Origin of the sequence: Photorhabdus bodei (genome assembly GCF_003287735.1) — a bacterium.
Taxonomy (GTDB): Bacteria; Pseudomonadota; Gammaproteobacteria; order Enterobacterales; family Enterobacteriaceae; genus Photorhabdus; species Photorhabdus kayaii.
In genome coordinates, this window is sequence record NZ_NSCM01000001.1 from 230,686 (window position 1) to 288,356 (window position 57,671).

56 protein-coding genes, 1 tRNA gene, 1 other RNA gene and 4 pseudogenes (2 of these 62 only partly in view) are annotated in these 57,671 nt (G+C 40.8%); 32 read left to right on the forward strand and 30 right to left on the reverse strand.

Features of this window, described 5'->3' with window-relative positions:
* Positions 1–1,328: the 3' portion of a bifunctional acetaldehyde-CoA/alcohol dehydrogenase gene (adhE, locus tag CKY02_RS00930; RefSeq protein ID WP_112893875.1), read on the forward strand. It extends 1,306 nt beyond the left edge of the window; the window shows 1,328 of its 2,634 coding nt (coding positions 1,307–2,634); its start codon lies beyond the left edge, outside the window; the stop codon is at positions 1,326–1,328.
* A gap of 130 nt (positions 1,329–1,458) precedes the next feature.
* Here adhE and CKY02_RS00935 read toward each other — a convergent pair whose 3' ends face one another.
* Positions 1,459–2,064: a thymidine kinase gene (locus CKY02_RS00935; RefSeq protein ID WP_112875866.1), complete on the reverse strand. Its 606-nt coding sequence runs from the start codon at positions 2,062–2,064 to the stop codon at positions 1,459–1,461.
* 643 nt (positions 2,065–2,707) lie between these two features.
* Between CKY02_RS00935 and hns the strand changes: the two genes are divergently transcribed.
* Complete coding sequence (gene hns / locus CKY02_RS00940; RefSeq protein WP_112875865.1) at positions 2,708–3,112, forward strand: histone-like nucleoid-structuring protein H-NS; 405 nt, start codon at positions 2,708–2,710, stop codon at positions 3,110–3,112.
* 298 nt (positions 3,113–3,410) lie between these two features.
* Here the strand turns inward: hns and CKY02_RS00945 are convergent, their stop codons facing one another.
* The 4 genes from CKY02_RS00945 to rssB all read right to left on the reverse strand — a co-directional run bounded on the left by CKY02_RS00945 (position 3,411) and on the right by rssB (position 8,168).
* Positions 3,411–4,424 (reverse strand): NAD-dependent epimerase, encoded by a 1,014-nt coding sequence (locus CKY02_RS00945; protein ID WP_112893876.1) that lies wholly within the window; start codon positions 4,422–4,424, stop codon positions 3,411–3,413.
* An 8-nt stretch (positions 4,425–4,432) separates the two neighbouring features.
* Positions 4,433–5,776, reverse strand: a complete 1,344-nt coding sequence (locus CKY02_RS00950; RefSeq protein ID WP_112893877.1) for a UDP-glucose dehydrogenase family protein — start codon at positions 5,774–5,776, stop codon at positions 4,433–4,435.
* 25 nt (positions 5,777–5,801) lie between these two features.
* Positions 5,802–6,749, reverse strand: a complete 948-nt coding sequence (gene galU, locus CKY02_RS00955; protein WP_112893878.1) for a UTP--glucose-1-phosphate uridylyltransferase GalU — start codon at positions 6,747–6,749, stop codon at positions 5,802–5,804.
* Positions 6,750–7,142: 393 nt separating this feature from the next.
* Positions 7,143–8,168, reverse strand: a complete 1,026-nt coding sequence (gene rssB, locus CKY02_RS00960; protein ID WP_112893879.1) for a two-component system response regulator RssB — start codon at positions 8,166–8,168, stop codon at positions 7,143–7,145.
* Positions 8,169–8,325: 157 nt separating this feature from the next.
* Here rssB and CKY02_RS00965 point away from each other — a divergent pair, with 157 nt between their 5' ends.
* The 11 genes from CKY02_RS00965 (at position 8,326) to CKY02_RS01015 (ending at position 17,430) form a co-directional block, all read left to right on the forward strand.
* Positions 8,326–8,805: a YchJ family protein gene (locus CKY02_RS00965; RefSeq protein ID WP_112893880.1), complete on the forward strand. Its 480-nt coding sequence runs from the start codon at positions 8,326–8,328 to the stop codon at positions 8,803–8,805.
* A gap of 47 nt (positions 8,806–8,852) precedes the next feature.
* Complete coding sequence (gene purU, locus CKY02_RS00970) at positions 8,853–9,701, forward strand: formyltetrahydrofolate deformylase (RefSeq protein WP_112893881.1); 849 nt, start codon at positions 8,853–8,855, stop codon at positions 9,699–9,701.
* Between the two features lie 251 nt (positions 9,702–9,952).
* A tRNA-Tyr gene (locus tag CKY02_RS00975) sits at positions 9,953–10,037 on the forward strand.
* Positions 10,038–10,080: 43 nt separating this feature from the next.
* Positions 10,081–10,216, forward strand: a non-coding RNA gene (locus CKY02_RS00980) — RtT sRNA.
* Between the two features lie 393 nt (positions 10,217–10,609).
* Positions 10,610–11,515: an L-threonate dehydrogenase gene (ltnD, locus tag CKY02_RS00985; protein WP_112893882.1), complete on the forward strand. Its 906-nt coding sequence runs from the start codon at positions 10,610–10,612 to the stop codon at positions 11,513–11,515.
* Complete coding sequence (gene otnK, locus CKY02_RS00990) at positions 11,515–12,792, forward strand: 3-oxo-tetronate kinase (RefSeq protein WP_112893883.1); 1,278 nt, start codon at positions 11,515–11,517, stop codon at positions 12,790–12,792. Before ltnD ends, otnK begins: the two co-directional genes overlap by 1 nt.
* Positions 12,785–13,426: a 3-oxo-tetronate 4-phosphate decarboxylase gene (gene otnC / locus CKY02_RS00995; RefSeq protein WP_112893884.1), complete on the forward strand. Its 642-nt coding sequence runs from the start codon at positions 12,785–12,787 to the stop codon at positions 13,424–13,426. The genes otnK and otnC overlap by 8 nt, the downstream gene beginning before the upstream one ends.
* Before the next feature lie 18 nt (positions 13,427–13,444).
* On the forward strand, positions 13,445–14,224 hold the full coding sequence (otnI, locus tag CKY02_RS01000; RefSeq protein WP_112893885.1) for a 2-oxo-tetronate isomerase: 780 nt from the start codon (positions 13,445–13,447) through the stop codon (positions 14,222–14,224).
* A gap of 12 nt (positions 14,225–14,236) precedes the next feature.
* Positions 14,237–15,004 (forward strand): DeoR/GlpR family DNA-binding transcription regulator, encoded by a 768-nt coding sequence (locus CKY02_RS01005; protein WP_112893886.1) that lies wholly within the window; start codon positions 14,237–14,239, stop codon positions 15,002–15,004.
* A 72-nt stretch (positions 15,005–15,076) separates the two neighbouring features.
* A complete protein-coding gene (gene denD, locus CKY02_RS01010; RefSeq protein WP_112893887.1) occupies positions 15,077–16,042 on the forward strand; it encodes a D-erythronate dehydrogenase in 966 nt (321 codons plus the stop codon).
* 2 nt (positions 16,043–16,044) lie between these two features.
* Positions 16,045–17,430 (forward strand): GntP family permease, encoded by a 1,386-nt coding sequence (locus CKY02_RS01015; protein WP_112893888.1) that lies wholly within the window; start codon positions 16,045–16,047, stop codon positions 17,428–17,430.
* 112 nt (positions 17,431–17,542) lie between these two features.
* Here CKY02_RS01015 and CKY02_RS01020 read toward each other — a convergent pair.
* Positions 17,543–17,611 (reverse strand): annotated as a pseudogene (locus CKY02_RS01020) (RNA-guided endonuclease InsQ/TnpB family protein); the annotation flags it as partial.
* 352 nt (positions 17,612–17,963) lie between these two features.
* Between CKY02_RS01020 and CKY02_RS26500 the strand changes: the two are divergent.
* A complete protein-coding gene (locus CKY02_RS26500) occupies positions 17,964–18,341 on the forward strand; it encodes a HigA family addiction module antitoxin (protein ID WP_338015616.1) in 378 nt (125 codons plus the stop codon).
* Here CKY02_RS26500 and CKY02_RS26585 read toward each other — a convergent pair.
* The 5 genes and pseudogenes from CKY02_RS26585 to CKY02_RS01045 form a co-directional block, all read right to left on the reverse strand.
* A complete protein-coding gene (locus CKY02_RS26585; RefSeq protein ID WP_420800715.1) occupies positions 18,325–18,510 on the reverse strand; it encodes a zinc ribbon domain-containing protein in 186 nt (61 codons plus the stop codon). The genes CKY02_RS26500 and CKY02_RS26585 overlap by 17 nt on opposite strands.
* Positions 18,470–18,610, reverse strand: a pseudogene (locus CKY02_RS25410) (RNA-guided endonuclease TnpB family protein); the annotation flags it as partial. The pseudogene CKY02_RS25410 and the gene CKY02_RS26585, both read right to left, overlap by 41 nt.
* Positions 18,611–18,672: 62 nt before the next feature.
* On the reverse strand, positions 18,673–19,146 hold the full coding sequence (locus CKY02_RS01035; RefSeq protein WP_338015619.1) for a YwqJ-related putative deaminase: 474 nt from the start codon (positions 19,144–19,146) through the stop codon (positions 18,673–18,675).
* 9 nt (positions 19,147–19,155) lie between these two features.
* A complete protein-coding gene (locus CKY02_RS01040) occupies positions 19,156–19,608 on the reverse strand; it encodes a hypothetical protein (RefSeq protein ID WP_112893891.1) in 453 nt (150 codons plus the stop codon).
* Between the two features lie 46 nt (positions 19,609–19,654).
* Positions 19,655–20,623 (reverse strand): hypothetical protein, encoded by a 969-nt coding sequence (locus CKY02_RS01045; RefSeq protein ID WP_112893892.1) that lies wholly within the window; start codon positions 20,621–20,623, stop codon positions 19,655–19,657.
* Between the two features lie 93 nt (positions 20,624–20,716).
* Between CKY02_RS01045 and CKY02_RS24210 the strand changes: the two genes are divergently transcribed.
* Together CKY02_RS24210 and CKY02_RS01050 are read left to right on the forward strand one after the other, a co-directional pair.
* Positions 20,717–20,866, forward strand: a complete 150-nt coding sequence (locus CKY02_RS24210) for a hypothetical protein (RefSeq protein ID WP_162119946.1) — start codon at positions 20,717–20,719, stop codon at positions 20,864–20,866.
* A 441-nt stretch (positions 20,867–21,307) separates the two neighbouring features.
* A complete protein-coding gene (locus tag CKY02_RS01050; protein ID WP_338015617.1) occupies positions 21,308–21,976 on the forward strand; it encodes a hypothetical protein in 669 nt (222 codons plus the stop codon).
* Positions 21,977–22,243: 267 nt separating this feature from the next.
* On the opposite strand, the gene CKY02_RS01055 is transcribed toward CKY02_RS01050, so the two are convergent.
* Entirely contained in the window at positions 22,244–23,107 is an 864-nt protein-coding gene (locus tag CKY02_RS01055) for a helix-turn-helix domain-containing protein (RefSeq protein ID WP_112875830.1), read from the reverse strand.
* Between the two features lie 502 nt (positions 23,108–23,609).
* On the opposite strand from CKY02_RS01055, the gene xthA reads away from it, so the two are divergent.
* Positions 23,610–24,416: an exodeoxyribonuclease III gene (xthA, locus tag CKY02_RS01060; RefSeq protein ID WP_112893893.1), complete on the forward strand. Its 807-nt coding sequence runs from the start codon at positions 23,610–23,612 to the stop codon at positions 24,414–24,416.
* A gap of 59 nt (positions 24,417–24,475) precedes the next feature.
* Here xthA and CKY02_RS01065 read toward each other — a convergent pair whose 3' ends face one another.
* The 3 genes from CKY02_RS01065 to CKY02_RS01075 are packed head-to-tail and all read right to left on the reverse strand — an operon-like array spanning position 24,476 to position 28,016.
* The gene (locus CKY02_RS01065; protein ID WP_112893894.1) at positions 24,476–26,404 is read right to left on the reverse strand and encodes a DNA topoisomerase III; all 1,929 of its coding nucleotides are present in this window, start codon (positions 26,402–26,404) and stop codon (positions 24,476–24,478) included.
* Between the two features lie 5 nt (positions 26,405–26,409).
* A complete protein-coding gene (gene selD / locus CKY02_RS01070; RefSeq protein WP_112893895.1) occupies positions 26,410–27,453 on the reverse strand; it encodes a selenide, water dikinase SelD in 1,044 nt (347 codons plus the stop codon).
* An 11-nt stretch (positions 27,454–27,464) separates the two neighbouring features.
* On the reverse strand, positions 27,465–28,016 hold the full coding sequence (locus CKY02_RS01075; protein ID WP_112875826.1) for an NAD(P)H nitroreductase: 552 nt from the start codon (positions 28,014–28,016) through the stop codon (positions 27,465–27,467).
* 170 nt (positions 28,017–28,186) lie between these two features.
* Here CKY02_RS01075 and sppA point away from each other — a divergent pair, with 170 nt between their 5' ends.
* The 3 genes from sppA to pncA all read left to right on the forward strand — a co-directional run bounded on the left by sppA (position 28,187) and on the right by pncA (position 31,971).
* Entirely contained in the window at positions 28,187–30,052 is a 1,866-nt protein-coding gene (gene sppA / locus CKY02_RS01080) for a signal peptide peptidase SppA (protein WP_112893896.1), read from the forward strand.
* Positions 30,053–30,300: 248 nt separating this feature from the next.
* On the forward strand, positions 30,301–31,320 hold the full coding sequence (gene ansA / locus CKY02_RS01085; protein ID WP_112875824.1) for an asparaginase: 1,020 nt from the start codon (positions 30,301–30,303) through the stop codon (positions 31,318–31,320).
* Between the two features lie 12 nt (positions 31,321–31,332).
* Complete coding sequence (gene pncA, locus CKY02_RS01090; protein WP_112893897.1) at positions 31,333–31,971, forward strand: bifunctional nicotinamidase/pyrazinamidase; 639 nt, start codon at positions 31,333–31,335, stop codon at positions 31,969–31,971.
* Between the two features lie 63 nt (positions 31,972–32,034).
* On the opposite strand, the gene CKY02_RS01095 is transcribed toward pncA, so the two are convergent.
* Both CKY02_RS01095 and msrB read right to left on the reverse strand, forming a co-directional pair.
* Complete coding sequence (locus CKY02_RS01095) at positions 32,035–32,304, reverse strand: YeaC family protein (RefSeq protein WP_112893898.1); 270 nt, start codon at positions 32,302–32,304, stop codon at positions 32,035–32,037.
* 82 nt (positions 32,305–32,386) lie between these two features.
* On the reverse strand, positions 32,387–32,797 hold the full coding sequence (gene msrB / locus CKY02_RS01100) for a peptide-methionine (R)-S-oxide reductase MsrB (protein WP_112893899.1): 411 nt from the start codon (positions 32,795–32,797) through the stop codon (positions 32,387–32,389).
* Positions 32,798–33,265: 468 nt separating this feature from the next.
* On the opposite strand from msrB, the gene gapA reads away from it, so the two are divergent.
* Positions 33,266–34,261, forward strand: coding sequence for a glyceraldehyde-3-phosphate dehydrogenase (gapA, locus tag CKY02_RS01105; RefSeq protein WP_112893900.1), 996 nt, complete (start codon positions 33,266–33,268; stop codon positions 34,259–34,261).
* A 128-nt stretch (positions 34,262–34,389) separates the two neighbouring features.
* On the forward strand, positions 34,390–35,268 hold the full coding sequence (locus CKY02_RS01110) for a D-hexose-6-phosphate mutarotase (protein WP_112893901.1): 879 nt from the start codon (positions 34,390–34,392) through the stop codon (positions 35,266–35,268).
* Positions 35,269–35,473: 205 nt separating this feature from the next.
* Here the strand turns inward: CKY02_RS01110 and CKY02_RS01115 are convergent, their stop codons facing one another.
* The 5 genes from CKY02_RS01115 to CKY02_RS24215 form a co-directional block, all read right to left on the reverse strand.
* Positions 35,474–36,226 (reverse strand): MipA/OmpV family protein, encoded by a 753-nt coding sequence (locus tag CKY02_RS01115; RefSeq protein WP_112893902.1) that lies wholly within the window; start codon positions 36,224–36,226, stop codon positions 35,474–35,476.
* Positions 36,227–36,535: 309 nt separating this feature from the next.
* Positions 36,536–37,660, reverse strand: a complete 1,125-nt coding sequence (gene dadX / locus CKY02_RS01120; RefSeq protein WP_112893903.1) for a catabolic alanine racemase DadX — start codon at positions 37,658–37,660, stop codon at positions 36,536–36,538.
* Between the two features lie 104 nt (positions 37,661–37,764).
* A complete protein-coding gene (locus tag CKY02_RS01125; RefSeq protein WP_112893904.1) occupies positions 37,765–39,102 on the reverse strand; it encodes a D-amino acid dehydrogenase in 1,338 nt (445 codons plus the stop codon).
* A gap of 523 nt (positions 39,103–39,625) precedes the next feature.
* Entirely contained in the window at positions 39,626–40,345 is a 720-nt protein-coding gene (fadR, locus tag CKY02_RS01130; RefSeq protein ID WP_112893905.1) for a fatty acid metabolism transcriptional regulator FadR, read from the reverse strand.
* 26 nt (positions 40,346–40,371) lie between these two features.
* Positions 40,372–40,527 (reverse strand): hypothetical protein, encoded by a 156-nt coding sequence (locus tag CKY02_RS24215; protein WP_162119947.1) that lies wholly within the window; start codon positions 40,525–40,527, stop codon positions 40,372–40,374.
* Positions 40,528–40,667: 140 nt separating this feature from the next.
* Here CKY02_RS24215 and nhaB point away from each other — a divergent pair, with 140 nt between their 5' ends.
* Positions 40,668–42,215, forward strand: coding sequence for a sodium/proton antiporter NhaB (nhaB, locus tag CKY02_RS01135; protein ID WP_112893906.1), 1,548 nt, complete (start codon positions 40,668–40,670; stop codon positions 42,213–42,215).
* Positions 42,216–42,368: 153 nt separating this feature from the next.
* Positions 42,369–42,878 carry a disulfide bond formation protein DsbB gene (dsbB, locus tag CKY02_RS01140; protein WP_112893907.1) on the forward strand — a complete coding sequence of 170 codons (510 nt, stop codon included), beginning with the start codon at positions 42,369–42,371 and terminating at the stop codon, positions 42,876–42,878.
* 129 nt (positions 42,879–43,007) lie between these two features.
* Here the strand turns inward: dsbB and CKY02_RS01145 are convergent, their stop codons facing one another.
* The 3 genes from CKY02_RS01145 to CKY02_RS01155 all read right to left on the reverse strand — a co-directional run bounded on the left by CKY02_RS01145 (position 43,008) and on the right by CKY02_RS01155 (position 44,914).
* Positions 43,008–43,325 carry a putative hemolysin gene (locus CKY02_RS01145; protein WP_112893908.1) on the reverse strand — a complete coding sequence of 106 codons (318 nt, stop codon included), beginning with the start codon at positions 43,323–43,325 and terminating at the stop codon, positions 43,008–43,010.
* A gap of 53 nt (positions 43,326–43,378) precedes the next feature.
* The gene (locus CKY02_RS01150) at positions 43,379–43,711 is read right to left on the reverse strand and encodes a DMT family transporter (RefSeq protein WP_112893909.1); all 333 of its coding nucleotides are present in this window, start codon (positions 43,709–43,711) and stop codon (positions 43,379–43,381) included.
* Positions 43,712–44,434: 723 nt separating this feature from the next.
* Positions 44,435–44,914 (reverse strand): Hcp family type VI secretion system effector, encoded by a 480-nt coding sequence (locus CKY02_RS01155; protein ID WP_046396857.1) that lies wholly within the window; start codon positions 44,912–44,914, stop codon positions 44,435–44,437.
* A gap of 430 nt (positions 44,915–45,344) precedes the next feature.
* Here CKY02_RS01155 and CKY02_RS01160 point away from each other — a divergent pair, with 430 nt between their 5' ends.
* The 7 genes from CKY02_RS01160 to ttcA all read left to right on the forward strand — a co-directional run bounded on the left by CKY02_RS01160 (position 45,345) and on the right by ttcA (position 51,259).
* On the forward strand, positions 45,345–46,295 hold the full coding sequence (locus CKY02_RS01160) for a hypothetical protein (RefSeq protein WP_146747376.1): 951 nt from the start codon (positions 45,345–45,347) through the stop codon (positions 46,293–46,295).
* A 2-nt stretch (positions 46,296–46,297) separates the two neighbouring features.
* Positions 46,298–46,702, forward strand: coding sequence for a hypothetical protein (locus CKY02_RS01165; RefSeq protein ID WP_112893911.1), 405 nt, complete (start codon positions 46,298–46,300; stop codon positions 46,700–46,702).
* Positions 46,703–46,794: 92 nt separating this feature from the next.
* The gene (locus CKY02_RS01170; protein WP_202924504.1) at positions 46,795–47,061 is read left to right on the forward strand and encodes a hypothetical protein; all 267 of its coding nucleotides are present in this window, start codon (positions 46,795–46,797) and stop codon (positions 47,059–47,061) included.
* Between the two features lie 29 nt (positions 47,062–47,090).
* Positions 47,091–47,327: a hypothetical protein gene (locus CKY02_RS25415; RefSeq protein WP_238399057.1), complete on the forward strand. Its 237-nt coding sequence runs from the start codon at positions 47,091–47,093 to the stop codon at positions 47,325–47,327.
* A 199-nt stretch (positions 47,328–47,526) separates the two neighbouring features.
* Positions 47,527–47,946, forward strand: a complete 420-nt coding sequence (locus CKY02_RS01180) for a hypothetical protein (RefSeq protein WP_112893912.1) — start codon at positions 47,527–47,529, stop codon at positions 47,944–47,946.
* A 1,270-nt stretch (positions 47,947–49,216) separates the two neighbouring features.
* On the forward strand, positions 49,217–49,627 hold the full coding sequence (locus CKY02_RS01195; protein WP_112893915.1) for a hypothetical protein: 411 nt from the start codon (positions 49,217–49,219) through the stop codon (positions 49,625–49,627).
* 702 nt (positions 49,628–50,329) lie between these two features.
* A complete protein-coding gene (gene ttcA / locus CKY02_RS01205) occupies positions 50,330–51,259 on the forward strand; it encodes a tRNA 2-thiocytidine(32) synthetase TtcA (protein ID WP_193493030.1) in 930 nt (309 codons plus the stop codon).
* Positions 51,260–51,636: 377 nt separating this feature from the next.
* On the opposite strand, the pseudogene zntB (CKY02_RS01210) reads toward ttcA, so the two are convergent.
* The 3 genes and pseudogenes from zntB (CKY02_RS01210) to CKY02_RS01220 form a co-directional block, all read right to left on the reverse strand.
* Positions 51,637–52,299, reverse strand: a pseudogene (zntB, locus tag CKY02_RS01210) (zinc transporter ZntB); the annotation flags it as partial.
* Positions 52,300–52,384: 85 nt separating this feature from the next.
* Positions 52,385–52,723: pseudogene (gene zntB, locus CKY02_RS01215) on the reverse strand (zinc transporter ZntB); the annotation flags it as partial.
* 16 nt (positions 52,724–52,739) lie between these two features.
* Positions 52,740–54,371: a peptide ABC transporter substrate-binding protein gene (locus CKY02_RS01220; RefSeq protein WP_112894013.1), complete on the reverse strand. Its 1,632-nt coding sequence runs from the start codon at positions 54,369–54,371 to the stop codon at positions 52,740–52,742.
* Positions 54,372–54,544: 173 nt separating this feature from the next.
* Here CKY02_RS01220 and tpx point away from each other — a divergent pair, with 173 nt between their 5' ends.
* Positions 54,545–55,048 carry a thiol peroxidase gene (gene tpx, locus CKY02_RS01225; protein ID WP_112893918.1) on the forward strand — a complete coding sequence of 168 codons (504 nt, stop codon included), beginning with the start codon at positions 54,545–54,547 and terminating at the stop codon, positions 55,046–55,048.
* 167 nt (positions 55,049–55,215) lie between these two features.
* On the opposite strand, the gene tyrR is transcribed toward tpx, so the two are convergent.
* Positions 55,216–56,799: a transcriptional regulator TyrR gene (tyrR, locus tag CKY02_RS01230; protein ID WP_112893919.1), complete on the reverse strand. Its 1,584-nt coding sequence runs from the start codon at positions 56,797–56,799 to the stop codon at positions 55,216–55,218.
* 256 nt (positions 56,800–57,055) lie between these two features.
* Positions 57,056–57,671 carry the 3' portion of a YcjF family protein gene (locus tag CKY02_RS01235; protein ID WP_112893920.1) on the reverse strand. The gene runs 449 nt beyond the window's last position, so the window shows 616 of its 1,065 coding nt (coding positions 450–1,065); its start codon lies beyond the right edge, outside the window — the gene reads right to left on this strand; the stop codon is at positions 57,056–57,058.

Sequence of the window (57,671 nt, forward strand, 5' to 3'; positions counted from 1 at the left end):
AACATCTCATCAATACCAAAACCGTGGCGAAAAGAGCAGAAAATATGCTGTGGCATAAACTTCCGAAATCAATTTACTTCCGTCGCGGCTCCTTGCCTGTGGCATTAGAAGAAGTTGCAACCGACGGTGCAAAACGCGCTTTTATCGTAACAGACCGTTTCTTATTTAATCATGGTTATGCTGATCAAGTCACTGATGTGCTGAAATCCCATGGGATAGAAACAGAAGTTTTCTTTGAAGTTGAAGCAGACCCTACCCTAAGCACTGTTCGTAAGGGTGCGGAACAAATGCACTCATTCAAACCGGACATCATTATTGCCCTGGGGGGAGGGTCCCCAATGGATGCGGCCAAAATTATGTGGGTGATGTATGAACACCCTGAAACTCATTTCGAAGAGCTAGCTCTACGGTTTATGGATATCCGTAAACGCATCTATAGATTCCCCAAAATGGGGATTAAAGCGAAAATGGTCGCCATTACCACAACTTCCGGCACCGGTTCTGAAGTGACACCATTTGCCGTTGTCACTGATGATGCAACCGGTCAGAAATATCCACTGGCTGATTATGAATTGACGCCTAATATAGCTATCGTTGATGCCAATCTAGTCATGGATATGCCGAAATCACTCTGTGCTTTTGGTGGGTTAGATGCCATCACTCACGCTTTGGAAGCTTATGTATCAGTCTTAGCAAACGAATACTCTGACGGACAAGCACTGCAAGCGCTAAAACTACTGAAAGAGTTCCTCCCAACCAGCTATCATGAAGGGGCCACTAACCCAGTTGCTCGTGAACGGGTTCATAATGCAGCAACTATTGCAGGGATTGCATTTGCTAATGCTTTCTTGGGGGTATGCCACTCTATGGCGCATAAACTGGGTTCTGAGTTCCATATCCCGCATGGCCTGGCTAACGCATTGCTGATTTGTAATGTTATTCGTTATAACGCTAATGATAACCCAACCAAACAGACTGCATTCAGTCAATATGATCGCCCACAGGCCCGCCGTCGTTACGCTGAAATTGCCGATCATCTCGGTTTATCTGCTACTGGTGACCATACTGTCACAAAAATTGAAAAACTGTTAGCCTGGCTGAAAGAGCTCAAGTCTGAGCTAGGTATCCCGACATCTATCCGTGAAGCAGGCATTCAAGAAGCTGACTTCTTGGCAAAAATTGATAAGTTATCCGAAGATGCCTTCGACGACCAATGTACCGGTGCTAATCCGCGCTACCCGCTGATTTCCGAGCTGAAACAATTGCTGTTGGATTCATACTATGGACGAGAATTTACAGAAACCGTTGCAACAGAAAAAAGCCAATAAGAACAAATTCATTAACTGATTAAATACCACTTAAGGGTGCTGATATCAGCACCCTTTAACTTACCGCTGCTCTATTCTTAATACAAACTCTCAAACAGAGCATCCGACCGCTTCACAGAAAGTCTATCCATTACATGCTGTCTTTTCTGTTTTTCCTCGCCTCACTAATAGCATCCATATAGTGCTTACGGCAAACAGACACATATTTTTCATTGCCACCGATATCAACTTGTTCACCATCATAAATGACCGCACCTTCGCTATCAAAACGTAATACACGGTTCGCTTTGCGTCCACAATAGCAAATAGTTTTTAATTCAACTAACTTATCAGCCCACGCCAGAAGATACTGGCTACCACTGAAAAGCTCGCCTCTGAAATCAGTTCTCAGCCCATAACAAAGAACCGGAATATCATCGTAGTCGGTCACCTTACATATCTGTTCAATCTGTGCTTTCGTGAGAAAATGGCACTCATCAATAAGCACACAATGCACTTTTGCCTGCTTATTTTCATTTCTGATCAACTCACCAATATCTGTCTGTTGACTAAATAGAAGCGCATCAGAAGATAATCCAATCCGAGAATTGACTTTTCCATTTTCAAACCGGGTGTCAATTTCCGCGGTAAAAACCAGCGTTTTCATCCCTCTTTCATTATAGTTATAAGAGGATTGCAACAAGGATGTCGATTTTCCAGCATTCATTGCGGAGTAATAAAAATAAAGTTGAGCCATCAACCCTGCCCCTTAACAAAATTTATAAAGCCATATAGTCAGATGAGTTTACCATAAACTTGAGTTGTGATTATCCATCTCAGTAAGCTGTACTGGTTGATATACCGAAATATTTAGCTTAGTGATGTCTTAATGATTCATGACCACCATCACACCAGCCGAGTAATAAAGCGCATTTGAATGACAAATGTTCATGTTTAAATTAAAAAATGAAAGCCAGTCTGATTTGTTGCATATCGTATGCAAATTAATAATGTGCGTGATTTACTTCCAGAAAACGGTAACAGTAAATCAACGATAACTCATGGATTAGTCATAAGTTTTTTTTAACTTAGTATTATCCTGCTTTAGCAGGTATGATAAGAAACAGTTAAAATTACTTACCGATTTAGTATATACCTGGTTTATAAATTAGAGAGATTATCATGTCCCTCTTTGTTAAAGGTACCCTGAACATGTTATTGGGGAATGACAATCGAAATAGCTGTATAAAAAGCGCTATATAACTTTTGTAAAGAAATTACGTTTAAAAAAAAGAGCCATTTTATCGGAATATGAGAAATTGACTATTGCAGAAAATAAAATAGCATTCTATTATTATATCCACATCCGCCATCATCATTAATAATTTGAGACCAGGACAATGAGCGATTTAAAAACCCTAAATAACATCCGTACTTTACGAGCCCAAGCAAGAGAATGCCAACTTGAGTTCTTAGATGAAATACTTGAAAAACTGACCGTCGTTGTTGAAGAACGTCGTGAAGAAGAAAGTCAGGTACAAGCTGAATTAGAGGAACGTACACGTAAATTGGAAGAAGTTCGTAAAATGATTCTTGACCAAGGAATTGATCCAAGCGAATTGCTTCAGACAATGAGCTCCGGCAAATCTGCTGGTAAAGCAAAACGTCCTGCACGTCCAGCTAAATACCAATATGTTGATACAAATGGTGAAACTAAAACTTGGACTGGTCAAGGACGTACACCTGCTGTTATCAAAAAAGCAATTGAAGAAGAAGGAAGAACGCTGGAAAGTTTCTTACTCTAATCCATTGTTTTTCAAGTTAATTTAATTAAAAACACCCTTTTAAAATAGAAGGGTGTTTTTATTATAAAACAACTTAGCTGACAAAAGAATTAACGTCTATCGTATAAGCGAGATAAGTATCCTTGAGAAGAATTTAGTCGAGTTGCCCGTTTTTTGTATCATTTCTTTATGGTAAAGCAAGGCTAGTTACTCACCTAGCCAATGCCTAGATAAATTAATAATCAAACAGACACAACTATTTACTTCTCTCTGGTCACTGTCGTTGATTCAATAGATAAGGAGCCAACGGCTCCTTATCTTATTTAGACTTATGATAGAAACTCAAATACCACTCTACAAACTGCTTCACACCCTGCTTCACAGATGTATTTGGGGCAAACCCTATTTTTTGGAAAATGTCACTTGAATCAGCACAGGTCGACAGAACATCACCATCTTGCATGGGCATAAAATTTTTCTTAGCCAGAATGCCTAATGATTCTTCTATTGCTTCAATAAAATCACCTAGTCTAGTTGGTTGACCATTACCAATATTATAAATACAGTAAGGGGCAGAGCTGGCAGATATTTGCCCATCCTCAACCATCCAGCTCTCATTTGGTGTGGGAATGATGTCTTGCAATCTGATTATTGATTCAACGATATCATCTATATACGTAAAATCTCTAACCATATTACCGTGGTTATAAACATCAATAGGCTGCCCTGATAACATGGCCTTGGTGAACTTAAATAAAGCCATATCAGGACGTCCCCACGGACCATATACTGTAAAGAAGCGCAAGCCTGTCGTTGGCAACTGATAAAGATGAGAGTAACTGTGAGACATTAATTCATCTGATTTTTTCGTTGCCGCATATAGTGAAACTGGATGATCAACCGAATCATTTGTAGAAAACGGTTGCTTTCTATTTAATCCATAAACAGAACTAGAAGAAGAATATAATAAATGCTCAACATTATTATAACGGCAACCTTCCAGGATATTGATATGCCCTATTATATTCGAATCAATGTAAGCCATTGGGTTTTGCAACGAATAACGAACACCCGCCTGAGCTCCCAGATGGATAACCCGCTGAAATTGGTGTCGCGAAAAAAGATCGGGAATGGCTATTCTGTCAGCTAAATCTAGCTTTTCAAATTTAAAACCTGACTTATCAAATAATAGATCTAACCGTGCTTGTTTGAGATTCACATCATAATAGTCATTAAGGTTGTCGATACCCACAACCTCATGCCCCATTTGCAATAATCTCTGGCTCACATGAAAGCCAATAAAACCAGCAGCGCCTGTGACTAAGAATTTCATTGTATTACTCAGATAACCGGATTAATGGATGCACCACGACCAATCCCATAATAAATAAAACCTCGGGATTGCAGGCGTTCAGGATCATAGAGATTCCGGCCATCAAAGATAACCGGCGTTTTGAGAGACTCTTTGATGACATCAAAATCTGGCGCACGAAAACTTTGCCATTCAGTACAAATGATCAAGGCATCGGCTCCCTTAAGCGCTGCTTCTTTAGTCCCCATCAATAATAAATCATCACGCTGACCATAAATACGCTGAGCTTCCTGCATCGCCTCAGGATCGTAAGCCTGTATTTTGGCTCCGGCCTGCCATAATGCTTCCATCAAAACACGGCTTGATGCTTCACGCATATCATCGGTATTCGGTTTGAACGATAATCCCCAGACCGCAAACGTCTTACCGGATAAATCCTCCCCGAAATGGCGTTTGACAAAATAAGGTAATTTACTCTTTTGCAGCTCATTCACTTGTTCTACAGCAAGAAGAATCTTGGGTTGATAGCCAATTTGCTCTGCGGTACGAATTAACGCCTGCACATCTTTCGGAAAACATGAGCCACCATAACCACAGCCCGGATAGATAAAATGATAGCCAATACGGGAATCAGAACCCATTCCTTGACGAACATGCTCAATATCAGCGCCAAGCATCTCAGCTAAATTAGATATCTCATTCATAAAACTGATTTTCGTTGCCAACATACAGTTAGCAGCATATTTAGTCAGTTCCGCACTGCGGATATCCATCACAATCATACGATCATGATTACGGTTAAATGGCTCATACAACTCACGTATCAGGTCAACGACTCTGTCGTTGTCACACCCAATAATAATCCGCTCAGGGCGCATACAATCCGCAACAGCGGCCCCCTCTTTGAGAAACTCCGGGTTAGAAACCACATCAAATGGGATATCAATATTGCGTTTACGCAGAGTCTCATTGACAACCGCATTAACTTTATCCGCGGTACCAACAGGAACCGTGGATTTATCAATAATAACTTTATAGCTATCCATGTACTCCGCAATAGTACGGGCAACGGCGGAGACATACTTCAAATCCGCTGAACCATCTTCATCGGGAGGCGTACCTACCGCAATAAACTGTAACTTACCGTGAGCAACACCGGCTTTTGCATCAGTGCTGAAATTCAGACGGCCTTCTTCATAATTCTTCTTAACCAGTGGCGCTAAACCAGGCTCAAAAATGGGGACTTGACCATTTTTCAGGTTCTCAACTTTATTTTCATCTACATCAATGCAAAGGACATCATGCCCTACTTCAGCTAAAACCGTAGCCTGAACCAGGCCAACATAGCCAATACCAAATACTGTAACTTTCATATGATACCTAAAAATTTCCACAAGATTATTCTTTAGCTTGATCCTGCAAAGCCACTAACCAATCAGTAAACTCTTTGCCTAAAGCATGATGTTTCATACCATATTGGACAAATGCCTGCATATAACCAAGCTTATTACCGCAATCATGGCTTACACCCTGCAAATGATAGGCTTCCACAGGCTCCCTTTCTATTAACATGGCAATTGCATCAGTGAGTTGAATTTCATCACCGGCACCTGGCGCTGTTTTTGCTAATAATGACCAAATTTTCTCGGACAACACATAACGGCCAACAATGGAAAGATTTGATGGTGCTTCTTTAGGTTGAGGTTTTTCAACTACGCGCTTAATTAGCTTGCTGTCGCCGGGTTGCAGATTTTCTCCCTGGCAATCGACAATACCATAACTGGAAACATCTTCATGAGGTACAGGTTCTACTAATATCTGGCTGGCGCCCGTTTCATTATACCGAACCAACATCTCGCTCAGATTATATCTGGTCAGATCTGTACTGTATTCATCAAGAATAACATCAGGCAGTATCACAGCAAAAGGTTCATCACCGATTAAAGGCTTGGCACATAACACCGCATGTCCTAATCCTTTAGCAATTCCCTGACGAGTTTGCATAATAGTGACATGACTTGGGCAAATAGATTGAACTTCGTCCAATAACTGACGCTTCACCCTTTTCTCAAGGATAGCTTCTAACTCAAAACTGGTATCAAAATGGTTTTCAATTGAATTTTTTGATGAATGAGTCACCAAGATAATTTCATTAATGCCAGCGGCAATACATTCATTAACAACATACTGAATAAGCGGTTTATCTACTAAAGGTAACATCTCTTTAGGAATTGCTTTCGTAGCAGGTAACATCCTCGTTCCCAAGCCTGCGACTGGAATAACGGCTTTCTTTACTATTTTGTCTACTGATATTTTGTCTACTGATCGTTTTTCTACTGATGGCATTAACCTTTCTCCCGATGTTTTTTGGCTGAAACAAATCCGTCTTCAACTCAAAATCAGTGCCAATTCTTTAATAAGGTATCACTATTACTGATTATTTTATGTCAATAAACCGCGCACACGAACAGCACGCAGGAACCAATGCATACAAAAGTTCACTGCTTGGTTCACCCTTCTGACCACTCAAAAAGTTATCACTTTTATCTGAGCAGTGCTAAACCCGCTCTTTGTACTAAAGAGCGGCAAATAAAATAGCCTGATTAGATAGATTTCCAAGCATAATAGGCGGAGTATACCAGCTAATTCTCTTCGATAAACATCACCATTCTGCTTAATTACATTACCGTGACTTGATGTTTAAAATCCATTTTAAACAAAATTCCACCTTGGTAATATTCACCCAGAATACATTGAAGAAAGCATCAGATTTATTTGACTATTTGTATTCCAAATCCGACATTGCCATTCAGCACTATGAGAACAAACTTGGTTCGAACAAATCGTTCTCAATGTCCCAAGAGGAACACCACTGTCTAATTGGATTTGGCGATTACCCGACTTAATACTGGCATGTAACCCCGCAGAAGTGAGCAGAACCGTTTTATTGATTGTATGATAATATCCAAACAGCAATGGAAATTGCCCTTGTAACCCTGCACCTTCCAGTAACTTATTAATTCTATTTAGAATACCTGCCATATTGGGTAAACGTCGGGAATGGTGGATGATATGCTCTTGTAACAAACTATTAAATATGACTCTAAGTAATAATGCTGAAATCACACCATACTCTTCTGAACGGCTAATATCTAGACAATAAAAAGCTAATTCATTGTCAGATAACGCCGCCATATCGAGAATTAATCCTGGATTATCAATCATATTTAATTTTCGGTAATTGACTTTACAGTGGGCAATCACTTGAGAAACTGGGGGTTGCAACTGCTTAAGCATATTTAATGCTTCATCTGAATTATGCTTTAGGGTTAACCAATCTTTATTCAAGTTATTCTGTTCAATCGCACCAGACATAAAGACCGTAGGATGTAAATAGGCCAACACCGATTTTTTTATCTCATTAAGATCTGAAACTGGTTTTAATAAAACATCTTTTGCACCCAAACGAAGCACTTCATCAATTTCGGCCATCTTGTTAGTTGCTGAAATAATAATAACTGGAATGCTAATACCCTCATTCGTCAATTTCGCAATAAATTCAATGCCATTCATGACCGGCATATCTAAATCACATAAAATAAGTTCAACATGAGCTTCGCGTCCTAGCACCTGTAGTGCAACAGCGCCATTAGATGCGACTAATACCTTAGCGCCCAACGTTCGCAAATACCCTGCCAGCAAAGAACAAAAAACAGGTTCATCCTCCACAATCAGAATTTTTTTGCCTGCCAATGCCTTTTCCATAAATACGCTCCCTTACCTTAATATTGCGACCTTCACCTTTTCTTAGGTACTATCACTCATATTAGTTCAATTAAGTGACTATCATTTGTTCTCTTACGTTTCTTTGCAATAGAAAACCCATAAAAATGGTATTTCACCCTTTACAATTGGAGTTATTTTGACAGAGCTATGTCCTTGTGGTAATGGAATAGATTTTGCGGATTGCTGTTCCCCTTATCTCCAAAACATAAAATTTGCCCAAACTGCCGAATCACTGATGCGTTCCCGATACAGTGCCTATGTAAAGCACAACGCCGATTATCTAATTACCAGTTGGCATCCTGACTGCCAGGCTGAAAAGTGGCGTTTAGATATAGAACAGAGTTTTATTGTTACCCAGTGGCTCGGACTACATGTCATTACAACTGAAAAAGGCGAAAATGATAACGAAGCCTATGTTGAATTTTCAGCTTGCTTTCTTGATCAGAAATCCCAAGATAAGCAACTTATTCATGAGCGCTCACGTTTTCTTCGTATAGACCAGCGTTGGTACTATATTGATGGTGTAAAACCTATTGATAACGTAAAACCTCAAATTGGCCGTAATAGCCCCTGCCCATGTGGTTCGGGTAAAAAATACAAAAAATGTTGTGGTTAAGAGACCCATAAACAGAAAACGCAAAATATTTAAGGACAATCCCATTCATGCAGCACCAACATATACAAAAGAAAATTTTACGCACTATTTGCCCTGATGCCAAAGGACTGATCGCCAAAATTACTAATATTTGCTACAAACACCAACTGAATATAGTTCAGAATAATGAATTCGTCGATCATCGTACTGGCCGCTTTTTTATGCGTACTGAGCTTGAAGGAATTTTCAATGATGAGACATTTCTTGCTGATTTAGATGATGCACTACCGGTGGGTTCTCAACGGGAATTAAATAGTGCGGGGCGTCGACGTATTGTCATTATGGTGACAAAAGAAGCGCATTGTCTTGGGGATTTGCTCATGAAAAGCGCTTATGACGGGCTTGATGTTGAAATTGCGGCGGTTATCGGCAACCACACAACATTACAATCATTGGTTGAACAATTTGGCATTCCTTTCCATTTAATCAGTCACGAGGGTTTAACCCGTGAACAACACGATGAAAAACTGATTGCACAAATTAACCAATACAAGCCTGACTACGTGGTATTAGCTAAATACATGCGAGTACTGACACCAGAATTTGTCCAGCATTATCCAAATCAGATTATTAACATTCACCACTCATTTTTACCGGCATTTATCGGGGCGCGTCCTTATCATCAGGCTTATGAGAGAGGGGTAAAAATCATCGGTGCAACAGCGCATTATGTGAATGATAATCTGGATGAAGGTCCAATTATTACTCAGAATGTCATTAACATAGACCACACATACACGGCTGAGGATATGATGAGAGCGGGCCGGGATGTTGAAAAAAATGTTCTGAGCCATGCTTTATATTGGGTTCTTGCTCAGCGGGTTTTTGTTTACGGCAACCGTACTGTAATTCTTTAAAGCTGAATTAACTGGGACAGCGAAACAACAATGCGGCGCTTGGCGACGCATTGGCCCGCAGGGCGAGGAACGCAGTGACGAGTCATCCTTCCCCCACCACCAACAAACAGACCGATCATTTGCTCACAACAAGATCAATAAGGGTGGAAAATCAGCATATAATCACTTATTTTTAAATATCTACTTTACAGCAGCGGTTCATCTGATATGATTCCGTCCGCTGTAAGCAACAGCGATACTTCTCAAAATCTGGTGGGGTTCCCGAGCGGCCAAAGGGAGCAGACTGTAAATCTGCCGTCACAGACTTCGAAGGTTCGAATCCTTCCCCCACCACCATAAATATTCTTCAAGCCTTACAAAAACAAACCCAATAAGAACATACTCCTCATTTGGGGGAAGGTGAGAACCTTCGCTAAGGTTCGAGTTGAGCGTAGCGAAACAACAATGCGACGCTTGCGGCGCGTTGGCCCGCAGGGCGAGGAACGCAGTGACGAGTCATCCTTCCCCCACCACCATAAATATCCTTCGAGCCTTACAAACAAACCTAAGTTCCTAAGTTAACATCCAATACCCCCTTAATTCCTCCAAAAGCAGTCTACCTATATATCCCCCTAAATTATCTATCCTTAAACAGCTCCAGAGACTAATTAACATCTTTAAAAGGACTCAACGAAACATGCGCTCATCCAACCTTAATGTACCCACAATGATATTTCTTATCACATCTTTATGTGAAGCTTAACATTTTGCAACAATCAACAATAAACCATATAAATCAATCAATTAAAATAAAAACCACCTTCAAGCAGCGAGCTTTCGAATGTGATAATCATCGTATATTTGTGAAATGATGTGTGAAATAATTATAAAAGAATAACAAATTATAACAACAACACCAGGGAACCATCATGAACCAATCAATACAAAAAATAGGAATTATAGGATTGGGGGCTATGGGCATGGGAATTGCCCGCGCGTTAATACGCGCGGGTATTCCCACATATGGATTTGATTTAAACCAAAAAGCCTGTGACCAACTACTACAAGCAGGCGCTAAAACGGCGACAAACAGCGCCGCAAATTGGGCATCAGAGCTAGATGCTATCTTACTTGTTGTCGTCAATGGCGCTCAAATAGAAAGCATACTGTTTGAAGGCGAAACACCGTTAGTCAACCAGTTAAGAGCCGGTACTATCATTGTGCTTCACAGTACCGTTGCCGCAGAACAGGCTAAAAATTTTGCCCATCGTCTTAGCCAATACAATCTAAACATGCTGGACGCACCTATTTCAGGTGGCGCACTAAAAGCTGAACAAGGCCAACTCACCGTTATGGCCTCCGGTGAACCCGCATTATTTGAACAACTAAAACCCGTATTTGATGCCACCACCGAACGTCTCTACCATGTTGGAAATGAAATTGGTCAAGGCTCTACCGTCAAAACAATCCATCAATTACTTGCCGGTATACATATTGCTGCCGCAGCTGAAAGTATGGCATTGGCGGCCAAAGCCGGCATTTCCTTGGAGCTGATGTACGACATTGTAACCCACGCGGCTGGTAACTCTTGGATGTTTGAAAACCGCGTTCCCCATATTCTGGCTGGGGATTACACTGCTAAATCCTCCGTAGACATTTTTGTCAAAGATCTGGGATTAGTCTTAGAAACAGGTAAGGATCTGAAATTCCCATTACCATTATCAGCCACTGCACATCAAATGTTCCTCGCTGCCAGTAATGAAGGTTTCGGCCAATGGGATGACAGCGCGGTTATCAAAACATTTAAAGGTATCACTTTGCCGGAGAAAAAATAATGACCATTAAATTGGGCGTTATCGCTGATGACTTTACCGGCGCAACCGATATCGCCGGTTTTATGGCACAAAGTGGTTGGCGAGTTGTCCAGCTATTGGATACACCTGATGAAAATACCTCCATTCCACAGGATATTGACGCTATCGTTATCAGCCTGAAAAGCCGTTCCTGCCCGATAGACGAAGCCGTGAATAACGCGGTGAAATCCTGCCGCTGGTTACGTCAGAAAACAGGTTGTCAACAAATATTCTTCAAATACTGCTCAACTTTTGACTCTACCAGCAAAGGCAATATTGGGCCGGTCACTGATGCCCTGATGGATGAACTACAAACAGACATCACGCTAATCTCCCCTGCCCTTCCCGTTAACGGGCGAACAGTTGTACATGGGCATCTATTTGTCAACGGTCAACTACTTAATGAAAGTGGTATGCAGCACCATCCGGTGACACCAATGACAGATGCCAATCTACTGCGCCTAATAGAACAACAAGCTCAAGGGAAAGCAGATCTGGTGGATCTGGCATGTGTACACCAAGGCGAGCAGGCAATCCGCGTGAGGCTAAATCATTTACAACAACAAAACATACGCTACGCAATAACAGATACCCTCACCATGAATGACCTACTGCCTATTGCCAAAGCGGCATCAGAGCTGAAATTAATCACTGGTGGTTCTGGTCTTGGTGCTGCCCTTGCCAGCACAGACACCGGTAAGCCATTGATGCCATGCCAACAGGAAGGGGCAACCCCACCCGCCGAGAATAGACGCACCGTGATCCTTTCTGGCAGTTGTTCCGTCATGACCAACAAACAAGTTGCTCTATATCAGAAATTCGCCCCAACTAAAGCCCTAAATATTGATTCATGCATCAATGATCCACAATATGCCGAAAAGCTGGTTGCGTGGGTTATTCAGCAATCCGAAAACTATCTGGCACCGATGCTATACGCAACTCACCCGCCAGAAACATTACAGAAAATCCAGCAACAATATGGTGCAACTACTGCCAGTGAAGCAATAGAAAACACCTTCGCCAACGTTGTAAAAGGCCTGCGTCAGCTAGGATTCAATACCTTTATTGTCGCAGGCGGCGAGACTGCCGGTAAGATAGTACAAAGTCTGGACATCCAACAATTCAGTATCGGCGCCCCCATTGCTCCCGGCGTACCTTGGGTACACGATCGACAACACAATTATTGGCTGGCATTGAAATCAGGTAACTTCGGCAATATCGATTTCTTCCTGCATGTACAGGAGATGTTTCATGAGTGAGCAAGCACTAAGGTCAGAGTTAGTCGAATGGGCTCGTTCAATGTTCTACCGGGGTTATAGCAGTGGCGGTGCAGGTAACATCAGCGCCAAACTGGAAGATGGCACGATTATCATCACGCCGACCAACTCCAGTTTTGGTGACTTGCAAGCTGATCGCCTGAGTAAGCTAGATGCAGAAGGTGATTGGCTATCCGGTGACAAACCCACAAAAGAAGTTTCCATGCATTTGGCAATGTACCGCAACCGTCCCGAATGCCATGCGGTGGTCCATCTACATTCCCCTTGGTTAACCGCCCTTTCCTGCCTACCCAATCTGGACAAAAGTAACTGTCTACCACCCATTACGCCCTATTATGTAATGCGGGTCGGAAAACTGCCTCTGGTCAAATATCTGCCACCAGGAGATGAAAGAATCGGTGAAGAAATTGCGAAGCTGGCCGCAAAACACAACGCAATCCTCCTCTCAAACCACGGACCTGTTGTCGGCGGCAAAACTTTACGGCAAGCTTTTTTCAACGCAGAGGAATTGGAAAATACCGCGCGGCTCTATTTAACCTTATTGCCACACGGCTTCACGACATTAAATAAAGAGCAAGTACAAGAACTTGAAACTCGTTACCCAAAAACTGAGTGAACAAACAAGGAATTCGTCATGGCTAAATTCGCGGCAAACTTGAGCATGATGTTCAATGATGTACCTTTCACAGAACGTTTTGCCCGTGCAGCCAAAGCTGGATTTAAAGGCGTTGAATATCTGTTTCCTTATGAAGTCGCAGCGGAAGAGCTTGCTGCCCTATTAAAACAGCATCAATTAACACAAGCTCTATTCAACATGCCCGCCGGAAACTGGGCGGCGGGAGAAAGAGGAATAGCCTCTATGCCTGGCCGTGAAAAAGAATTTGTTGAAGGTACACAAATAGCTCTGAAATATGCACTGGCTCTGAATTGCAAGCAAGTTCATGCCATGGCCGGGAAATTGCATGAACAATTCACACCAGAACAACAACGTGAGTGTTATATCAAAAACATTCGATATGCCGCTGATGTCATGGCAGAACATAACATCAACGTATTAATTGAACCGATTAATACTCGTGATATGCCGGGTTACTTTCTGACAACTCAGCATCAGGCTGAAACATTACTCAAAAAAATTGATCGGCAAAATGTTCTTATCCAATTGGATCTTTATCACTGCCAGATCATGGAAGGGGATTTGCTACGCACTATTGAACGTCTATGGGGAAAATTCAGTCACATCCAGATTGCCTCCGTGCCTGAACGCCACGAACCCGATAGCGGCGAAGTGAACTATCCGTGGCTATTTAGCAAACTGGATGAAATGGGCTATCAAGGGTGGTTGGGCTGTGAATATCACCCCGCTGGTTACACCGAAGATGGTCTGGATTGGTTGACCAAAGCACAGAAATAATCAGGAGAAGATATGCTTCCATCAGAGCGTAGAGACTTCATTTATCGCTATGTACATGAATATCGGACAATTTCTATCAGTACACTGGTTAAACTGATGAACGTCTCACATATGACAGTACGGCGGGATATCCGCACTCTGGAGGAGGAAGGAAAAGTCGTTAGTGTCAGTGGCGGTGTGCAACTTAGTGATGTTTTACGTCAGGAATTGCCTTGGAATGAAAAAGCCCAGCTTAATCATCGTCATAAGCGGGAAATTGGTCAATATGCAGTATCTATGGTTGAAGATGGACAAGTGGTCTATCTTGATGCTGGCACCACCACGTTTGAAATTGCCAGAGTCCTGGCTGAGCGTTTTAACCTCACTATCATCACGAACGATTTTTCCATTACCCAATATCTGATGAACAAACCCCAATTAAATCTGTTCCATACCGGGGGGCTAGTAGATAAGAGAAATCATTCCTGTGTTGGCCCTATCGCCGCTATGTTGCTTCGCAACTTAAATGTGGATATTGCCTTTATTAGCACCAGCTCATGGGATCTGGAGCATGGTGTCTCCACGCCGCATGAAGAAAAAGTTTTAGTCAAACAAGCAGTATTGGAAATCGCCCGCCGACGTGTTTTGGTGTCTGATAGCAGTAAATATGGCAAATACGGCATGTTTCGGGTCTGCCCGCTTTCGAGTTTGGATGATATTGTCTGTGATAGCCAGCTTCCGCCGAAAGTGCAGCAACAATTACGAGAACATAATCTGATATTACATACCGTCAGCGTATAAAGGATAAGAACCCTACTATACCCTATAACCTATAAGTAAATAGCCCAACGCTATTAAACAAGGAGAGCCACAATGAAAATGATAATCACTGGTGGAGCAGGTTTTCTGGGTCAGCAACTAGCCAGCGCTTTACTAAACAACAATCAAACATTAAATTTCGACCAACTCATATTGACCGATATTCAATGTCCTGTTTCACCCGTTAATGATCCCCGCGTTCAGTGTCTGGCACTGGATTTAACTCAATCAGGAGCCGCGGAAAAGCTGATCGATGAAAACAGTGCGGTATTATTCCATCTCGCCGCCATTGTCAGTAGTCACGCTGAAAGCGATTTTGATCTCGGCTTGCAAGTTAACTTTGATGTTACTCGCAACTTATTAAACGTTGCACGGGCTAAAAATCCAAAATTGAAATTTATCTTCACCAGTTCCCTGGCCGTATTTGGCGGAGAATTACCATCAACCATTACGGATCAGTGTGCGGTTAATCCTCAATCATCCTATGGCGCACAGAAAGCCATGTGTGAATTGATAATTAACGACTATTCCCGCAAAGGATATGTTGATGGCCGAGTACTTCGTCTACCGACAATCAGTATCCGCCCAGGTAAACCAAACAAAGCAGCCTCCTCTTTTGCCAGTGGCATTATCCGTGAACCTCTGCACGGAGAAAGCAGTATCTGTCCAGTTTCCCGCGATCTTACTTTATGGCTTTCCAGCCCTGAAACCGTGATCCGCAACTTTATACATGCAGCTCAAATTCCGGCGGAAAAATTTGGTCTTTCCCGCACAGTTAATTTACCGGGTATTAGCGTCACAGTTCAGGACATGATTGATGCACTGGCCGAGATTGCCGGGCAGAAAGCGGTGGATCTCATCCGCTTTGAACCAGACGAAAACATTAACCGTATTGTTGCCAGTTGGCCGGGTCACTTCGATATCAACCGTGGCTTATCACTGGGTTTTCATGTTGATAATACTTTCAGTGATGCAATCCGTGCTTTTATCTCCAATAACCTGTCCCAAGCTGGAGGCTAATTATGGAACACTACATTCCGGTCATTGGTCTGGGTATTGCCGTATTTACGTTGATCTTTCTGGTACTACGTACCCGTGTTCATGCTTTATTAGCAATGCTAATTGCCGCAGCGATTGCCGGGCTCACGGGTGGCTTAACCGCAGCAAATACCATTGATGTTATGACTAAAGGTTTTGGCTCCACACTGGGCAGTATTGGGATTGTTATCGGTCTAGGGGTCATGATGGGACGGGTGCTGGAAGTTTCCGGTGCCGCGGAACAGATAGCCTACAGTTTTATCAAATGGTTAGGTAAAAAACGCGAAGAGTGGGCATTAGCGATCACCGGTTATATCGTCAGTATCCCAATTTTCGTCGACTCTGCCTTTGTTATTCTCTATCCACTGGCAAAGGCTCTCGCAAAAAAGGGAAAACGTCATCTTCTAACGCTTGGCGTGGCCTTGGCCGGCGGATTGGTTGTTACCCATCACACTGTTCCGCCAACACCGGGGCCACTGGGAGTTGCTGGTATTTTCGGTGTAGATGTCGGTGCCATGATGTTAACCGGTATGGTTCTGGCGGTACCTTGCGTTATCGGCATTGTATTTTATGCCAAATGGTTAGCAGTAAAATATCCTGAATTTCAACCCATTGATGAAGCCGAAGAAGCTCAAGATCTACAAGCAATCCACCAATGCTACATGGAAGAGAAGGCGAACAAACCACTACCGAGCCTATTTCTTTCCCTGTTGCCGATTATTATCCCTATTGTTTTGATCTTCATTAAAGCCATTAATGGCCTGTTATTAAACACTGAAACTTTTACTGGACAAGAAAACAACTTCTATTTTCAGATATTCGATTTCCTTGGCGCACCAGTTATTGCCTTAGCCATTAGTGTATTATTGGCGGTTTATACCTTGATGCCAAAAGCCAATAAACATGAAGTCATTGACCGTCTGGAAGAAGGTTTACAGGCTGCCGGTATTATTTTATTAGTGACAGGAGCAGGCGGTGCGTTAGGCGCGGTATTGCGTGAAAGTGGTACCGGCACCATTCTGGCGCAATATGTAGCCAATCTTCCCCTAACACCGGTGCTGATTCCATTTATCATCGCAACACTGGTTCGCTTAATTCAAGGTTCCGGCACTGTGGCAATGATTACCGCCGCTTCTATTTCCGCGCCAATTATTAGTCAAATTCCGGGGATCAACATGTTGGTTGCCGCACAAGCAGCAACGATGGGTTCGTTATTCTTCGGTTATTTTAATGACAGCCTATTCTGGGTCGTTAACCGCATGATGGGAATCAAAGATGCCAAACAACAGATGATCGTTTGGTCAATACCAACCACTATTGCATGGGCGATTGGCTTGTGTGGTGTCATCATCTTGGATCTAGTGTTATAAATACCAAATCATTAGCAAAACTATCATTTAGCCTCCTTATAAGTGGGAGGGTGACTGCTCCTCGCCGTAAAAAACGGCGAGACTTCCCACTTCTCAGGCCGCAACCGTCGCGCTGGCCTCTGTGGGCAGAAACGACGAGTCCCGCCGCCTGTAATTCCAGTATGCCCTTATGCTGGATGTTGATCGGGGTAGTGACCGGGTAGCTGGTCGAGTAGCCAGAAGGCGCTTCCCCTCCTGGCTCTCACAGAACCGTACCTGAACCTCTCGATTCATACGGCTCTTATCGTTCAGCCCTGAGCCAGAATATACCAGTGTGCGAAAAGTCCCCGATTTTGCTGTTGCAATCTCTTTAGAAATTTTGCGCTTTTCCGGTAACTTCTGCTAAGTTTCTTGTATTTCTTTCGTGCCCAGCGCACAAGCGCAAAGTCAAGTCTCCGCACCAGCGGATACAGTTCTGACTTACCAAAGTGCTTGTAGTAGTTGAACTATCCCTTGATCACCGGATTTAAGGCCAGAGCAATTTCATGGGCATTATGTCCGCTCCATGTTTGAATTTTCCATTTCTTAATTCTCGTACCAATCCGCTTCAAGGCCTTCTTGCTGATCGCTGGAGCAAAACTTGTGAAGACTGCCCCCTGTTTTGCCATTGCCTTTCTCGGCCTGAAGGTGAAATCAAGAAAATCAAAGCTTATCCATTCATGCTTTCCTTATCGCGTTTTCTTGCCGGTAAAACTGCGTTAACTCCACGACTGGCAATTCGTATTGCCGCCGCGCTGGGAAGTACACCTGAGTTTTGGCTGCGTCTCCAGAACGCTTATGACCTGCGTCAGTTGGAAAATCAAATCGACACGTCCGGGATCGTTTTATATGGCGAACAGGACGAAATGTCGCAGGTCATCTCAAAGCTTTAAGCAATAGTAAATGCGGGGCTACGCCAGCCCTGCGTTTGTTGGCGGTTATCGCAGCTACCCGGTCACTACCCCTGATCGCGGCGTTGATATCACGATCATGTTCGACACCACAACAAGGACATCGCCAGATCCGCGCAGAGTATTGAGGCGTAATACTTGCCTGTTGCAGTGCGAGTGATTGTGATGCTTTTCACTTCCCCGTTAATTTCACAATGCAGCCGGGCTTCTACCGGCGGTAATTTCGGTATTTTGATTGCACCGTCAAGCACTCATAAGAAGCAAGTAAAATGCCTGAGAAGTTAAATACTCAGGCATAAAAAAGAATACTATTTTATATTGGAGATTCTTGCGGTGTTTTATATCGAGATAATGTTGATGAAAAATCACTTCCCGCACTTGTTACCTTACCAGTAACGACATTGACGGGTGATGACAATATCCCCGAACAATTATGGCAAGCAGCAAAATTATCTCCAGCTTGTTTAGTTGTTAATCGCTGAGTGAAAATAGATGATTTCAGCATATCCCGTATATATTCGCTTATTTTCCGACTTCCAATAATTTTCCCTACCTTTTTATCTTCTAAAATCAATAAATTATTCAGTGCCTGTACCTCTGCATGCAAACCAGCAATACCCGCCATCGTCGGTAATATACGGTCGTTGTTGATAATATGATTTCTGATCAAAGATTCTATTACTGGATGCAAAGGTGTATTTACCCTACCATACATATCTCTTATCCCTGAAATAAAGGACTCAATGTCAATAATCTTATAAGCTTCGGCCTCATCACTTTGTTGTATTTTCCATTCTCATTTACCTTCCACTATCGATAATTTCGGACGTTTAATCAGGTTAATACCCGGGAATAATTTTCCAGCGGCTAAATTTCTATTATTATCCTTAAAGTTGACAAATTCATCGTAATAATGACCATTATACTCGTATCCAGCATGAGCAGCGAAATTCTCCAAGGATTTCTTTGCATAAAGAAATTTTCCATCATAGACACCATTCGATTTTAAACCCGGTTTTGAGAAATTATGCTGCTTCGCTGGTTTCAATTGTCCAAATTCCCTTGAAGAGCTAAGGATTAATTGCGTTTTTTTACCAAAACCATCAAATTCAGGAATCTGTTTTTGATAAGCCGACATAACTGCTTTTGCATCAGGAAGATCCAAATGTAATGCATCCAATAACCTTTCATCCGCAGTTTTACCTTTGCCAAGTTTAGCTGTTTTTTCACGTATATCATTTTTGAACATTTTTAAACTCTCTATAATGATTGAAATTGGATACCTGAAATTATTATCAACGTCTTCCTGTTAAGGATGAAAAAATTCTTCTCGGTAATGCTATTAATCTAGACATTGCTCCTCCATTTCTCTGAGTAGCTATATTTCGATTACTACCCTGAGGAATATAATTCTGCCATAACGTTGGATTTTCGTCCCACGGCGCAATAACTTCCTTACCATCCCAATAAAAATGAATTCTTCCCACCAATCTCTCTCTATTGCGATAAGCATAACGCAATTCAGACGCGGTAACTGACTCACCTGGCCCTGCCTCCAGAGGAGTAGAACCTTTTGTTTTATTAACAACCTGTTCGATATTCAGGCCATCAAGAACAAAGTGTATTTTTGTTCTCCCATTACGGGCTGCCATTTCTATACCAAGCTTACTTCCTCTTTTCCAAAGTAATCTAGGTTCAAAGGTAAGCCATGTTTTGTTATAACAAACATGATAATAGTCAGAATTATACTTACTAGTTATTTCTTTAAATATTTTATACATGTTAAATTTCTTATTTTCACCTCCTATTTTAAAATAATCATTCCATAAAGGATATCTTCCTTTTTGCTCTTCAATAATATCTTTCTGTAAACTGTCTTTAACCTTAATATTCCTTGCATATTTTTTAGGATTTTTCACCAAATCTTCTGATTTTTTAGGTAATATCGTGGTGTCTTTAAAAATAACTCTAGATACTTCGTTATTATAAAAATCTATAATCATTGGCGTACTATCAGGATTCTTTGAATCAAAATTAGGATTAACATCTCTTATATACTTTCCCCTTTTAGCAGCAAGGCCATAAAACAGATCGCCATTTTCTTCACTGTAATTATCTTTCGCTACCCTAGGAGTATTATTCATCATCTGATTTAGATCCAACCCTGATCCTAACGGATTATTATCTATTTCATGCTGATCAATAGAATTCCCCAACGGTATTGAAGTTTTTTTCTTTTCTTTTTCACTATATTCACGTCCCATATTATCACCTTATAATTTTTTATAATAAATATATTAGGAATAAATAACATATAAATCCAAATATTATTGGCATTTAGACATAGATGATCATAAATGAATATAGTGTTATTCAAACCATTTAGCGTCAGATTTATACCCGTCATCTTTCAAGTTGCCTCTTTGTTGGCTGCACTCACTCACCCCGGTCACATCGTTATCTATGCTCCCGGGGATTCGCTCCCTTGCCGCCGCGATGCATCTTGAAATCCATAGGGTATAATCTGGTTATCCACTTCTTCTTTGCGGCTCATTTCGGCAAGTTATGGGCCGCTTTGTCGCTATTATCCCAATGAATATTATATTCATTTGTTTTTAATGAGATTTTATTCACAAATTATAGAGATAAATGAGTACTAAGAGGCGGGAAATAATTACCAATTAATCAATAAAGTAACGTTGTGATGTTAAATAAATTCATAAAGCAATGGAACTATCTGCCTTGTTAAGTGGTCATAAGCCTGTTGCTCATTCCCCTACAATTAAGGATGGAAATAATAATGGTGCTAAAACAACTCATCCCAGTTACTCTGATTTTTAGTTTATTGCCAACCGCTGCCCTCGCAGGAAAACCACAAAACTATCTCTACACTTCATCCGATGAGCTCGATCAATTACGTCCTCTGTTAGCACGTCAAGATATTGACGGTGTACAAGTTGTTTATTCCATTTTATCTTCAACAAGGCACAAAATATCAAGGCGGTTTAGTTGCACAGGTTGATAATCCCGGTGAAAATAAAGAGCAAGGTTATGGTTGGGTTGCTATTCAGTGGAATACAGCGTTGCGCAAACGCTATCAGGATCTGCTTTCTGAGCTGGCAAAAGAGTTTGATGGTCGTATTACCGGGATTAATCTACCAGAAACCACCGTTGATATTGACATGAAACAGGATAAGACCGGTTTTAGCCGTGACCGCTATTTTGCCGCCGAACTTGATAATATCAAATTTGCCCGCCAGGTATTTAAAAAATCCTACGTAGTACAATATGTTAATTTCTGGCCATGTGAATGGGATAACGATTATCAGTATATGTCTCGCTTTTTTAATTTCGCGTCGAAAAATAAGATCGGTCTCGGTGGCCCCGATATCGTGCCATATCAATCTGCTCAGATGAAAAACGCTTATCCCTTTTTCAATCGTTACAAAGGCAAACTGGATTTGGTGACAATGGCAGTTCAAGAACCAACACTGACCTACACCAACCCAAAAACTAAAAAACCCTTCACTAAGGAGGAGTTTACTAATTTTGCTGAAAACTACTTGGAGGCTAACATTATTTTTTGGAGTACCACAACACCATGGCTAAAGCAGTAAAGCAAAGGCCATGCAGATTTGTGCATGCACAATGGGCTGTGCCAAACACCAGACGAGGATGAATAGATAATGTCGAGCTTGTAGTACAAGTTGCTCCAAAAGGCGAGGAACAGTCCATTTTTCCTCACCACGACCAAACATTCACTCGGAATATTCAAATAAGAATTATAAATATGAATTTATCATTTAGGTACAGTGAAAAATCTTTATGATTATCTCCGCATAATAACGCGGAGCTTACAATAATCCTCTCCGCGTAGATAAATTTTAACTCATGTCATTAACTGAATCGATAAAACGATTAAGAACACTTGAGTGTGATTTAGACTTATAAATATAACATTGATTTGCTGCACCAGGTTTTTCAATGGGAACAAAGCTCAAAGCATCTCCTCCTTCCAATTCATCAGGATGAGAATCTGTAATAAATATATAATCTCTGGAATAAATGAAATTCATGCAGCATCCCATATTATCCATCTGACGCATATTTACTTTTCCACCACTTTGAATAACTTCTTCTTCCAAGTTTTTAATGAAGCTACTTTTATAAAGTACAGGATCGCATAGCCAAGTATTACTCTTTAGTAATTGCATCACATCGCCATTAGCAATATCTAATAACTCTTTTCGGCAGCAAATTCCCAATTCAGGCCCTTTTATTTTGCGAATGAGAAGAAAACGGTCACTTAGTATCTTTTCTGAGCTCAGAATGAGCGTATTGCCGTCATAATCCACTATTTCTTCAATGTTATCATAACTAAACCGGAATATATTTACCTGTGAGCTATTTCTGTCAGCTGCCTTATATAAATAAATAAGATGTTTGTTTTTCCCCCAATCGTAATAAATATTAACTATGTTACATATACTACCACTGATATGTTTTTTAGTTATTTCTTTTTCTTGTAAATAAAGATCTTTAAGATCATTATATAATTCTAAACCATCTTTAGTCAGACTCATCCCAAATTTCTCCCTTTTGAAAAGGCGCTTCCCTAATGTTGCTTCGAAGTCTTTGATTGATTTAGCTACTGGAGGAGTTGTACGGTTCATCACTCTTGCCGCTTTACTTAAAGAACCATTTTCCACCACTGCCATGAATGCTTCTAATTTACGAGAAAAAAACATAATTCACCGTTCCTATATAACTTGTGGCTAAAATAATTTCTTTGAAATAGCCTTCACCAAATGACAGCTAAATCAAGTTTGATACTGTGAAGGCATAAATTTTGTACAAAAAAACAAATACTTCTCAAACATATACCACATAAAAAAAGCGTATGTTCAATACATAGGTGGCTCAATAAACTCTATTATTCATGTTTATCATGGTTCAAAAATTAATCTCAACCAATCAACCATTAGAAAATATAAACATTACTAACGAGCTCAATTTTCTATCAAAGATTAGGATAGGGTTCTACATTTTTCAGTAATCAATTTTTGTAACACTAGAGATAAAAACGGTCTAACAGAGGCTTTTTCTCACTACAAATTATTATATTTTTCACAGCAAATTATAATATTAGGGGATCCGTTACTATTTCGTGCTGACCATTGTCAATAGTTACTTTTTAAGATCCATCTGTTATTATTGTTCCTGTGTCTTTTTACTGGATGGCTGTAAAAGATGAAATTTATCTCTTTTAATATTAATGGATTACGTGCCCGCCCCCATCAGTTAGCTGCGATCATCGAGCAACATCAACCCGACGTTATCGGTCTACAGGAAACAAAAGTCCATGATGACGCGTTTCCTTTAGAAGAGGTTGGGGAGCTTGGCTATCATGTATTTTATTACGGCCAGAAAGCCCATTACGGCGTTGCTCTGTTAACACGCCAGATGCCTCTTGCGGTGTATCGTGGTTTTCCAGGGGACGATGAAGATGCTCAACGCCGTGTTATCATAGCAGAAATGGAAACCCCACACGGGTTATTGACCGTTATTAATGGCTATTTCCCACAGGGAGAAAGCCGTGACCATCCAGTGAAATTTCCGGCAAAAGAGAAATTTTACCAGGATCTGCAAAACTACCTGGAGCAAAACTTAACCCCTCAATCACAAGTGATTATCATGGGTGATATGAATATCAGTCCGACGGATCTGGATATCGGAATTGGTGAAAACAACCAAAAACGCTGGTTAAAAACAGGTAAATGTTCTTTTCTGCCAGAAGAGAGAGATTGGATGGATCGCCTGAAAAATTGGGGTCTGGTTGATACATTCCGGCATCTCAATCCTGAATGTAATGACCAATTTTCCTGGTTTGATTATCGATCCAAAGGGTTTGATGATAACCGCGGATTGCGGATTGATTTACTGCTTGCAAGTAAACCCTTGGCGGAGCGCTGTATCGCAACAGGCATTGATTACAAAATCCGTGAGATGGAAAAACCGTCAGATCATGCCCCAGTTTGGGCAGAATTCGAAATTTGATATTCCGTTAACACCGAATATCAATCGTTTTTTTAAAATAATGCAATAATTGCTGCGCTCTATGGCGCAGCTGTTTTGGCATTTTTCGTTGCTTTTATTTTTTTCCCCTTTTTATCTTTCACTGGAAGTGGTGGTAAGTCACGAAAAGCGGTTAAATTACGGTTCTGTTTGGCCTGCAAAATTAATTGCCGCAATGTCTCCTCAAGTGGCCCCATGAAATCTTGATAGCGGAACTGTTTTTCACTGATTTGCGTTAACCGAGACTCCCAATGGGCGGTCATATCCGGTAAAGCGGCCATATCAGGCAATACATGGATCAACGCCCTACCCGCAGGTGTTGCATGAATATGACGCCCTTTTTTATAAAGAAACTCCCGTTTAAACAACAGTTCGATAATGCCAGCCCGCGTTGCTTCGGTTCCCAACCCATCTGTTGCACGAAGGACTTTTTTCAGCTCTTTATCCTGTACAAAACGGGCAATTCCGGTCATAGCAGAAAGGATAGACGCATCAGTAAATGGCTTTGGCGGTTGGGTTTGGCGCTCTACCACCTCTCCTCTTTCACACAATAATTCATCACCTTTAGCAACAACGGGTAATGGCGTTCCGTCATTCTCTTCATCACGCTCTTTATTACCAAGTAACGTTCTCCAACCTGCCTCAGCAAGAAAACGGGCTTTAGCAATAAATTTTCCACCCGCAATTTCCAATTCAATAACACATTTACGGAATATGGCATCCGGGAAAAATTGCATCAAATATTGTCGGGCAATCAAACCATAAATATTAGCCTCGTTATCCGTCAGATTTATATGGCTACTTCGAGCTGTAGGAATAATTGCATGGTGAGCATCAACCTTTTTATCGTCCCAACAACGATTCTTTCTATCTATTTCCAGTAACTCTTGTGGCAACAGATTTGTTGCGTGAATAGATATCGCATTAAGCACTGCATGACGACCGGCAAAGTGTTCATCCGGCAAATAACGGCAATCAGAACGGGGATAAGTAATTAGCTTATGTGTTTCATACAATCGCTGACAAATATCCAACACTTGCTGCGCATTTAGGCCAAAACGTTTAGCGGCTTCAATTTGCAAAGAAGATAATGAAAATGGCAAAGGAGCGACTTCAGATTCCCGTTTATCCTGATAAGAGATCACATAGGCTGGTTGACCGGTTATTCTGGCAACAACATGTTCAGCCAGAGGCCGGTGTATCAATCGCCCTTCTTCATCTAAAAAATCGATACAAGATTCACTTGGTTGCCAGATAGCGGTAAAACGTTCATCTTTCGGCGTAACAATATGCGCTTTCACCTCAAAAAAATCTTTGGGTACGAAATGCTCAATCTCTTCATCCCGACGAACGACTAAACCTAAAATAGGGGTCTGAACCCGCCCGACAGATAATACCCCCTGATACCCCGCATTGCGGCCAAGCAAGGTATAAGCACGGGTCATATTAATGCCATAAAGCCAATCAGCCCTAGCCCTAGCGAGAGCTGAAACACATAGCGGAACAAAATCCCGGTTATCTCTTAACCGATCAACAGCTCTGGTTACCGCTTGTGGATTTAGATCACTTATCAAGCAGCGGCGAACATTTTTCCGCCTCACAGCATCCAGTTTCAAAAAATCCAAAACCTCATCCACCAACAGTTGCCCTTCCCGATCTGGGTCACCGGCATGCACTATTTCATCGGCTTTTTCCAACAATGTCTGGACAATGTTGAGCTGTTTCTCAACAGAAGGTCGCGGTTTTAACTGCCATTTTTCAGGAATGATTGGAAGATCACCTAATGACCAACGAGCAAAACGACTGTCATAGGCATCAGGTTCCGCCTGTTCCAGCAAGTGCCCAATACACCAGGTAACAAACTGGTTATCTCCACAAGCGATAAAGCCATCACCACGGCGATGCGGTTTTGGTAGAACATCGGCAATCGCCCTGGCTAGACTTGGTTTTTCTGCAATAAAAAGCCGCATGGATATTATTCATTAACCTCAATGAGTACTCTGCCTGACTGTTGCTCAGACAATTCACCAATCGCGGTCAGTTCGATGCCATGACATCGTGCAATCGCTTTCACTTCGTCCATAGCTTCCGGTAGAACAGCCAATAGCAGGCCACCGGATGTTTGCGGATCACATAACAGTTTGCGCTGAAGTTCTGTCATTTCACCAATAAGATGACCGTAACTATCAAAGTTACGCCCAGTTCCCCCCGGAACACAACCCTTTTCAATATAGGATTCCACTTCCGGCAGTTTAGGCACTTTTGCAAAATGGAGAGTTGCCTGAACCCCCGATCCTGCACAAATTTCACTTAAATGCCCTAAAAGACCAAACCCGGTTACATCGGTCATTGCTGTAACGCCAGCCACCTCGGCAAAATCCATCCCCAAGTTATTTAAGCGACACATGGTTTCTATCGCAATTCCCTGATGTTCAGGTAACAGCAAGCCTTTTTTCTCCGCCGTGGCCAATACGCCAATTCCAAGTGGCTTTGTCAGAAATAGCTGGCTTCCCGCTTTCGCGGCACTGTTCTGTTTCACTCGGCCAATATTAACGATACCAGTTACAGCCAAACCAAAAATAGGTTCAGGTGCATCAATAGAGTGCCCTCCCGCCAGTACAATCCCAGCCTCTTTACACGCAGCCCGGCCACCTTCAATCACCTTACGGGCAATTTCCGGCGCCAATTTATCAATAGGCCATCCCAAAATAGCTATCGCCATAATAGGCTTACCGCCCATCGCATAAATATCGCTGATAGCATTTGTGGCAGCAATGCGCCCAAAATCAAATGGATCATCGACAATCGGCATGAAAAAATCTGTCGTACTGATAATGCCGGTATCATTGCCAATATCATAAACCGCAGCATCATCACGGGTTTCATTACCAACCAGTAAGTGAGGATCAAGAAATTTTTCCTGCTCACTATGTAGAATGGTTTCCAAAACTTTTGGTGAAATTTTACAACCGCATCCAGCACCGTGGCTGTATTGGGTAAGACGAACTTCCGTTGACATAACAGACCCCGTTACAAGTAGCTGACAAAATTGGTCATATCAGGCGCAGTAACCTTATTTGGTGCTTTTAGTGCAGGCGTTCCAAGGTAGAGAAAACCCACTATTTTGTCATGTTCATGACAACCCAAACCGGCACGCACGGTATTATCATCAGTCCATGAACCCGTACGCCAGATACCACCAAACCCTTGAGCCACAGCAGCCATTTGCATCGCATGCACCGCACAACCAGCTGAAACCACCTGCTCCCATTCAGGTATTTTGGAATTCTCAGCCACTTTTGCAATAACAGCGATGATTAATGGTGCACGATAAGGCGCATTTTTCGCTTTTTCTTCCGCCTCAGCACCAAGCTGACTATCAATGGCTGCTTGATGGAGTAATCGACTGAATCGCTCAATTCCTTCATCCTGCATGACAATAAAGTGCCACGGACGTAATGCACCATGATCAGGTGCTCTCATTGCCGCCGCCAGAATATGCTGTAATGCTTCACCTTGAGGTGCTGGGGTTGTTAAACGTGATACTGAACGTCTGTTCAACAAAAGTTCTAGTGCATCCATCTTTTCTCTCCTAAGTAATGTATTTTGGTATAAGCTAACATTTTCTGTTTATTTGTTAACAAATAAAAGCCCTAAAGCCGTCTTTTCAGGCAATATGCCACTATTTGAAGCTGACATTTACATGCCTGATCATTAGGATAGCTTCACTTGATCCTATTTTTGGAGATGATATGCGTATTTTATGGAAGTTGATCGCAAGATTATTTAAATGGAGTTGGCGACTATTAAATTTTATTCGAGAAGTCATTTCAAACCTGATTTTTATCATGCTAATTCTGTTTGTGGTTGGTGGTTTTCTGATTTACCAACAGACAGACAAAACGGCAGATAGTTATCAAGGAGCATTATATGTCAATCTCACCGGTATCATTGTGGATCAGGTCTCCAGCCGTACTCCATTGACTCAATTAGGCCGTGAGTTGTTTGGTACATCCAGCAATAAATTCCAGGAAAACTCCCTGTTTGATATTGTTGATAGCATTCGCCAAGCAAAAACCGATAACAAAATCACCGGTCTGGTGCTGAAACTTGATGATTTCATCGGCACCGACCAGCCATCCATGCAGTATATCGGTAAGGCAATTAATGAGTTTAAAGCTTCCGGTAAACCAGTTTATGCTATCAGTGATAGTTATAATCAATCACAATATTATCTGGCTACCTTTGCCGATAAAATCTATCTATCGCCACAAGGAACGGTTGGCCTTTATGGTTATTCAACCAATAACCTGTATTACAAATCCCTGTTGGATTCACTGAAAGTCACCGCGCATATTTTCCGTGTCGGGACGTATAAATCAGCCGTTGAACCAGTTATGCGTGATGATATGTCCCCCGCTGCCCGCGAAGCTGATAGCCGCTGGGTCAACGGCCTGTGGCACAACTACCTCAATACTGTCGCTACCAACCGCAAGCTTTCTGTTCATCAAGTATTCCCAGGCGCTGATGAGATGATTGCTAACTTACGTGCTGTTGGCGGAGACAATGCACAATATGCACTTAAATACAAACTGGTCGATTATGTTGCGCCACGCAATGTCATTGAAAATGATATGACAAAAGCCTTTGGTTGGGACGAGAAAAACCGTCACTTCAATGCTATCAGCATTTATGATTATGCACCGCAATTAGTAGAAGGCAGGTTATCATCTAAAGGTAATATCGCCGTTATTGTCGCACAAGGTGCAATCATCGATGGGCAACAGACTCAAGGCATGGTTGGCGGTGACACGACCGCCGCTCAAATCCGTCAAGCTCGTCTGGATGATAATATCAAAGCCGTTATTCTGCGGGTAAACAGCCCTGGTGGCAGTGTGAGTGCTTCTGATGTTATCCGCACTGAACTGGCTGCGCTACGTGCAACGAATAAACCCGTGGTGGTTTCCATGGGGGGAATGGCGGCATCTGGTGGCTACTGGATCGCGACCCCGGCTAATTACATCATCGCAAACCAAAGTACGTTGACGGGTTCTATCGGTATCTTCGGTGTCATTACCACTTATGAAAACAGTCTGGAACATATTGGTATCCACACCGATGGCGTTTCTACCACACCACTCGCGGGTATTTCTGTTACTAAAGGACTCAGCAAAGAGTTCTCAGCACTGATGCAACTTAATATTGAGAACGGCTATAACAACTTTATTGGCCTTGTTGCTACTTCACGCCATAAAACACGTGAAGAAGTCGATAACATTGCTCAGGGGCATGTGTGGACGGGTAATGATGCGAAAACCAATGGATTGGTCGACCAACTAGGGGATTTCGATGATGCGGTCACCAAAGCGGCTGAATTGGCGAAATTGGATAACCCTGAGCTTGACTGGATGCAACCTGAAATGTCATTCAGTGAGTTGCTGATGAACCAGTTGACAACAACCGCACAGGCTATCGTGCCGGAAGCAGTTCAAGCCTGGCTACCCGCTCCATTGGTGCAGGTAGCTCAGGAAGTGAAACAACAGAGTGAGTTCTATCGCCATCTGAATGATCCACAAAATCGTTATGCATTCTGTTTAAATTGCGGAGATGTTCGCTAAACAACCTATACCCAATGGATTTCAAGATGGATCGCGACGGCAAGGGAGAGAATCCCCGGGAGCATAGGTAACTATGTGACCGGGGTGAGCGAGTGCAGCCAACAAAGAGGCAACTTGAAAGATAACGGGTATAACAATGCATGATTCTAGTAATAACTCGATTAATTTAGCCTGACAGATGCCCTGTCAGGCTTTTTTTATTCTGCAATACTCCTATAATCCTGCTGATCTTTTTATGAGGTACAGTCATGCAGAAGAAATCTATTTATGTCGTCTATACTGGTGGAACCATTGGGATGCAACGCTCATCTCAAGGATACATCCCCGTTTCCGGGCACTTACAACGCCAATTAACAAAGATGCCCGAATTTCATCGACCGGAGATGCCGACATTCACCATCCGTGAACATCAACCATTGATCGATTCTTCTGATATGACCCCAGAAGACTGGCAATTTATCGCTGATGATATCCGAGAAAATTACCATGATTATGATGGGTTCGTGATCCTGCATGGTACGGATACAATGGCATTTACGGCATCTGCCCTCTCCTTTATGTTTGAGAATCTAGGTAAGCCAGTCATTGTCACCGGGTCACAAATCCCATTGGAAGCACTGCGCTCTGATGGGCAGACAAACTTGTTGAATGCGCTTTATCTTGCCGCTAATTACCCGGTTAACGAGGTCAGCCTGTTTTTCAATAATAAACTGTTTCGTGGGAACCGGACCGTCAAAGCACATGCCGACGGTTTCGATGCTTTCGCTTCACCAAACTGTTCTCCATTAATGGAAGCCGGTATTAATATTAAAACCTTCAATACAGATTCCACCTTTGCTAGTCACGGTAAATTTATTACCCATCAGATTACCCCTCAGCCCATTGGCGTAATCACCATTTATCCCGGCCTTTCCAGTCAGATTGTGAATAATATTTTGATGCAACCGGTTAAGGCTCTCATCCTGCGCTCATATGGTGTCGGGAATGCGCCTCAACACCCTGAATTATTAAAAGAGCTAAAACAGGCAACAGAGAGAGGGATCGTGGTCGTTAATTTGACTCAATGCATTTCTGGCCGAGTAAATATGGAAGGGTATGCAACGGGCCATGCTCTGGCTGAAGCGGGGGTGATAAGCGGCTACGATATGACTTTTGAAGCAACTTTAACCAAGTTGCACTATTTACTCAGTCAACCCTATGGCAATGAAAAAATTCGTTATTTAATGCAACAAAATTTACGTGGTGAATTAAGTTATGCTGATAAATAATCAAGGAAAGAGATGAAAACGGCCCTATTACTTATTGATCTACAGAACGACTTCTGTACCGGCGGCGCTTTAGCCGTAGAAGAGAGTGAACAAGTCATTGTTGCAGCAAATCAGGCAATTGCTATTTGTTTGAAACACAATATCAGCATTATTGCCAGCCAAGACTGGCATCCTGCTGAACATATGAGCTTTGCCGTAAATTCCGGCCAGAAGATCGGCAATATCGGTCTATTAAACGGTATTCCACAAGTATGGTGGCCGGTACACTGCGTTCAAAGTCAGCATGGCGCTGATTTTCATCCACAGCTAAACAAGCAGGCAATTGTTGAAATTTTCCACAAAGGAGAAAATCCACAGATCGATAGTTACAGTGCTTTCTTTGACAACGGCCATCAGAATAAAACCCGACTTGATGACTGGTTACAAACACAGCAAATTGAACGCCTGTTTATTATTGGGATCGCCACTGACTATTGTGTGAAATTTACCGCGCTAGATGCGCTGGCATTAGGTTATGAAACCTGGGTCATTACGGATGGCTGTCGAGGGGTTAACCTTAGTCCAAATGATAGCCAATCAGCCTTCAAAGAGCTAAAAGAGCAAGGCGCTATATTGATAGAACTTGATCAACTAGAAGATGCTCTTCTCTGATATCAATCCAAGGTCAGGCTGAGTCTTACACACTCAGCCTTTTCATATCTAATTTGCCAAAGATTATGGCTTGAATGTTGCCACCATTTTAGACTGAAAGATCGCTTTCAGTTCTTGTTTACTCTTCATCACCAACTGACCATCAGTACCAATCGTCATATGTTGCGGATCATGGTTATGCCTTGATTGCCATAGCATAATCATTTGCAAACTATGCTCTTTCTGCTCTACCGTTAGAGGCTCACCATCCTGCCATTTACCCAGTTCTACTGCCTGAACCAGGCGTTGATATATTTCTGGTGTCATTACAGATAACAGATCATCCAGTTCCATTGATATTTCCTCACTATTTTCCAGAATTAGCTGAAACGATTTTTTACGTAAACTAAGATTATGCCCGCAATAATAAAAACGATTAACCTACTGTTTTTTCGCCTGTATTTTCATCAATAAAGCTTAATGCAACCGAGTTGATACAAAAACGCTCTCCTGTCGGCTGCGGTCCATCAGGGAACACATGCCCCAAATGAGCGTTACAATGACCGCAACGAACCTCAATACGATGCATATTGTGACTATCATCATCAAGATACTGCACTGCATCATGAGTGGCAGGCTGGTAAAAACTCGGCCAGCCACAACCAGAATCAAATTTAGTGTCGGACATAAATAACGGCTGCTCGCAGCACAAACAATGATACACGCCACTTTTCTTATTATGTAGCAATTTCCCTGAAAATGGCGGCTCTGTCCCGGCATTCTGGGTTACGTGACGCTGAATATCAGTTAGTTCTTTATAAAGGGAAACATCAGGATTCTTAGTCATAACGACCACCTTAATAATAAGACTCATGTTCTCAATAAAATTGATTAATAATAACAAAAAATTAACATTACATCAGTGGAATTTATTTTAAGTGGTTAACTGAATCTGTCTATACCCTATGGATTTCAAGATGCATCGCGACGGCAAGGGAGCGAATCCCCGGGAGCATAGATAACGATGTGACCGGGGTGAGTGAGTGCAGCCAACAAAGAGGCAACTTGAAAGATAACGGGTATATCCTACTATTTGTGATGTGACTCGCATATCTAACCAATTAACTTTCAATATCTGTCTGCACCTTGATAATGATGGGCGGCTCGATTGCCAGTACCCTATAGCAAGCGTCTAAATGATGAACTCAAAGCTAATGTTTTTCAGCTATTGACACGATTCCGCTTGACGGCTGGCAAGGTTTTGGTAACTTTAGTAATAATTTTTAATTCACTAAAAAATAGCTGGTGGAACACTATGACTATCAAAGTAGGTATCAACGGTTTTGGTCGTATTGGCCGTATTGTTTTCCGTGCTGCACAAGAACGTTCAGACATCGAAATCGTTGCAATCAACGATTTGCTCGACGCCGAATACATGGCTTACATGCTGAAATACGATTCAACTCACGGTCGCTTCAACGGCACTGTTGAAGTAAAAGACGGCCACCTGATTGTTAACGGCAAAGCTATCCGCGTTACAGCAGAAAGAGATCCAGCTAACCTGAAATGGAATGAAGTAGGTGTTGATGTTGTTGCAGAAGCAACAGGTATCTTCCTGACTGACGAAACTGCACGTAAGCACATTGCCGCTGGTGCGAAAAAAGTTGTTCTGACCGGCCCATCCAAAGATGACACGCCTATGTTTGTTATGGGAGTTAATCACAAAACTTATGCAGGCCAGGAGATCGTTTCCAATGCTTCCTGTACCACTAACTGTCTGGCACCGCTGGCTAAAGTTATCAATGATAAATTCCGCATTGTTGAAGGTCTGATGACCACTGTTCACGCAACAACGGCAACCCAGAAAACAGTTGACGGTCCTTCTGCGAAAGATTGGCGTGGTGGTCGTGGCGCTGCTCAGAATATTATCCCATCATCCACCGGCGCGGCTAAAGCTGTGGGTAAAGTTATCCCTGAACTAAATGGTAAGCTGACTGGCATGGCTTTCCGCGTTCCTACTCCTAACGTATCTGTTGTTGATCTGACTGTACGTCTGGAAAAACCAGCTACTTATCAACAAATCTGCGATGCAATCAAAGATGCGGCTGAAGGTGAACTGAAAGGCGTTCTGGGTTACACCGAAGATGATGTCGTATCTAACGATTTCAATGGCGAAAAACTGACTTCTGTATTTGACGCAAAAGCAGGTATCGCTCTGAACGACAACTTTGTAAAACTGGTTTCCTGGTACGACAACGAAACCGGTTACTCTAACAAAGTTCTGGATCTGATTGCTCACATCTCCAAATAACTGAGTAATTACTTTGTCTGAAAAGAGCTGCCCTCCCCCGGCAGCTCTTTTGTTTCAATCTGTGTACAACATGCGTTATTCTTGGGCTATTGCCATTATCCCGGCTTTGGTTTTACAAGGTTATACGGATGAACGATAAAATCTTTTCATTACCGGTTACAGAACAGATTTCTCCTGCTATTAGTCAACGAAATATAGATGGCTTTCCACTGATAGTCGTCTCTCATCCTAAAGTTCGTGGTGCAATCAGCTTGCAAGGGGCGCACCTTATCGCCTGGCAACCCAGTGGTGAAGAGCCGGGGTTATGGCTGAGCAAGAAAACCGCATTTGCAGCAGGTACCGCTATCCGCGGTGGTATACCTATTTGTTGGCCTTGGTTTGGTTTCTCAAGAGCACCAAGTCATGGCTTTGCCAGAATTCTTCCCTGGGAATTTAGCGCACATAATGAACATGAAAATGGCGTCATATTAACTTTCACACTGAAAGACAATGAATATACCCATAAATTGTGGCCTTATGATTTTACCTTGATTGCCCGTTTCAAACTGTGTGAAACCTGTGAAGTGGAGCTAGAAACCCATGGTGATTATCAAGCAACTTGTGCCCTGCACACTTATCTGAATATAGGCGATATTAATCAGGTTTCGATTAGCGGTTTAGGTAAACATTTTATTGATACGGTGGCTGACAAAGAGCAACACATCACAGCAGAGCATCTTATTTTCAATGGTCGCACTGATCGCATTTATACCGAGCCGGAAGATTTCAATTTGATAAGGGATAAATCGCTGAAACGGACTATTGAAATTCACCATTATCATCACAGTGATGTTGTATGCTGGAATCCAGGTGCCCAATTGTCAAACAGTATGAAAGATATGTGCAATGAAGGTTATAAAAATATGATTTGTGTAGAAACAGCTCGCATCAATAAGCCACTAATCTCTAAAGATGATAGCCCAGCCCATATTTCGGTGTTAATCCGTTGCCGGAAAGACTACCAGTAAATATATCACTCATTCACATTAAAAAGACTGAATATTATCCCATGAATTCAGTCTCTATTCGATATACCCGTTATCTTTCAAGTTGCCTCTTTGTTGGCTGCACTCACTCACCCCGGTCACATCGTTATCTATGCTCCCAGGGATTCTCTCCCTTGCCGTCGCGATGCATCTTGAAATCCATAGGGTATATTATCGCCGTGAGTAATTAAAAACTATATGTAACACCTGTCCAAACAATACTTGAATATGACTTATTAACCATTGGGCTATCTTTAATTTCACTCGGTAAACGCTCAACGCGCCCCATCATAAATACAGACCATTCCTGGTTAAATTTATAATTAGCAGATAATTCGAGATAGGGAGTCCAACTATCATCTGGAGTATATTTTTCTAGTCCGCTATGGCGTGATTCACTATCTTTAATACCATATTCATAACGATTTTGTTTTTTACTATTCCAAACCACCCCTAATCCTGGTTGTAATGACCAATCATCACTTTTAAATTCATATAAATAAGCCAGGTCAATCGTTATGCCTTTACTTTTACCCAAAGTATCCGCAGCAAAAGAGCTACGCAACGTTCCCCAATCTTCAATATGACGATAGCTAAAGCCGCCCATCATAGTATCATGGCGACGATCCAACTTTTTCATCTGCTTATCTTCATTATCTTTTGGGCGGAAATTTTGAGGATAGTAATAGACATCTAAAGATAGCTGATCTTTTGGTTGATTCCACAAATAATACCCGGCGGCTAAAGTATGAAAATAGAAATTGTCACTTTCATAATTAACCATTGGAACAAACAACACTTTATCTTTATTCTTTACCCCCTTATAAGGTGATGCCTCAGCTAAAACAGAGGCACCAATTGACCACTGTCCCGCATAAGCCAAAGATGAAGAAAGACAAAAAGTGACGACTGTGGCTAAAATTTTAGCTTTGTTGATCATGATTAACTATTTCCTTTAAAACAATTATGCGATTAGCGATATCAAGTGTAAAAGATCATTTCCCTCATTTCCAAGTAATAACGTCCTATTTTGCCTTAAAAAGCACAATATGTTTAGTGCCCGCCTAATTATTCTGACAAAAATAGACAGATTAGAAAAAACAAAGATATATTAATTTAGCGAAAACGGTAACTTATTTCCTGCAATAATACCAAACGGTGACGACTATTTAACGACATCATATATACCCGTCATCTTTCAAGTTGCCTCTTTGTTGGCTGCACTCGCTCACCCCGGTCACATAGTTACCTATGCTCCCGGGGATTCACTCCCTTGCCGTCGCGATCCATCTTGAAATCCATAGGGTATAGATACCGGGACCCGATCTGCCAATGCGCACAATAATTCATAGCCAATCGTTCCAGAGCTCTCCGCCACATCATCCACCGGCAAATTTTTCCCCCACAATTCAACACGACTGCCAATTTGGGCCTGCGGACAAGGTGTTAAATCCACCGACAACATGTCCATTGATACTGTACCTAATACTTGGGTCCTAACACCATCGACAATAATCGGTGTTCCCGTCATTGCACAACGGGGATAACCATCAGCATAGCCACAGGCGACGGTACCGACTCGCATAGGGCCTGACACTGTATATTTACTGCCATAACCTATTTTGTCTCCTGCCTTGAGATTCTGAATAGCAATAATCTCACTTTGCAGACTCATCACCGCTTTCAACCCAATATCGGCAATATCTTTCCACTTTCCACTCGGTGAGGCGCCATAAAGCACGATACCGGGACGTACCCAATCTCTATGAGTTTGTGGATACCACAAAGAAGCAGCTGAATTAGCCAAACATTGAGAAATATCCAATCCCTGACTCACTGAATTAATAACGTTAAGTTGTTCAGTAACGCCGATCTCCTTATTATCCGTATTCGCAAAATGTGACATTAACGTTATTTGCCCAATTTGCCGGATACCTCTTGCTAATGATAAAACCGCGCTATATTGATCCACAGGAAATCCCAATCGATTCATACCGCTATTGAGTTTGAGATAAATATTGATGGGCTTACTCAAATTGGCCGCTTCGATTGCTTCAAGTTGCCAATGGCTATGCACTACCGTTGTCAACTGATATTCATCAATTATTGGTAAATCTTCCGGTTTGAAAAACCCTTCCAATAGTAAGATTGCCCCCTGCCACCCCTGCTCCCGCAATAAAATCGCTTCATGAAAATCAAGTAAAGCAAATCCATCAGCCTGATCAAGATATCGCCATATACAATGCAGACCATGCCCATAAGCATTTGCTTTAACAACAGCCCAGATTTTACTATTACCGACCTTATTACGAATAATCGCCAGATTATTTTCCAATGCATCAAGATGGATCGTTGCCGAAATCGGACGTGGCATATTCTATTAGCCTCTCAGTTCAGTGTGTAATTGATGTCTATACCCGTCATCTTTCAAGTTGCCTCTTTGTTGGCTGCACTCACTCACCCCGGTCACATAGTTATCTATGCTCCCGGGGATTCGCTCCCTTGCCGCCGCGATGCATCTTGAAATCCATAGGGTATAAATGGCACCAATTTTGTATTAAAACCATTAATATAACGAAATACTGATAAATCATCAGATGCAATGGCAGGCTTTTTACCCGAAATAATATCAGCCAGCAATTGACTGGAACCGCATGCCATTGTCCATCCCAATGTACCATGCCCTGTATTTAGATAGAGATTGTGATATTCAGTCGGCCCAACAATTGGCGTACCATCTGGTGTCATTGGACGTAATCCTGTCCAAAAATGAGTCTGAGCAATATCGCCACCGCCTGGATAAAGGTCTTGCACCACCATTTTCAATGTTTCATAACGTGCTTTAAGCAGATTCAAATTGAAACCGACAACTTCTGCCATTCCACCCACACGAATACGGTTATCAAACCGGGTAATCGCAATTTTGTATGTTTCATCCAATGCAGTCGATACCGGAGCCCGTTGTGCATCGACAATAGGCATAGTTAATGAATAACCTTTCAGTGGATATACTGGAATTTTGACAAGACCTTTCAGTAATTCAGTGGAATAAGCGCCCATTGCAACAACATAGTTGTCTGCTGTCATAACACCATCTTCGCACTGGACGCCGGTAATCCGATCCCCTTCCACCAATAACTGTTTGACCTGTTTATTAAACAGAAACGTTACACCCGCCGCTTCTGCCATTTTTGCCAACTCTTTAGTAAAAAGCTGACAATCACCCGTTTCGTCGTTCGGTAATTGTAAGCCCCCCGTCAGTTTGTAAGCGACATGTGCTAATGCCGGCTCTACTGTCGCTAGCTTATCTGCCGTTAATAAATTGTAAGGAACACCTTCCTGTTCAAGAACGGCGATGTCATTCACGGCATTATCAAACTGCTTATTGGTGCGGAATAACTGAAGCGTGCCCCCCTGCCGCCCTTCGTATTGAATACCCGTATCTGCCCTCAATTGTTTGATACAGTCACGACTGTACTCTGCCAGTCGTACCATCCGGCTCTTATTTATCGCATAGTGACTTGCATCACAATTACGCAGCATCTGCCACATCCAGCGTAACTGAAACAGCGATCCATCCGGACGAATAGCCAATGGAGCATGACGTTGAAACATCCATTTAATCGCTTTCAATGGAATACCCGGCGCTCCCCATGGGGTCGCGTATCCCGGCGAGATCTGCCCGGCATTAGCCGCACTGGTTTCCTCAGCAGCGCTTCCCTGGCGATCAATGACAGTGACTTCATGACCTTGCTGTACCAAATACCAGGCACTGGTTACACCAATAACACCACTACCTAAAACAAGGATTCTCATCATGGCCCCCGGACGATTTAAAATTTTAGGCAAGCATAATATGCTGATTATAAAAAACCAATATAGAACAATCATCGGTCACGTCAATAATCTACATTTATGATTTAGGTCACAATTAAATTACATTTATGCAACAGGCTTATTTGTGATTCATACATACCCAACTTATGAAAATTAATATTAAAATCATAAAATTAAGATAATAATTACGATATGAACCACATGCTAATTATTTCATATCAAGTCATTATTCTGAGTTTTTCAGTGAAAAAAATGAATCAATTAAACAACCACAAGATACCAATAACCATCAATTAATCGAAATAAAAACCTAAACAAAAACCAAAAAATCAGAATAACATTCTGAAATAGAGACATTAACGATTAGCTTGAGATTGAATCAGAAAAAAGAAACAAAACGCCCGGTACAGAGCATTCTGCACCGGGTCAATTCAAAATAATTTTGATTTGAAACTACTAGATCGGATAAGGCCTGGAATTAAGTAAAAATACTAACGAGATATCAGCGACGCACTTCAGACAAATCACTTGGCATCGTACTTTGCATACTGTGCCAAATGACACCGCTCTCTTTACCATAGTTACGTACACATTCCATGACGTTATCGTAAGATTTATCACGACATAATATCACCAGTTGCTGATAAAAATTCAGCGCCAATTTACGCGCCTCAGGATTAGAGAAGTAATAACGCCCTATACGGGTATATAGCCCTTTCAACCCATTGATAATAAGGCCGTAAATTGGATTACCTGAAGCAAAAGCCAAACCACGGAAAATATCATAATCTAGCATACTAAATGAATCCGAGTTATCTTCCACATGCTCTTTTTCCGCCAGTACTTCCAATGATTTCCCCGGATTATGCTTAAAAGCCGTGCGAATAAATATCGCCGCAATATTCGTTCTCACCGCCAGTAGGTTATCAATCAACTCAGGAACGCGATCGTGATCAAGACGGGCCAGAGTCTCTAAAATATTAAGACCCGATGTTTCCCAAAAGTTATTCACTTTTGTTGGTTTGCCATGCTGAATAGTTAACCATCCATCACGTGCCAAACGCTGCAATACTTCACGCAGGGTGGTCCTTGTCACACCAATTAACTCAGATAATTCACGTTCTGCCGGAAGAATGGAGCCTGGAGGAAAACGGCCGTTCCATATACTCTCAATAATATACTCTTCCGCAAAACCTGCGGGACTTTGAGCCTTAATGACCATATTTTTATTATTCCAACGTGATTTTTTCAACTAAAAATAGATGAAATTATATCAGAATACGCAACTTCAATATAGCTATACCCGTTATCTTTCAAGTTGCCTCTTTGTTGGCTGCACTCGCTCACTCCGGTCACATAGTTACCCATGCTCCGGGGATTCACTCCCTTGCCGTCGCGATGCATTTTGAAATCCATTGGGTATATGTAGTCTAGAAAGCGTACTAATGCTTAATTATACCTCATTTCCCTTAAAACATTCTGTATTAAAGCGTATTATTGTTTAAAGAACACAATTTTACGAATTTAGAGGAACTTTAATTGCAATGGAAACCAGTATCCTAAAAACAGCGGTAAAAAACTTTCTCGGCAACTCGCCAGATTGGTATAAGCTCGCTATCATCATCTTTCTCATCACCAACCCATTGATATTCTTCTTTATTAATCCATTTGTCGCAGGCTGGCTACTTGTTATCGAATTTATCTTTACTTTAGCAATGGCACTTAAATGTTACCCGCTACAACCAGGTGGCCTGTTGGCGATTGAAGCGGTCATTATCGGCATGACCTCACCTCAACAAGTTGGTCATGAAATTGCTAATAACTTGGAAGTTGTACTGTTGCTGATATTTATGGTCGCAGGAATTTACTTTATGAAGCAATTACTATTATTTGCTTTCACTAAACTCCTGCTCTCCATAAAATCTAAGCGTATGCTTGCCTTGGCATTCTGCCTAGCCAGCGCATTCCTGTCAGCATTTCTTGACGCCCTGACCGTTATCGCGGTAGTTATTAGTGTTTCCCTTGGTTTCTACTCTATCTACAACAACTTCATTACGGATCAGCATGATGTAATTAACGCTAAACATGACAATGACACTGATACAGCAAAAAAGAAGCAAACTCTTGAACAGTTTCGCGCTTTTTTGCGCAGTCTGATGATGCATGCAGGTATAGGTACTGCACTCGGTGGTGTAATGACGATGGTAGGAGAACCACAAAATCTGATTATCGCCAAAAACGTTAATTGGGATTTTGTCACCTTCTTTATTCGCATGGCGCCAATTACCCTACCTGTCTTTCTCTGCGGGCTGCTAGTCTGTTTTCTGGTCGAACACTTTAAATTGTTCGGTTATGGTACAGAATTGCCAGAACGCGTCCGACAGGTATTGGAAGATTACGATAAAAAAACCAGCGCAAAACGAACACGTAAAGAAAAAGCACAGCTTATTGCTCAAGCGCTAATAGGTATATGGCTCATTGTCGCGCTGGCATTTCATCTGGCAGAAGTTGGTCTGATTGGCCTTTCAGTCATCATTCTAACCACATCGTTCTGTGGTATTACCGAAGAACATGCACTGGGTAAAGCATTTGAAGAGGCACTACCGTTCACGGCATTACTGACTGTATTCTTTTCTATCGTTGCAGTCATTGTTGACCAGCAACTGTTTACGCCATTTATTCAGTTCGTATTACAGGTTTCTGAAACTTCTCAACTTTCCCTGTTCTATCTGTTCAATGGCTTACTCTCATCAGTATCAGATAACGTGTTTGTCGGTACGGTTTATATCAATGAAGCAAGAGCTGCCATGCAAGAGGGCCTGATTTCACATAAACAATTTGAATATCTGGCTGTTGCGATTAATACCGGCACTAACCTGCCTTCCGTTGCAACACCTAACGGACAAGCCGCATTTCTGTTCTTGTTGACTTCGACATTATCACCATTGATTCGTTTATCTTATGGCCGCATGGTGATCATGGCATTACCTTATACCATTGTCATGACGCTGGCCGGTTTGCTGTGTGTAGAATTTCTGCTAATTCCAGTCACTGACATGATGGTTCATTGGGGCTTAATTGCTTTGCCATAACCAACCAATGCCGTATTGAGCAATGATTACGCTCAATACGGTTTTATTTTTCCTCGAAAAAGCCAGATTTACCTTAATTGACTTTTTTTGTTACCTGTAAATCGGCAAAATAGGCGCTCAATTGTTTATCTTAATCTGCATGGAAAAAAGGAAATGATGCGATTTTTGAACCACTGTTCTCAAGGACGAAGCGCATGGCTGTTAATGATTTTGACTGCCCTGATATTAGAAAGCTCGGCATTATATTTTCAACATGCGATGAAATTACAACCCTGCGTGATGTGTATTTATGAACGGGTTGCTCTGTTTGGTGTGTTGGGCGCTGGGATATTAGGTGTAATCTCACCAAAAACGCCGTTACGCTGGCTGGCTATTATTTTGTGGACCTACAGTGCCTGGAGTGGCCTGCAACTCGCATGGGAACATACTATGATGCAGTTGCACCCTTCTCCATTTAATACCTGTGATTTCTTCGTAAACTTCCCTTCATGGTTGGCGTTAAACCAATGGCTTCCTTCTGTATTCGAAGCTACAGGTGATTGTTCAGTAAGACAGTGGCAATTCCTGACATTAGAGATGCCACAATGGTTAGTCGGTATTTTTGCTGCTTATTTAGTTACTGCTGTATTCGTATTAATCAGCCAATTTTTTATTCGTAAATAATTACCAACTCAGACAGGTGAAAATGATTGTCTGATGAATCAAATATACTCGCAGAATCATGCCCAAGGCACCTATAACCGGATATCCGAACGGCATGTTCTGCACATATCAAGTTGGTTAATTTCTACCTCAAATTGATGCACAAGAACCTTGCAACAATGCCCTTTCATCACAACGCTTTCCATTTGCCAACTGGCAAACAGGTATTTGCGCGCCATTTAATTGTATTGCGAATGCAGGCATACCACCCACATAAGAACAAATTGCTCTGGCATTGTCCCTAAGAGCAACTTCTGGTTGAGAATTTTCCGGTTGAAAGTATTGTATCCCCTGATATTGGGTAGATGTTTTCCCTGCCTGGCGACTACAACCCGCTAATACAGCAAGACTAAAAAGTACCCCTAATAAGACTGTCTGGAATCCTTTCTTATTACTGGCATTTAACATATCTCTTCTCCAGAAAACGATTCAGGGAAAACAAGGGCACCGTTAATTGTTAATTAATGTGCACTGCTGTTAGAAAGCAGGTTTATTACCATTACACCGGCAACAATAAGAGCCATACCTAAAATAGCCGCCCAATCCAGCTTCTGTTGATATAAAAATATCGCGGCAATAGAAACCAACACAATACCCAAGCCAGACCATATGGCGTAAGCAATTCCTAATGGCACAACTTTGACCACCTGAGATAACCCCCAAAAAGCGATACCGTATCCAACAATGACCAGTATAGAAGGGAATAATTTACTAAACCCATCAGAGGCTTTTAATGAAGCCGTTGCTATAACTTCGGCAACAATTGCCATTGCTAAATATGCAAATCCATTCATATCATGACTCTCTATAGTAGAAACAACAAATCGACCAACATTAATAGATAGAAGGCTGAATCTATCACAAACGCTTTAAGGTGTAACGTAACAAAATTGATATATTTCGTTCCTTAAATCCAATTCAAACCTTATTTATCCCCGCTTAAGAGGTACCGCTCAGGCAGGAAAATCGCTGGAGAGATTTTACAGAGAATATGGAAAAGTGCTAACGATAGGTTCCAGCTTTGAGATTTAGATCAGAATCATTCGCACGATACCCTTTAGGATTTCTAAGAAAACATAGCGAGGTAGAATTAAAAACGTGTAGATTTATAAACTAAAAATAATCTTATCATTTGATTAAGTAATGATAGTGACGAAACGATAAGGAAGTTATATGGTCTGACGTTGAGTCAACATGTTAAAAACAACTACCGGAGCAAAGAAAAGAAACATTCAACCCAGTTCCTGTATCGTACAGCAATTCACTGGACAATAACATATTTCATCACCATTAATATAAGCCTTATATTATGCTTGATATCAATGGCAATGTATTTACTATTAAAAATACGCTTAGCTATTAAATGAAAACTAAGCGTATATACCCTATGGATTTCAAGATGCATCGCGACGGCCAGGGAGCGAATCCCCGGGAGCATAGAAAACTATGTAACCGGGGTGAGTGAGTGCAGCCAACAAAGAGGCAACTTGAAAGATGACGGGTATAAACTGCATTTATCAATAAACCATCTCATCCCAGATACAATATCCTGATGTTCCCGCCATATGATGCCGACAAGTAATATTGACATACTGAACTGAAACAACTTCCTCCGGTTGACCTTTATTATCATTAATAACATGCGGATAATTAACATTTAAATCGCAAATTTTTGCCCCGGTGAGCAAGATGGAATAAAAAAGTTCCTGTGAGCCTATTTGAGAAGTCCGATAAATATCAAATGTCAATTCCAGTTTTTCACGATTAGCCGCCGCGATCATGAGCAATGGAGAAGATTTATCTAATAACTTAATAAAAGTTACCGGCTGATAATTAACATGTTGAGCGACAGTCAAACCATGATTGAATTGCAACACCATAATTTGATTTCCATGTCCATTCTGATATCGGTTACCAATGGAATCCAAAGTCGAACATCCTTGAGAAATAAGCCCCTGAGATTCACCTTTTATCGTCACATAAATCATATTTGCCATAGCCTTACCTACTTAGTTTACCTTATGTTCGAGTTCGCATTCTGAATTATTTTCCTTTGATTTCAAGAAGAGAATTGTAATTAATCGTTAGTTATCTTATATAAATGTAAATATTGCAGGCTTGTAGTCAGGCCAAATATACAAACGAACTTCTTTCACTGTTTCTATACTTTAGTATAGAAAAAACCATAAATTAATCAATATCAACGGACAGCATCAGATTGAATTTATCCATCACCTAACCCCCTATGAATTCTCACTCTGTAGAGATTATAGACCCGTTTACTATATGTTGAAGATAATCCGATTATCTGATTAAGTGATGTTATCTAACATTGAGCCAGCATGTTAAAAGCCACTAGCGGAACAAATAGGGTATATGAAAAGAAACATACAACCCGGTTTCTGTGTTGTACAGCAACCCGGAGGATTGAGCTTTCAAGCAAGTCTGTTATTCAGCCATTCAAATAGCGAAGCGGCCCGCTATTTTATGGAATTAAATTCAAATTACCGATTCCTGAAACCGGGGCAAATCCTGCTGGTGGCAGATCCAGATTCCTATAATCCCCCGCATCTCATACAGCTATTGAAACAATCTCAGTATGAAGTCAACCAATCCGTTTCAGCTCTGCCTGGTGAATCCGCAGCATTTTTGCATCGTCATTTTGGTCTGTTTCACTATGTACTGGATCAAGGAGGAACCTTAGTTGGCACCGCATCATCAATGGGTGACACTTATTTCTCCCAAATCAAAAAAAATCTGTCAAAGTTACAAAAGCTTTATGAAAAAGAATATCGGTTAAATGGGCTAAACCGAAAATTTATCAGTACCGAGTTTTATGTAGAAAGACAACTGATTATGGGTAACTTAAAGGGATTATTAAATAAATTTAGCAGACTCTATTTGAAAATCGACCAACATCCTAATTTAAAACATGCGTTAAAGTTATCAACCAAAGCCATTGCTCACCAATGGGATAAAGCAGGGATTGGCGCGATAAAGGGATATAATCATATAATCACCCGCAGTGCTAAAATGGTTAAATGGATGAAATATGGCGGCCGAGTTGCTATTGGTCTAGATTTTATCGATACCACCGGGCAGGTTATTGATGCCTGTAATTATGGACAAACAGGAAAATGTGAAAAAGTGGCTATCAAAGAATATAGTAAATTTTCCGGTAGAACGATAGGAGGAGGAAGTCTTGCGTATATTAGTGGAGTTGCCGCAGGCACAGCATGTGTTGTTCTTGGGATTGCAACTGAAGGATTAGCGGCTGGAATTTGCATAGCAGGCGGCGGCTTATCTGGTGGTTATATTGGCAGTAAAATCGGAGAAAGGGCTGCTGAATCTATCGTAGATTTATTTATAGGAAATTAACTATGAGCATATTGGATTTGATAATGACAATATGTCTTTTCTTATCTCTTTTATTTTCGGTTATATCAATAGCCATTTACAAAATAAATCAAAAAAAGATGGATAAAATTATTGAATTATATATAGAAGAAGGACTTTATTTACCAACAGGCATAATAATAAAACGCTTCGGAAGGATGCGTGATCAGATTCACGTCGTTTTGTTCTTCTACATGTTGTTAATCGGAAAAAAAATGAAGATAAATCAGCCTGATAGTAAATATATGCACCAAGAATCTTATTACTTTATTCAAAATCTACCCTCCAGTTTAACGCATTGGATGAAAACATGCATTATTATCACTTATATAGGTGGAGCATTTGCTCTAATATCAACAATAATAATCTTAATTCAAAATTATTATTAATCGTGCTAAACCTAATATCAGTAGCTATTTACAAGATAAATCAGCGCAACATCAATAAAATCATTGAATTATATACAGAGGCTGGACTTTATATGTTAGCAGGAGCAAAAATGGGCCGTTTTTTGGGCATTTATAGTCAGTATCAGGTTGCAATGTTTTTCTATATGCAGCTCACCGGGAAAAGAATAAGAATCAATGAAAAGGATAGTAAATACATGTACCAAGAATCTTATAACTTTATTCAAAACCTACCCTCCAGATTAACTCACTGGATAAAAATATATTTCATCACCTTTAATATAAGTGGTGCATTTTTCTTCATAACAATGAAGTCATTTCTATTTAGAGAATATTCTTAACTATACTGGACATTCAATAGGATTTTAATATGAATATAATCACTTTTATCATTTTACTTATTCCTTGCGCTTCTTTTATTGGTTTTTTCATTATATCAGCAGCTATTTACAAAATAAATCAAAGAAAGATGGATAAAATTATTGATTTATATATGGAAAAAGGATTTTGTTTATCATCAGGAGCATACATGGGGCATTTTATGGGTATTCACGGTCAATTTTATACTGCCGCATTTTTCTATAAATTATTGACAGGAAAAAAATAAGAATAAATAGACCTAATAGTAAATATATGCCACAAGAGTCTTACGATTTCATTCAAAATTTATCCCCCAATTTAACTCACTGGATAAAAATATGTTACATTACCATCAATATAAGTGTTGCATCCTTCATTATATCAATGGCAATATGCTTGTTTGAAAAATACGCTTAACCATACTAAATATTCAATGGGACTTTAATATGAATAGAATAACTTTTATCATCTTGGTTATTTCTTATATCTCTTTCAATCTTTTTCTCATTATATCAATAGCCATTTACAAAATAAATCAAAAAAAGATGGATGAAATTATTGAATTATATATGAAAAAAGGTTTTTGCTTATCAGCAGCAGCATACATTGGTCATTCTATGGGTATTCATGGTCAGATTCATCCTGCCGTATTTTTCTATAAATTATTAACAGGGAAAAGAATAAGGATAAATGAGCCTGGTAGTAAATATATGCCCCAAGAATCCTATGATTTCATTCAAAACTTACCCTCCAATTTGACCCACTGGATAAAAATATATTTCATCACCATTAATATAAGTTTTATATCCTTCTTTATATCAACAGTAACGGCTTTATGTCATAAATACTCTTATATTTTTAACTGAATTCAACTCAAAATACGCACTAAAATTTGGAGATCACATTAAGAATAAAAATGGAGAATGTAATGGGTAAATCTGCTATTGAGTATTTTTTGGAGATGAATATGCACAGAATAATTCCTCTTGTTGTTATTATCTCTTAATCAGTTTATTATCTTTCGCTATTGGAATAGTATTTCTTACATATGATAAATATATCTTACCGTTTTTTAATTAAGACTTTTTTAGAAGAACACGTAGCCAGGAAGACTATAGATAACTATGGATTTGAGAAAGCTGCGGAATTTACTGTAGATTTTTTTATAGGAAATTGACTATGTGCATATTGGATTTGATAATGACCATATGTTTTTTCTTATCTATTTTATTTTTGGTTATATCAATAGCCATTTACAAAATAAACCAAAAAAAGATGGATAAAATTATTGAATTATATATAGAAGAAGGACTTTATTTACCAACAGGCATAATAATACAACGCTTCGGAAGGATGCGTGATCAGATTCACGTCGTTTTGTTCTTCTACATGCTGTTAACTGGAAAAAAAATGAAGATAAATCAGCCTGATAGTAAATACATGCACCAAGAATCTTATTACTTTATTCAAAATCTACCCTCCAGTTTAACGCATTGGATGAAAACATGCATCATTATCACTTATATAGGTGTAGCATTTGCTCTCATATTAACAATAATAATATTAATTCAAAAATATTATTCATCGTGCTAAATGGATATGCGTAGCTGTCTGTAGTGTAGTAGGTGGAATTGCCGGAAGCACAGCAGGAGATTTTTTAATAGATAAAACCGTAAGTGAATAACATGAATATCTTAATCAATACAGTTAACTTTATCATGCTTTCTTTATTTTTAGTTAGTATGTTTTTGTTGCTATCTTTATTCATTTTTTATGGAATAAATAAAAAATCCTTCACAGAAATCAGAGACGAATATATAAAAAATGGGTTTTTTATACCACAAATTATATATGTAATATCGTTTTCTGGCTTCTATGGGAGTTATTATCTATCATGTTTCTTCTACCAGATAATAACTAGAAGAAAGACTATAATATCTCGTGCTTTTATAGGTAATTCCATCCCGCAAGAAGCATATGAGTTCGCAAATAGTATACCTAAAAAACTTGCATTAATAATGATTATCCATTATTCTATATTCTTATTCATTTTAAGCTGTTACTTCTCTTGTTATACAAGTAATTAACGAATACATAAAATACACCCTATTAATTAAAACATCAATGGGAATTAATATGAACAGATTAACTCTTATCATTATGACTATCCTTTATATTTTATTTATTGTTTTTTTAGTTGTATCAATCATTATTTACAAAATAAATCAGAGTAAGATGAATGAAATTATTGAATCATATATAGGAAAAGGACTTTATTTATCAGCAGGAGTAAAGCTGGGCCGTTTTTTGGGTGTTTATGGTCAATTTCAAGTTGCTATGTTTTTTTACCAATTACTCATTGGAAAGAGAATAAGAATCAATGAAAAGGATAGTAAATATATGTATAAAGAGTCCTACGACTTTATCCAGAGATTACCGAAAAATATGACAAGGTGGTTAAAGCCCTATATTTTAACCACCTCCATCAGTATATTATCTTTCTCTATCGGAATGATATTTGTTTTATATTTCAAATATATCAAATAGACTATAAATTTATATTCAACATTCAATTGAATATTAATATGAACAGAGTCACATATATCATCTTATTTATTTCATTCACTATTTTTATTATTATATCAATAGCCATTTGCAAAATAAATCAGAAAAATATGGATCAAATTATCGAATTATATATAGAAGAAGGGTTTTATTTACCAATAGGAATAACGATAGAACGCTTCGGAAGGATGCGTGATCAGATTTACGTCATTTTGTTCTTCTACAGGCTGTTAATCGAAAAAAGAATGAAGACAAATCAGCCTGATAGTAAATATATGCACTAAGAATTTTATTACTTTATTCAAAACCCACCCTCCAGTTTAACTCATTGGATGAAAATATGTATCATTACCACTTATATAGGTGCAGCATTAATTCTCATATCAACAATAATAATCTTAATTCAAAAACATTATTCATCGTGTTAAATCTATTTAAGAGGCTCAATAAACATCAAATGTCAGTTCCAGTTTTTCACGTGTTAGCATCCGCTATCATTAACAATGGTGAAGGTTTAATGACGTTTAGCATCTAGAATATAGGCAATCCTCATCTCCCATACAGAAAAAACTGTCAATTCATCCGCATTAACAGGTAAAAACGAGCGGAATCTATCACAAACTCTTTAAGGTGTTAAGGTAACAAAAATGGTATACTCCACCGCCTAAATCCCATTTAAACATTATTTACAGAGCGTCCGTGGTGGATCAGAAACAACAATATAACCTGAACAAATTACAGAAACGTTTACGCCGTGATGTCGGTCAGGCAATCGCTGATTTCAATATGATTGAGGAAGGCGATCGCATTATAGTCTGCCTTTCTGGTGGTAAAGACAGCTATACCCTGCTGTCCATCCTGCAAAATCTGCAAAAAAGCGCTCCGGTTAATTTCTCACTTGTTGCAGTTAATCTGGATCAGAAACAACCCGGTTTTCCTGAGCATATCCTTCCCGCTTATCTGGATGAACTGGGGGTCGAATATAAAATTGTCGAAGAAAACACTTATGGCATAGTGAAAGAGAAGATACCCGAAGGTAAAACAACTTGTTCTCTCTGCTCCCGCCTGCGCCGTGGCATCTTATATCGTACAGCCACTGAGTTGGGCGCCACGAAAATTGCATTAGGCCATCACCGTGATGATATTTTGCAAACCTTATTTCTCAATATGTTTTATGGCGGCAAACTAAAAGGTATGCCGCCAAAGTTAATGAGCGATGCTGGTAAACATGTTGTTATTCGCCCTCTCGCCTATTGCCGCGAGAAAGATATTGAACGCTATGCAACCGCCAAAGCATTCCCGATCATTCCTTGTAATCTCTGTGGTTCACAACCCAATCTGCAACGTCAGGTTATCAAGGATATGTTACGGGAATGGGATAAGCGTTATCCCGGCAGAATTGAAACCATGTTTCGTGCGGTACAAAATGTCGTTCCATCGCATCTCAGCGATTTTAATCTATTCGATTTTAAAAATATCACTCACAACAGCGAAGTGATTGATGGTGGCGATCTCGCTTTTGACCGCGAAGAATTACCCATACAACTCGTCAGTGATATAGAAGATCAACCCGATTATCAATCAGAACGACTGGATGTTATTGAAGTCAAATAGCTATTCTTACTGCCTATCCCAATAGCAGGATCTTAATCATACCGCTCTGGATATATCTCAGAGCGTTAATTTCTGCTTCTCTTTCACTTTCGTCTTGATTTTTATTTATTTTCCTAAAGCAACAAATGAAAAATAAAAAAAGCCGACATTAGAAATTAATATCGGCACAAGAATGGGCAATTATTCTGTATAAAGACTTATGTGAGAAAAACTAAAATTACGGAGAACAACATTCATCGCTTAACGTTGTTTTCACCTGCGAGAGTTATCATGCCTCAATGACGACTGGTGAATATTGATATATCTCAAATTAAGGGCTAGTTTTAGTAACTCTTCTCCGTAGTTATGTTTCATATCTCCAAATAACGATTTAATTTTCATAGCCATTTACTTCTTTTTAACCACCAGGCAACAAATATAATCAATCCCAATAACAGCAAACAAAAAATACTAAAACCCAGATGGTTTTCATTACCAGGAATACCGCCAAGGTTGACACCAAATAATCCAGTCAGGAATGTTGTCGGTAAAAAAATCATGGCAAATAATGACATAGTATAAGTACGACGGTTCATCGCATCCGCCATCATGGATGTAATTTCATCTGAAATAATCGCTGTGCGAGCAATACAACCATCCAAATCATCCAATTCCCTTCCCAAGCGATCAGAGATTTCCTGCATTCGATGACGATCTTCATCACTCATCCAGAGTAATCTTTCATTGGCGAGACGAGCAAATACATCTCTTTGAGGCGCCATATAACGGCGCAGAACAATCAATTGCTTACGCAGTAAAGCTAATCCACCCCGTCCCGGTATCCGTTGCTCAAGAATCATATTCTCAAGCTCAATAAGGTTGTCATGAAGATCTTCAATAAAATTACCCACTTCATCGGTTATTGCATCAGCCATTTCAACCAACCAGTGCCCGGTCGTTTTCGCGCCTACCCCATTCTGTAAATCATTCAGTACCTGTTCCAGTGAATGAACTTTACGATGGCGACTGGAAACGATAATTTCAGAATTAATATATACCGAATGAACTTCAAGATGCTTGAGTCGTCAGACATAAAAACATTTAAATTCAACAACATAATCGTTTTTCAAACATGCACTTTGAAGTATCTTGAGTATAAATACGGAACGTGACCAGTTGATCGGGACGTTCACTTTTATTGCTATTAATTGTTCGCAGCGTAATCATCGTACCATCTCCGGTACGAACTATTTTTGGTCTAAAACTCTCTCCGGCCAGCCCCTTTTTGACTGTTTCTGGTAACAGATCCGTGTCCATTATCCAGCGATAACTTTTGGGATTGTGGTAATCCAGATGTTGCCAGAAAGGTTGAGCTGGTGTGGCTAATCCATTCATGTCAATCGGCGTCATACCGCCTTGACCATCAAACTGACAAGCATAGACTGCATCAGCCTCTTGCAATGATGAGCCATAAATGGTTTCCACATCCAGCTCCTTACCCTTAATGCTTAATTATGTACATAGTATGACTATATGCCACGTCTTCTGGATTGGTGATCGGGTATCCTTTTAACCAAGGTTTTATCAATCTGCCGTTAGTGTATTGATAAATCGGCGCAATAGGCACCTGTTCAGCAATCATTTGCTCCGCTTTGTTGTAGTCATCGTTTCTTAAGCCATCATCTGTTCGCAAACTAGCAGATTGTAGCAGTTTGTCGTAATTTGCCTGATGGAATTTAGCAATATTGCCACTATGCGTTGACGTTAACAGGCTTAGAAATGTAGAAGGTTCGTTATAATCACCCACCCAAGATGCACGAATAACATCAAAATTACCCGTGTTACGGCTATCAATATAAGTTTTCCATTCCTGATTCATCAAACTTACTTGCACCCCCAGTTTTTTCTTCCACATAGAGGCAATAGCAATCGCAATTTTCTGGTGGTTTTCGGAATTATTATAGAGCAGAGAAAGTTTCAGTGGATTGTTCGGCCCGTAACCAGCCGCTTGTAACAAAACTTTAGCCTGTTGGTCCAGTTCTGCCTGTGTATGTTGTTCCATGTCACTAAGCACAGGATGGAAACCTGCGGTCACATCCGGCGTAAAATGCCAGGCAGGTTTCTCTCCCGTCGCCAAGACTTTTTCCGCAATGACTTTACGGTCAATTGTCATAGAAAGCGCTTTACGCACTCTGGCATCATTCGTTGGTGCACGTTGGGTGTTAAAAGCGTAATAATAGGTCCCCAACTGATCCGGCGTATAGACTTGCCCAGGTAATTCATGCTGCAATTTTTTATACATATTTTTCGGGAAGGATTCGGTAATATCCAAATCATCCGCCAGATAGCGTTTAGTCGCGTGCGATTCCTGATTAATTGGTACGAATGTGACTTTGGTCAGGACGGTTTTTTTATGATCCCAGTAATAAGGGTTTGGTGTCAGAACGATTTTTTCATTAACAATTCGATCATGTAATTTGAAAGCACCATTCCCCACCAAATGACCAACTTTTATCCACTCTTTCCCATATTTTTCTACTATTTTCTTATTTACCGGATAGAGACTGAAATTCGCAGTCAGATTGGGAAAATAAGGCACAGGCCGGTTTAATGTCACCTTTAATGTGTGCTTATCAATGGCCTCAACACCCAGTTTTGCCGGCAGTAGTTTACCGTCAATAATTTCCTGAGCATTTTCAATACCCGCTAGTGCGGCAAACCAAGCAAAAGATGAGGTATTAGCCGGAGTGACCAACCGCTGCCAACTATACACAAAATCTGTCACAGTAACCGGTTCACCATTTGACCAACGAGCATCAGAACGCAAGGTAAAAAACCAAGTTTTGTTGTCTGCGGTTTTCCACGCTGTTGCGACGCCGGGAATGGCCTTGCCATACGCATCCTGATTCACTAACCCTTCAAACAGATCACGCTGAACTTGCGCTTCTGTCAAACCCACGGCATTAATCGGGTCCAAGGACGCCGGTTCGTCTTTTAGGTGACGCACCAGTTCCTGTTTGTCATTAAGCTGAGTGCCAGAAGGAACTTCCGCAGCAAAAGCAGAAACGGAGATAAGAGAACTATTGATAATAATGATAAGTAGTGCACAAGAAATCAGATTGAAATAGCGCATAAGGTAATAATCTGCCCTGTTATAAAATAGATATCCCATTACTAAATTATAAGCCATTGTCAGAATGACACAATCAGACAATTTTACTCTTACAAGCACTATTTTTGATGGGCAAGCGCCAAATATTCTTCTACACTGGGCAATCGTGGTTCATTTATCAGAGGAAGAAAGCTATGACACAAACAGTAAAATTTCAAGGCAATGATATCGCCGTAAGCGGCCAGTTCCCAAAATCAGGGGAAAAAGCGAAAGATTTTACTCTGACAGCCAAAGATCTCTCCGATGTCTCTCTTAGCCACTATGCTGGAAAAAGTAAGGTGCTGAATATTTTCCCAAGTATCGATACCGGTGTTTGCGCGGCATCAGTACGTAAATTTAATCAGGTAGCGAATGATTTGGAAAATACCGTCGTACTGTGCATTTCTGCCGACCTGCCTTTTGCTCAGTCCCGTTTCTGTGGCGCGGAAGGGTTATCAAATGTCGTCACGCTGTCTACCCTGCGTGGCGGTACTTTCAGTGAAGATTATGGCGTTGCCATCAGCAGTAGTCCTCTGAGTGGTCTCACAGCCCGTGCAGTCATTGTGCTTGATGAAAGCGATAACGTGATTTATAGCCAACTGGTTGATGAAATCACTAATGAGCCAGATTACGATAGCGCACTGGCCGCACTGAAATAAATCCCGTGATTTATGCCCTATGGATTTCAAGATGGATCGCGACGGCAAGGGAGTGAATCCCCGGGAGCATAGGTAACTATGTGACCGGGGTGAGCGAGTGCAGCCAACAAAGAGGCAACTTGAAAGATGACGGGTATATATAGTGCCCACTTCCGGTGGGCATTGTTTTATTCATCACCATCCGGCTCATATTCAGTAGCATGCTTCCTGCTACTCAGACCATATTCTCTCAATTTATTGGCAATCGCAGTATGCGATACCCCAAGACGTTTAGCCAGTTTACGCGTGCTAGGATAGTGCCGATAAAGACGCGTTAACACCGAACGTTCAAAACGTTTACTGATTTCATCCAGAGAACCATTGAACACATCTTCACTAAAAGAAACCTCTGTTTCAAACTCTGGCAGTTGTATATCCCGCGGCGTCAGCTCCATATTTTCAAGCTGAGTCAGCGCCCGATAGATGGCATTTTGTAACTGCCTTACGTTACCGGGCCAACTGTAACTCGTCAGAAAGTGGGGAAGTTCAGGGGACAATTTCGGTTTCAGTACTCCCTGTTCTTCAGAAAAACGCTCAATAAAATACTCCACCAGCGGCATAATATCTGCTTTACGATCACGCAACGGCGGGAGTGTAATCGCCAACACATTAAGACGATAATAGAGATCTTCGCGAAATTCCCCTCGCTGCACCAATTCAACCAGATTTTTTTGTGTAGCACAGATAACTCTGACATTCACTTTGACTTCATTTTCCTCCCCTACTCGGCGGAAAGTACCATCATTAAGAAAACGCAGCAGCTTAATTTGCATCTGTGGCGACATTTCGCCAATTTCATCCAGTAAAACAGTGCCTCCATTAGCCTGCTCGAAGAAACCTTTCTTTCCTTCAATCGCATTCGGATAAGCGCCGGCGGCATAGCCAAACAGTTCACTTTCTACTACATCATCCGGCATTGATGCGCAGTTCAACCCCAAAAAGGGCTGTTTTCCGCGTAAGCTGTGAAAATGACAGGCTTTCGCCAGAATATCTTTGCCAGTTCCTGTCTCACCAATCAGCAACAGTGGCGCATCCAGCATCGCCATTTTACGGGCCTGCTCAATAATCTGAGTCATTTTTGGGCTAACAGCGATAATCGCCTTAAACTCACTACCATCATTGACAGTTAGTTTTTTCAGTTGATTCCCTATTCGAGCAGCAGATTTGAGCATAATCACTGTGCCAACACATTGCATTTTCTGCTTTTCATCAATCAGCTGAATAGGAGTAATATCCATCAGGTAGTCCAGGCCTTTGAGAGTTATCCTTTCCACTCGTTGCTGGATATTTTTATTTTCAAACCAGCGCGAAAAGTTATAACCGCTGATAAACTGCCCAATAGGTTTTTGATAAGTTTGTTCCTCACTAACACCAAACAGCTTAAACACCGCGGAGTTAGCAAGCTCAATATTTCCTTTCAGATCAACTGAAAAAACAGGCTCAGGCAAGGATTCCAACAGTGCACACATCGCTTTGTGTTCTCTTTCTGAAGGCATAAAAGAGACGGTACGAACATCAATAACACCATTAATACGGCGAATTTCTGCCATCAATTTACGAAATACATTGAAATCAACTTGTGAAAAATTAAGGTAAATCCGGCCGATTTGAGATATTTCTATCCCTTTTAAATCAATATTCTCTAATACCAGTAGATCGAGCAGTTCACGGGTCAGCCCAATTCGATCATGGCAAGCAACTTCTAAGCGCATCTGTTTTGACCTTATTTACACTAATGCATATAATTTTTTAAAATACTACTCTCTACAATTATGCATATGAAGCATTCTGTCAGTAAAAATTGACCAGACTCCAGTTTTTTAATGTCGCAAATAACACAGTATTTGAAACTTTCACTAAAATAAACAAATCCTAAGATTGATTATAAAACAAATTAATAAAATAACGTAAAATATTGTCATTATCTGGATATTTTGTGCGTTCATATAGAATTAAAGTATATATCATTTAATTAACTATATTCTTAGACTTATCTGGCAGGATATTCTTAAGTTGAGTGATTAGCTGACGACGGAAATCTCCTAATTTAGGTTTATCACCTTCTATCCAAGGTAATGGCCTACATAATTCCATCGCTTTAATACCCAACCGGGCGGTCAGTAAACCTACACCGATCCCTTGAGCGGCTCTGACAGAAAGACGCGCAGCGATATCCTGCGATAACCAATCCATACCCACTTCCCGCACCACTTCTGAAGCACCAGAAAAAACAATATTCAGTAGAACAAGACGGAAGAGCCGAATACGACTGAAATATCCCAGTTCAATACCATATAGAGCTGCAATACGATTAATTAGCCGGATATTACGCCAGGCAATAAATGCCATATCGACAATGGCCAACGGGCTAACTGCTATCATTAATGCCGATTCCGCAGCACAGCGGCTGATTTCAGCCTTGACTTGAGAGTCCAAAACAGGTTGAACCCATTTACTGTACAACACCACCACTTCACGATCGTTATGTGTATCATGTAAAGCGGCCCGCCAGCGCTGTAACGCCGGGTTATGCTGTTCGATACCCGCCTGACTTGCCAACTTCTCACAAAATTCCCGCCCTTTA

What these genes read in the sequence shown, in the direction of transcription:
- tyrR (WP_112893919.1), bottom strand. Translation starts at nt 56,799, where the DNA reads ATGCGCTTAGAAGTTGCTTGCCATGATCGAATTGGGCTGACCCGTGAA.
- CKY02_RS24210 (WP_162119946.1), top strand. Translation starts at nt 20,717, where the DNA reads ATGAATATAGTGTTATTCAAACCATTTAGCGTCAGATTTATACCCGTC.
- ltnD (WP_112893882.1), top strand. Translation starts at nt 10,610, where the DNA reads ATGAACCAATCAATACAAAAAATAGGAATTATAGGATTGGGGGCTATG.
- CKY02_RS01115 (WP_112893902.1), bottom strand. Translation starts at nt 36,226, where the DNA reads ATGATCAACAAAGCTAAAATTTTAGCCACAGTCGTCACTTTTTGTCTT.
- CKY02_RS01180 (WP_112893912.1), top strand. Translation starts at nt 47,527, where the DNA reads ATGAATAGAATAACTTTTATCATCTTGGTTATTTCTTATATCTCTTTC.
- tpx (WP_112893918.1), top strand. Translation starts at nt 54,545, where the DNA reads ATGACACAAACAGTAAAATTTCAAGGCAATGATATCGCCGTAAGCGGC.
- fadR (WP_112893905.1), bottom strand. Translation starts at nt 40,345, where the DNA reads ATGGTCATTAAGGCTCAAAGTCCCGCAGGTTTTGCGGAAGAGTATATT.
- CKY02_RS01055 (WP_112875830.1), bottom strand. Translation starts at nt 23,107, where the DNA reads ATGTTTTTTTCTCGTAAATTAGAAGCATTCATGGCAGTGGTGGAAAAT.
- CKY02_RS01045 (WP_112893892.1), bottom strand. Translation starts at nt 20,623, where the DNA reads ATGGGACGTGAATATAGTGAAAAAGAAAAGAAAAAAACTTCAATACCG.
- pncA (WP_112893897.1), top strand. Translation starts at nt 31,333, where the DNA reads ATGAAAACGGCCCTATTACTTATTGATCTACAGAACGACTTCTGTACC.
- rssB (WP_112893879.1), bottom strand. Translation starts at nt 8,168, where the DNA reads ATGGAAAAGGCATTGGCAGGCAAAAAAATTCTGATTGTGGAGGATGAA.
- CKY02_RS01075 (WP_112875826.1), bottom strand. Translation starts at nt 28,016, where the DNA reads ATGGATGCACTAGAACTTTTGTTGAACAGACGTTCAGTATCACGTTTA.
- CKY02_RS01005 (WP_112893886.1), top strand. Translation starts at nt 14,237, where the DNA reads ATGCTTCCATCAGAGCGTAGAGACTTCATTTATCGCTATGTACATGAA.
- selD (WP_112893895.1), bottom strand. Translation starts at nt 27,453, where the DNA reads ATGTCAACGGAAGTTCGTCTTACCCAATACAGCCACGGTGCTGGATGC.
- CKY02_RS01155 (WP_046396857.1), bottom strand. Translation starts at nt 44,914, where the DNA reads ATGGCAAATATGATTTATGTGACGATAAAAGGTGAATCTCAGGGGCTT.
- purU (WP_112893881.1), top strand. Translation starts at nt 8,853, where the DNA reads ATGCAGCACCAACATATACAAAAGAAAATTTTACGCACTATTTGCCCT.
- CKY02_RS01165 (WP_112893911.1), top strand. Translation starts at nt 46,298, where the DNA reads ATGAGCATATTGGATTTGATAATGACAATATGTCTTTTCTTATCTCTT.
- CKY02_RS01195 (WP_112893915.1), top strand. Translation starts at nt 49,217, where the DNA reads ATGAACAGATTAACTCTTATCATTATGACTATCCTTTATATTTTATTT.
- CKY02_RS01040 (WP_112893891.1), bottom strand. Translation starts at nt 19,608, where the DNA reads ATGTTCAAAAATGATATACGTGAAAAAACAGCTAAACTTGGCAAAGGT.
- CKY02_RS01110 (WP_112893901.1), top strand. Translation starts at nt 34,390, where the DNA reads ATGAACGATAAAATCTTTTCATTACCGGTTACAGAACAGATTTCTCCT.
- CKY02_RS01145 (WP_112893908.1), bottom strand. Translation starts at nt 43,325, where the DNA reads ATGTTAAATGCCAGTAATAAGAAAGGATTCCAGACAGTCTTATTAGGG.
- CKY02_RS01170 (WP_202924504.1), top strand. Translation starts at nt 46,795, where the DNA reads ATGTTAGCAGGAGCAAAAATGGGCCGTTTTTTGGGCATTTATAGTCAG.
- CKY02_RS25415 (WP_238399057.1), top strand. Translation starts at nt 47,091, where the DNA reads ATGAATATAATCACTTTTATCATTTTACTTATTCCTTGCGCTTCTTTT.
- nhaB (WP_112893906.1), top strand. Translation starts at nt 40,668, where the DNA reads ATGGAAACCAGTATCCTAAAAACAGCGGTAAAAAACTTTCTCGGCAAC.
- CKY02_RS01220 (WP_112894013.1), bottom strand. Translation starts at nt 54,371, where the DNA reads ATGCGCTATTTCAATCTGATTTCTTGTGCACTACTTATCATTATTATC.
- gapA (WP_112893900.1), top strand. Translation starts at nt 33,266, where the DNA reads ATGACTATCAAAGTAGGTATCAACGGTTTTGGTCGTATTGGCCGTATT.
- otnI (WP_112893885.1), top strand. Translation starts at nt 13,445, where the DNA reads ATGGCTAAATTCGCGGCAAACTTGAGCATGATGTTCAATGATGTACCT.
- otnK (WP_112893883.1), top strand. Translation starts at nt 11,515, where the DNA reads ATGACCATTAAATTGGGCGTTATCGCTGATGACTTTACCGGCGCAACC.
- CKY02_RS00935 (WP_112875866.1), bottom strand. Translation starts at nt 2,064, where the DNA reads ATGGCTCAACTTTATTTTTATTACTCCGCAATGAATGCTGGAAAATCG.
- CKY02_RS01150 (WP_112893909.1), bottom strand. Translation starts at nt 43,711, where the DNA reads ATGAATGGATTTGCATATTTAGCAATGGCAATTGTTGCCGAAGTTATA.
- CKY02_RS01125 (WP_112893904.1), bottom strand. Translation starts at nt 39,102, where the DNA reads ATGAGAATCCTTGTTTTAGGTAGTGGTGTTATTGGTGTAACCAGTGCC.
- denD (WP_112893887.1), top strand. Translation starts at nt 15,077, where the DNA reads ATGAAAATGATAATCACTGGTGGAGCAGGTTTTCTGGGTCAGCAACTA.
- sppA (WP_112893896.1), top strand. Translation starts at nt 28,187, where the DNA reads ATGCGTATTTTATGGAAGTTGATCGCAAGATTATTTAAATGGAGTTGG.
- CKY02_RS01015 (WP_112893888.1), top strand. Translation starts at nt 16,045, where the DNA reads ATGGAACACTACATTCCGGTCATTGGTCTGGGTATTGCCGTATTTACG.
- xthA (WP_112893893.1), top strand. Translation starts at nt 23,610, where the DNA reads ATGAAATTTATCTCTTTTAATATTAATGGATTACGTGCCCGCCCCCAT.
- otnC (WP_112893884.1), top strand. Translation starts at nt 12,785, where the DNA reads ATGAGTGAGCAAGCACTAAGGTCAGAGTTAGTCGAATGGGCTCGTTCA.
- dsbB (WP_112893907.1), top strand. Translation starts at nt 42,369, where the DNA reads ATGATGCGATTTTTGAACCACTGTTCTCAAGGACGAAGCGCATGGCTG.
- ansA (WP_112875824.1), top strand. Translation starts at nt 30,301, where the DNA reads ATGCAGAAGAAATCTATTTATGTCGTCTATACTGGTGGAACCATTGGG.
- CKY02_RS00945 (WP_112893876.1), bottom strand. Translation starts at nt 4,424, where the DNA reads ATGAAATTCTTAGTCACAGGCGCTGCTGGTTTTATTGGCTTTCATGTG.
- CKY02_RS24215 (WP_162119947.1), bottom strand. Translation starts at nt 40,527, where the DNA reads ATGCATCGCGACGGCAAGGGAGTGAATCCCCGGAGCATGGGTAACTAT.
- dadX (WP_112893903.1), bottom strand. Translation starts at nt 37,660, where the DNA reads ATGCCACGTCCGATTTCGGCAACGATCCATCTTGATGCATTGGAAAAT.
- msrB (WP_112893899.1), bottom strand. Translation starts at nt 32,797, where the DNA reads ATGACTAAGAATCCTGATGTTTCCCTTTATAAAGAACTAACTGATATT.
- CKY02_RS01065 (WP_112893894.1), bottom strand. Translation starts at nt 26,404, where the DNA reads ATGCGGCTTTTTATTGCAGAAAAACCAAGTCTAGCCAGGGCGATTGCC.
- CKY02_RS01095 (WP_112893898.1), bottom strand. Translation starts at nt 32,304, where the DNA reads ATGGAACTGGATGATCTGTTATCTGTAATGACACCAGAAATATATCAA.
- CKY02_RS26500 (WP_338015616.1), top strand. Translation starts at nt 17,964, where the DNA reads ATGTCCGCTCCATGTTTGAATTTTCCATTTCTTAATTCTCGTACCAAT.
- hns (WP_112875865.1), top strand. Translation starts at nt 2,708, where the DNA reads ATGAGCGATTTAAAAACCCTAAATAACATCCGTACTTTACGAGCCCAA.
- CKY02_RS00950 (WP_112893877.1), bottom strand. Translation starts at nt 5,776, where the DNA reads ATGAAAGTTACAGTATTTGGTATTGGCTATGTTGGCCTGGTTCAGGCT.
- galU (WP_112893878.1), bottom strand. Translation starts at nt 6,749, where the DNA reads ATGCCATCAGTAGAAAAACGATCAGTAGACAAAATATCAGTAGACAAA.